Below are 57,671 nucleotides of genomic sequence, written 5' to 3' on the forward strand. Positions count from 1 at the left end.
CCTCCGGCGGCACGTCCATTTCTGCTGGACGGGTCGAATGCCCATAACCACGGACATCCACCGCGTAGACGTTAAGGCCACGCAACGCCAGCGCATCCATAAACGAAAGGCCGTCGAGACGCACGTCATACAAACTGCCCGAGGAATAGGTCGCACCGTGGATCATCACCAGCGTGTTGTCGGCATTAAACGCGGCCTGCGAGCGCAAATACTTTCGCCGCAGGTGCAGGCGAATGCCCGGCGTGTCGCTGTCAATCATGATCGATTCGGTGACGATATTGTCAGTATTGAAAACAGATTCAGATTTGCTATTCATGGCATTGACCTTGTTTGATGTCATCACAGGAACTGCCAGTGGAAAGCGTCAGCGTCACGGGTGATCCGTCCGGCCGAGCTGGCAGCAAAATGGGTGCTAAACCAGACAGCCTGACGTTCTGCGGCATATTGCAGACTCCACAGGCGCGACGCACGGGCAGAGCCTGCAAATTCGCAGTACATCGAGTTGAGCTCCGGGTAGTACACCTGCAACGGGTGATGCAGAATATCGCCCGCGAAAAAGGCCTCCTCGCCCTGCGACTGAATGCTGATGGACATGTGATCAAGGCTGTGACCGGGCGTGGGAATGAAATGCACGCCGTCGAGCACTTCGCCGCCACCGCGTGGGACGAAGCGCGCCTGTCCGGCCTTGATCACTGGCAATACGCTGTCGTTAAAGATATCGATACCAGGGATCGCGGCATCATTGTCACGGGCCGGAGAGGTGAAATGCTCGGCCTCAGTAGCAGACATCAGGTAGGTGGCCTTCGGGAATGTCGGCACCCACTGTCCGTCAACTAACCGGGTATTCCAGCCCACATGATCAACATGAAGATGGGTCAGTAAGACGTAATCGACCTCTTGCGGGCTGACGCCTGCTGCGGCCAGTTTCGCCAGAAAATCCGTCTGCAAGTGGTGAAATACCGGTTTGTCTGGGCGCTCTTTGTCATTGCCTGACGCAGTATCCACCAGCAGAGTGAATTCGGGTGACTGCACCAGCCAGCAGTGCGTGCTCTGCACCAGCGTCTGATCGTCAGCATCCAGATTTTCGGGGATCAGCCATTCGCGGTGTTTTTCCAATGCCGCTGGCTGCCAGTTTTCACCTAATAATACGGCGGGGTGGGCACCTCTGAGCGTCATTTCATCAATACGGGTGATTTTGAGAGAACCGACGTAAAAAACCTTATTTTCGCGTTTCATTGCATACCTTCACTTGTCTGGCGGGTGAAAGCATCGTATAAATCTCTTAATCATTACTCAAATCGATGCGAAGCATGACAACTATTGATCATTTCAATTTACGAAATTTTGACCTCAATTTGCTGATTGCTTTTGACGCGATGATGGAGGAACTGAACGTCACCCGAGCCGCCGCGCGCTTGAAGATCCAACAACCGGCCATGAGCCACTCACTGAAAACGCTGCGTATGCTGTTTGATGATGAGCTGTTTGTGCGGGTCGGGCAGACGATGAAACCGACGTCGCGTGCGCGCAGCCTGGCGAGTCGGGTGAGAGCAGTACTGCAAAAAGCCGAAGATGCATTGGCCTTCAGCGAACAATTTTCGCCGCTCACTGAGCAACGAACCTTCCGGCTGGGGTTCTCCAGCGAGCTGGAAGTGCATCTGCTGCCGGAACTGATGGCACATTTGCGGGTCGTTGCGCCGGGCGTGCGCCTGGTCGCACGCCACGCCGAGCGGCAGAATTTGCATGCTCTGCTCAATAGCGGTGACATCGATCTGGCCATCGGGTGTTTTGGCGAACAGGCGCAATGGCAGCGAAGCGAAATCCTGTTCGAAGAGCAGTTAGCCTGTTGTTTTAATCCCGCGCTTATGCCCTTTACCTCGCCGATAGGCCAGCAGGATTATCTCACTCAACCTCACGCCCTGATGTCGTTTACAGGCAGCCTGATGGGGTGTGTCGAGAATGCGTTTAACCGTGCAGGCGCCTCACTCAACGCCGTGTTCTCCGCGCCAAACTTCCTGGCACTGCTCTCCTTCGCCCAGCACTCACCGGTGCTGGTGACGCTACCGAGCCGTATTGCGCGCCGCTACGGAAAACTCTTCGGACTGGTATTGTGTCCCGTGCCGTTACAGCTGGAAGTGTTTCCGAACTCCATCGTCTGGCCAGTGAATGCGGACAGCGATCCGGCCCTGGAATGGTTGCGCGAACAAATCAGGGACGTTAATCAACGCATTGAACCGGCAGATGTTGTGGCACATTAATGCAATAATTAGATTGAATTGGATGAGCGTTATTCCGGTGACACTCCACTTTTGCTACGCTTTACTTAACGCTTCCCTGCGCAAAATAACAGGATGTCAGTCATGAATAATAAAAAAGTCCTGGATGAAGGGCGGCAACTAAAACGCCTGAATGCCGAAACACGGCGGCAGTCACATATGTATAAATGGTTTGCGTTTATCGCTGCCCTCGATTGCATTTTGGTTATTTTCTATGATCAGGACATGCGCAATATCGTTTTTTCCGCCGGGGTTTGCATCGTTTGTACTTTTTTGTGGATCAAAGGACGGAATCAATCGCGGAAGTACCGCCGGGAGTGGAATGAAAAATACAATCCTAATGATAAAGTGCCCTGATAATTTTAAAGGTTTGGCTCCCCGTCAACCCAGCCAAAAATCTTTTCGAATCAACTGATTGATATTCCTCCGCATAAAATATCGCTTACCTGACTTAGTGCATGATAAGTGATTGAATTTCAAAATTTAAAAACTACTGTAATCTTCTCAGCACAATGTGAGTAATAATTAGAATATTCTGCAACTTTTCCAGGCTCTCTTTATTTGCGTCGGGCTACCCCTTCGCCCTGATAGACTCATTTTCTGCTCAGGATTGTTAACTCATGCTTACTGAAATTGCGATATGCCAGGCGGTTCTCGATGCGCTCACTGAGGCGACGGTACTGAAAGATGATGAGCGAAAATTGGTTTTTCTTAATCAAAAAGCCTGTGATTTGTTTGGCCGTCCACGGGAAGATCTTATTGGCAAAAATATCTCTTTCTTTACTGAAGATATTCAAGCCGCCCGCCAGCGCGAACGCGATATAGAAGTGTTGACCACCGGAGAGAAAAACGTCAATGAGGAAATACTCACCGACGCCAATGGTAAAATCCGCAACGTACTGGTACGCAAAACACGTCTGACACTGGAACATCGCCATTTTGTTCTAACGTCGATTATGGATATTTCTCTGCTGCGCAGTTCAGAAGCGCAAATCCGCTACCTTGCCCGCCATGATGTGTTGACCGGTTTACCCAACCGCACTGCGCTCAATGAAGACCTTAACCAAATCGCTGCACAACGCATGTACCGCCCCGAGCCCTATGCCCTTTTTCTGCTCAATTTGAACGAATTCAACTATATCAATGATACTTACGGCTATCAGGCCGGGGATGCCATTTTATGCGAATTCGGTCAGCGCCTGCGTAATGAAACCGGCAATAGTGGCACGGTAGCGCGTATCGGCGGCGATGAATTTGCCATTATTCTGCGCAACTGCCCGACGCAGGAACAGGCCAATAATTTGGCGCTGGAAATTATGGTGATGATGCGGCAACCCTTTAGCCTGACCCGCGCCAACCCGATGGTCACGCTTTCCTTCGGCATTGTGATGTTCGGCGCTGAAAACATTACTGGTGGTGAAATCTTGCGCCGTGGCAATACCGCATTGCTTGAAGCAAAACAGCGCGGCAAAAATATGTTCTCTTTTTATTCAGAATTGCTCGACGCCAGCAGCGTCAGCAAACGCATTATGGTCAAAGCGCTGGCTGAATCGCTGTCAAAAGAGGGTGATCTCAGCTGTGTTTACCAGCCGATTCTGCGCAGCGTCGATGAGAAAGTGGTGTGCGTAGAGGCGTTGGCACGCTGGAATCATGGGGTGCTGGGCGCGGTGTCACCGGTGCAATTTATTGCACTGGCTGAAGAGACGGGGTTGGTTATTCAGTTGGGTGAAATTATTTTGCGCCAGGCCTGCCGCCACATTAACTGCTTTAAAAATCTCAATCTGGCAATTAACGTTTCGGCGGTGCAGCTCGGAGAAGCCAATTTTGCCGACCGGATCCTGACACTGTTGATTGAAGAAGGCTTCCCCGCCACGCGCCTTGAGCTGGAGTTGACCGAAACATCGGTCATGAATGCCAATTCCACCAGCCTCACTCACCTGGTCCGTTTGCGAAAAGCCGGGGTGAAAATTTCACTGGATGATTTCGGCACCGGCTATTCCAGCCTCAGTTTGCTGAAAGATATTTCCGTTGACAGCGTCAAAATCGACCGTTCTTTTGTGCAATACGTCACAGAAGTGAATGATACCGCCGCCATCGTTTCCGCCGTGTCGCAGCTCGGAAATAAAATGAAGCTCAATGTCATCGCGGAGGGTGTTGAAAATCAGCTGCAAAAAACCTTCTTAATTTCAGCAGGTTGTTCACATTTGCAGGGGTATTTATTCTCACGACCGGTGCCAGTGGAAGTGCTACGCACCCTGCTGAGCGATGAGTTAAAGATGAATACTGCGGGCTGATATAAGCCCGATAAATAACTCAAATCCCGCTATGAATTCTTTCAATTGGCATCATCCCCCGCTTTACTGACATGATCGCTGGCATTCACTCTGCCGTCGAAGGAAGTTTTAATCATGTCATCGTTTTCAGGTATCTGGGTACCGCTCGTCACACCTTTTCATCAGGGTGAAATTGATTTCCCTGCCTTACAGGCACTTTGTACCCGCTTGCTGAAACAGGGCATTGACGGAGTCGTGGTGTGTGGCACAACGGGCGAAGCGCCAATGCTGACGAAGGATGAGCAATTGCAGGTCCTCGATGCCGTTTTGGCGATCGTTCCAGGACACCAGGTGGTGATGGGGCTTTCCGGCACACATCTGCCAACGGTACGCGCCATGCAGGACGCAATTTTACAGCGTCATGTGGCCGGGATCCTGCTGCCTGCGCCTTACTATATCCGCCCTTCGCAGGCCGCGCTGGCCGCCTGGTTTACCGAGCTGGCCGACCACTCCACCGTGCCGATTATTCTGTACAACGTGCCATACCGCACCGGTATTCACCTGGAGCTGGAAACCCTGCGTCAGTTGGCTGTTCACCCGAAGATCGCTGCGATTAAAGATTGCGGTGGCAGCCTTGAGCTTACGCTGTCACTCATCGCCGACGGCCAGCTGGATGTCCTTTGTGGTGAAGATAGCCAGATATTCTCCACGCTGTGCCACGGCGGCACCGGTGCTATTGCGGCGTCGGCGCATCTGTTTCCCGAACAGTTTGTGCAGTTGATCAAGCAGGTCAATGCCTCCGACCTGGCGGGCGCCCGCCAGACCTTCTTCACCCTGCTGCCGATGATGCGCCTGATGTTCAGCGCACCGAACCCGGCAGCCATCAAATACGCGCTCTCACTGGATGGGCTGCTGCATAATGAGCTGCGTGCCCCCATGCTGCCCGCGCCTGAAAACGTTGAACGCGCGATTCGTGATCATTTAAATCTTCATACCCGCTAATTTCCAAGTAAAGATCGCAGGCTGTCGGGCGAAAATCCATGGCCTGTTATTATCTGAGCATTCGCATCAACAACGCGATTTAGTCACTGACATTTTTCACCGGTGGCCCTAGGATAGTGACAGACCTCTATCCCTGTGCGGCCTCGTGGTTTAGACGTGGCGGCTGCAAAGGTTTGCGTGACAACTGTTCAAACTTACGGAGTCTGTATGAAACTTTATTATAAAGCCGGTGCCTGTTCCCTTTCCCCGCATATTATTCTGCGTGAAGCCGGTCTGGATTTCAGCATCGTCAAAGTCGATCTGGCGACCAAGAAAACAGAAAACGGCGACGATTTTTTTGCCGTTAACCCTAAAGGTCAAATCCCGACGCTGGAACTGAGCGACGGCAGCATCCTGACCGAAGGCGTGGCTATCGTGCAATACCTGGCTGACCAGAAACCAGACCGCCATTTATTGCCGGAAGTGGGTACGCTGGCGCGTTATCACGCGCTGGAATGGCTGAACTACATCGCCACCGAATTACACAAAGGCTTCAGCCCGCTGTTCAATCCGAAAACGCCGGAAGAGTTTAAAACGCTGACCCGTGAAGCGATGGCGAAGAAATTTATCTATGTAAACGAATCTCTGAAAGGGCATCAGTACCTGCTGGGGGCGCGCTTTAGCGTGGCCGATGCTTATCTGTTCACCGTGATGGGCTGGGCGAAAGCGCTGAAATTTGATCTGAGCGCACTGACTGACCTGAATAGCTATCTTGATCGCGTAGCCGCGCGCCCGGCCGTCGATGCCGCGTTGGTAGCTGAAGGCCTGAAATAGTTTTTATTGCTCTTGCCACAATAAAAAACGCCCCGGCTAATGCAGCCCGGGGCGTTCTTATTGGCAGATGAATATCGTTATATTTTCACTGCAGGGAAGTGATGCGCCGGTTTTACCATTTGGTCCTGTGCCGCCACGATTTGCAGCTCATACTCGCCCATCGCATGCGTCGTTAGCATCACTTCGTAGACTGCTGCGGTGACGTGTTCCAGGGCTTTATCCAGCGCTTCGCCTTTGAGCAAATTGACCAGCAACAAGCCACTGGTTAAATCGCCCACGCCGACCGGCTGACGCACACCGAAATCCACCAGCGGACGGTCGATGTGCCAGGCTTCCTCCGCGGTGACCAATAACATTTCAAAGCGATCGCTGTGATAACCGGCGCGGCTTAAGTGTTTCACCAGCACAATTTTCGGCCCCTTACTGATCAGCTCGCGCGCTGTAGCAACGGCATCTTCAACATTAGCGACCGCATGTCCACTGAGCAATTCTAGCTCCAGCAGGTTGGGCGCAATAATATCGCAGTTGATTAAAGCCTGAGTGCAGTGGAACTCCGCCACGCCCGGCGCAACAATGCAACCCTTCTCCGGGTGCCCCATTACCGGATCGCAAAAATACCAGGCATCAGGATTGGCAGTTTTCACTTTGCGCACGATATCCAGAATGCTCTGCCCCTGCTCCGGCGAACCGATATACCCACTCAGTACTGCGTCGCACTCTTTCAGACGGTCAATATCAGCAATGCCTTGTGCAATTTCTGTCAGATGCGTCGCTGGCATCACACAGCCCGTCCAGTGACCGTATTGCGTATGGTTGGAAAACTGCACCGTATTGAGCGGCCATACGTTTGCGCCCATACGACGCATAGGAAATTCTGCCGCACTGTTACCGGCGTGACCAAAAACGGTGTGTGACTGGATAGAAAGAATGTTTTTCATGAGGAGTTTCCGATAGCACGTCATCGGGGAGATGGCGGAATGGCTGAAATCACAAGACAAAAACGAGGGGCCGTTAAGCCCCTCATGATGCCGACCGTAAAGGTTATGCCCAGAGCAGCAGGGTGTAGTTCTTTTTACCGCGGCGCAGCAAAGTGTAACGCCCAAACAGGCGGTCACTGTCAGTGAAGCTGTACTCAGTGTCAGTATGTTTTTCACCGTTAACAGACACGGCGTTAGAGGAAATCATGGTGCGCGCCTGACCTTTTGACGGTGCCATACCGGCAATCACCAGGGCCTGTTGCAGATCCGTATCACGCGGTACTTCGAACAGATCCAGACCATCTTGCGCCAGCTGACCGAAATCAACCTCCGTCATTTCACTCAGTGAACCGGAGAACAGGCTCTGCGTGATGCGTTTTGCCGCAGCCAGACCTTCTGCACCGTGAACCATACCCGTGACGTCTTCAGCCAGCACGTACTGCGCGCGTGGCGCTTTACCACTGATTTTGTCTTCTTCTTCCAGCGCATTGATCTCTTCAATGCTCATGAAGGTGAAGAACTTCAGGAAGCGGTAAACATCGGCATCTGCCGTGTTGATCCAGAACTGGTAAAATTTATACGGACTGGTTTTCTTCGGATCCAACCAGATCGCGCCACCTTCGGTTTTACCGAATTTTGTGCCGTCAGATTTGGTGATAAGCGGAACGGTCAGGCCAAACACTTGTTTCTGGTGCAGGCGACGGGTCAAATCGATACCTGACGTGATGTTGCCCCACTGGTCGGAACCGCCGATTTGCAGCTCAACGTTATGCAGGTCATACAGGGAAGAGAAGTCGTAACCCTGCAACAAGTTGTAAGAGAATTCAGTGAAGGAGATGCCGCTGTCATCACGGTTCAGGCGCTGTTTCACCGCTTCTTTGTTAATCATCTGGTTAACGGAGAAATGCTTGCCGATATCACGCAGGAAGGTCAGCACGTTCATGCCGCCGAACCAGTCGTAGTTGTTGGCCGTGATCGCGCTGTTTTCACCACAGTTGAAATCGAGGAACGGAGAAACCTGATGACGGATTTTTTCCACCCACTCGTTCACGGTTTCATTGGTGTTCAGCTTACGCTCAGTGGCTTTAAAACTCGGGTCGCCAATCAAACCGGTGGCACCGCCTACCAACGCAACGGGTTTATGACCGTCCAGTTGGAAGCGCTTTAGGCAAAGCAAAGGCACCAGATGACCCAAATGCAAGCTGTCTGCGGTAGGATCGAAACCGCAATAGAGTGCAATTGGCCCTTGCGCCAGTCGCTCTGCTAACGCTTGTTCATCCGTCACCTGGGCAATGAGGCCCCGCTCTTGCAGTTGTTTAATCAGGTTGCTGCTCGCCATTAAAGACTCCATTTATTATTTACTGAATCTGTGCAGATTCATGTCTGGCATCATGCCGCGCATGTGCCTTTTCTCTCACCATTACGGGGAACGACATAGAATAAAGCGCTCATCGTCCGAGCGCTAGGAAATCGCGTGATTTTTCGTGCTTCAGGGCGCCAGGCGGTCTATTTTCCAGCCAGTTTCGCGTTCTGATCCGTCATGCTGATAAATGAAGCGATCGTGCAGACGATGTTCACCGCCCTGCCAGAACTCCATCGACTCGATGCTGACGCGAAAACCACCCCAGAAACTCGGCAATGGCACTTCGCCCTGGCTGAATTTCTGTTTCAGTTCGAGGAATTTGCTCTCCAGTACGCCGCGCGCAGAAATGCGGGTTGATTGCTGTGACACCCATGCGCCGATCTGGCTGTCTTTGGGACGGCTGGCGAAATACTTCATCACTTCGAAGGTAGAGAGACGCTCGGCTTTACCGTGCACAATGACCTGACGGTCCAGCATATGCCAAGGAAACAACAGGCTGACGCGGTTGTTATTCGCCAACTGTTGTGCTTTGCGGCTGCCAAGATTGGTATAAAAAACCAGCCCCTTTTGGTCGTAATGCTTGAGCAACACGATGCGCTGAAATGGCTGTCCGTGCTCATCGACCGTGGCGACCACCATGGCGGTCGGGTCGGCGAGTTTGGCTTCACAGGCCTGTTTCAGCCAATGCTCGAATAGCGGCAGAGGTTCAGCGGGTAAATCAGCACGACGCAAACCACCACGGGTATATTCACGCCGAGAGTCTGCTACATCAAATTCATTATTATCAGCCATATGAGTTCAGTACGCGAGAGTGTGAGGTGTCGGTATTCTGCGCCTGACGCGTCAGGATCTCAATCTTCCTGACACGCCGATTCGGGCGTTAATAGAGGGGGGAGGGTCGGGAGGATTATTTCTGCACACAGTCGTTAAGGATGACGGCGTCACCACGCTGCACGAACGCAGCCGGGCCTTTCGACCAAAAGGTATAGTGGCCATCGCTGTATTTGGTCCCTGACGCGGCTTCCACCTGTTTCAGCTTCAGCTGTTTGCCATCGAGCAGGAAATCAACCTGCTGCGCGGGCTTATCCAGTGTGACCGTCAGTGGCGTGGTGCCGCACTGGTAATGCAACGGCTCAGTGGGTGCAGGTGGCTGATGGTGGAACTGGCTGCATCCCGCCAGCGTTAAACCTGTCAAAGCGAAGATCGCTTTTTTCATCCCGTTACTCCTTATGATTTCGGCTTGATCCTTTTAGTACCACGCCCGGCGGCATAACACATTGGGATTAAGCCGAGAGTATCATCGGCTGCTGGGATAAATCGCGCCTAGCACCGTTTCACGGCTGGCACCGGTGACAGACGGCAGGTTGCCGGATTTCCCTGACAAGGTGCGAAATGCCAGCCAGGCAAACGCCAATGCTTCCATGTCATCCCCACTGATACCAAAGGTGTCAGTAGTGGAAACTTCCGTACCCGGTAACATCGCCGAGAGCCGCGCCATGACCAGCGGATTGCGGGCACCGCCGCCGCAAACCATCAGGCGGTCACTGCCACCCGCCAGCTGTACCTGTTCGGCGATGCTCACTGCGGTCAGTTCGGCCAGCGTAGCCTGAACATCTTCCGGTGCCAGTGCGTGCACCCGGGTCAGTTGTTTTTCCAGCCACGCAATATTGAAGTATTCTCGCCCCGTACTTTTCGGTGCTGGCTCGGCAAAATAGGGGTCAGAAAGCATCTGCTGAAGCAGCGTCAGATTAACCCGCCCCTCACTCGCCCACGCGGCATTTTTATCGTAAGACAATGCGCGGTGACGCCAGATCCAGGCGTCCATCAACATATTGCCTGGGCCGGTGTCATAACCACGGATGGGCTGGCCCGGCAGTAACAGAGATAAGTTGGCGATCCCACCGATGTTGAGGATCATTCTGCGCTCGGAGGGATCAGCCAGCAGTGCCTGATGAAATGCGGGGACGAGCGGTGCGCCCTGCCCACCGTAAGCCATATCTCGACGGCGAAAATCCCCCACAGTGGTGATACCCGTGATCGCTGCAATTCGGTTGTTATCGCCCAGTTGCATGGAGAAGGTCGCGTCGCCTTTCGGCTGATGCCAGACGGTCTGCCCGTGACAACCAATGGCGGTCACTTCGTCCGAGCTGATCCCAGCGTTGTCCAGTAACGCCACCACCGCCTCGCCAAATAAAATTCCCAGACGGGTATCAAGTTCACCCACCTGCGCCAGCGTGACCTGTTGCCCCTGACACATCCCCAGAATGGCATTTTTTAACTCGATGGGTATCGGATGTGAATAGCTGGCCTGCTGGGCAACCATGCGTTCGTCAATGGCAGCCAGCACGACGTCAACCCCGTCGAGGCTTGTTCCTGACATCACACCGATATAGCGTCCTGACTTCATAGATGACATCCTTAAACTCTCCACAAAAAACGGGCAATAGTGCTATAGGGTCAAATAAAGCAGAATTCATCTGGTAGTGCTACGAGTAACGCTGTTTTTATTGAGCTATGTGATTGGTACGTTTGTTTTTTGTTACTTCAATGCTGCTTTCACCCCATCAATGTTTAAAAATTAGCTACCCTTAACGGTAGAAATTCTGTGCGGGTGATGTCACACAAAGCTGTCTAAAACATAAACCACCGTTTACTATTAGTTGAAGAGACTTCATGTACTCTCTGCGTCATGAGAAAATGAGCTTTGCAAATGGCATAGTGCGTCAGAGTTTTAAGTTACTCGACACCCTCGACAGGATGTTGAATCGTGGAACGTTAGACCTACGCGGCTGCCGCTTTATGCGACATCAGGCTGTAGCAGCGTGAATTTAAACAGGAGCAATTTATGATCAAGCGTTTTCTGGCCGTCGCCCTTGCGGGTGTTACTCTTGCTGGTTGTGTGAATGACAACACAGCATCAGGCGATGTCTATTCCGCTTCTCAGGCCAAGCAGATCCAGCAGGTCTCCTATGGCACCATACTTTCTACCCGTGCGGTGCAGATTCAGGGCGGCGATGAAAGCAACATTATCGGTGCACTGGGCGGTGCGGTACTGGGTGGCTTCCTCGGTAACACCGTGGGCGCAGGCACCGGTCGCAGCCTGGCAACGGCCGGCGGCGCCGTACTGGGTGGCGTAGCCGGTCAGGGCGTGCAGAGCACACTGAACCGTTCTAATGCCGTCGAGTTGCAAATTCGTCGCGACGATGGCACCACCGTTCAGGTTGTGCAGAAAACGGGGACAACTAAATTCAGCGTTGGCCAGCGTGTCAGCATGGCGACCAGCGGCAGCACCGTTACGGTGTCCCCAAGCGCCTGATTCTGATCATCAGTATCCAGCCAATGCAAAAAGCCGGGAGCGAAAGCTTCCGGCTTTTTATCATTTCAATGATCGTCAAAGCATCATGAAATGTTAGCACGATTAAGAACACTGCGTGCTGCGTGGTATATGAATCAAAGTATCAAAAAAGAGCTGAAATGCCGGGCAGACCACAGCGTGCATCACCGATTTTTATGATTTGCTTTGCAAGCCAGCGATATTTTTTTCCAATCTTGCCAGCATGCCGGATAATTGCTCAATATCTGAGTGAGACATACCGGTCAGGATCTCTTTACGCGTTGAATCAATCACTGACTCCATCGCATGAATAATCGGGGCCGCCTCCTCGGTAAGTTTGATGCGTTTCGCACGGCGATCGCTTGCACAGGTCTGGCGGGTAATGAGCTTTTTCTCTTCGAGCTGATCTAAGGTTCTGACCAAAGAAGGTTGCTCAATACCGATAGCCTTAGCCAATTGAATTTGTGACTGTTCCGGCGGTAACATATTGATATTGTGTAAAGTTACCCAATGCGTTTGCGTCAATTCGAGCGGTTTTAAGCGTTCGTCGATCAGCGCGCGCCAGGCACGAACTAATCGTGCTAAATCTGATCCCAGGTTCGATTCCAATTATCCCCTCCTTATAATTAGCATGCTAAGATAACTCCCCAGAGTTTAGCCTAGTTTTCGGAATTTTAATCGTGTAATTGCATTTCTATATATACTGGATCTTATCACCGTCAGTCGGGACCGGCCTGTGCCTCCCTGCATTGACCTCGTTTATAACACAATCACCCGCAGAGATTAATATTGTGGATGCGCAAATGTTACATTCAGGCTCCCCGCTGACGGATTTAGTGCTGGGTGCCTCGCTTTATTTCCCACCGATTTTCAAAGCGGTTCTGCTTGGGTTGCTTTTTTGGGTTCTGATACATCACCTTTTACGCGAGTGGATTTATTCCGGTGAGGTGTGGCATCCGACATTGATGGATTTATCTATTTTCGTCATCTCTATTTGCGGTGCCCTGCTACTTTTGGTCAATGAGTAAGAACATGAAATTTAAAACGCTGAAATATTTCTCAACGGTGTTAGTTTTTGCTGTCGCATTATGTGCTGGCTGGTGGATGTGGAATTATTATATGCAGTCGCCATGGACCCGCGACGGTAAGGTTCGCGCTGAAATAGTCGACATTACCCCGGAAGTATCAGGCCGAATTATTGATATCAATGTTCACGATAATCAGTTCGTGAAAAGCGGCACGCTGCTGTTCGTTCTTGATTCGGTGCCTTACCAGATAGCCCTGGATAATGCCCAGGCCGCCCTTGCCAAAGCAGCGGCTGATCTGGATAAAGCCAATCACGAAGCGCAGCGTCGCCGTGGTCTGGCGGCCAATATTATCTCTGCAGAATCACTGGATGAATCCAATATCTCGGCCAAGGCTATGAAAGCACAATATCAGGCCGCCCAGGCTTCGCTGGAGCAGGCGCAGTGGAATCTGAGCAAGACCAAAATAAACGCCCCCACCGACGGCTATATTACTAATCTGCAAACCCGTAAGGGCAACTACGCCACAGCCGGTACGCCGATTGTCGGACTGGTGGATACACATTCGTTTTATGTATTGGGTTATTTTGAAGAGACCAAATTACGCCATATTAAAGAGGGCAGTCAGGCCGATATTACGTTGTACAACGGTAATATTCCGTTGCAGGGCCAGGTCGAAAGTATCGGTCGTGCAATATATGACCAAAGCGTGGATGCTTCCGACGATTTATTAATGAATGTCAAACCCAACGTCCCCTGGGTCAGGCTTGCCCAGCGCGTACCGGTCAGAATTAAGCTGGTCAATGTTCCTGATGGTGTGGTGCTGGTCGCAGGCACTACCGCCACGATTGCTGTGCATTACTGAAGGCCGACGCCGTGAATCACTCCTGGCTTGAATGGAAAAACACCCCGTGGGGAAAAGCCACCGGCGGGCAGTGGCGTTACGCATTACGCAACTCGATTGCCATGTGTCTGTCGCTCTATATTGCCTTTGTCTTGCAGCTCGATGACCCCTACTGGGCGCTGACGTCAGCTGCGGTGGTGAGTTTTCCGACTGTGGGCGGTGTGATAAGTAAAAGTATCGGCCGGGTGATCGGCAGTTTGATTGGTGCGCTGGCCTCGGTGCTGATTGCGGGTCATTGCCTGAATGATCCGTGGCTGTTCACCTTTTCCATCGCCGCGTGGCTGGGGCTTTGCACTTACGTTTCCAACCACTATCAGAACAACGTTTCCTATGCCTTCGCATTAGCAGGTTATACCGCTGCGATCATCGCCTTTTCGACCGTAAACGTCACCGATACCGGCAAGATTTTTGATATCGCCCAGGCACGCGTTTGTGAGGTGATCACCGGAATTCTGTGCGGGGGCTTTATGATGATGGTCTTGCCCAGCACCTCCGACGGCGATGCGCTGCTCACTTCGCTGCGCAAAATGCATGTACAGTTACTGGACCACGCCAGACTCTTATGGCGGCCGGATATCACCGAGCAGATCCGCACCTCACACGAAGGGGTGATCGGCCAGATCCTCACCATGAATCTGCTGCGCATTCAGGCCGTGTGGAGCCACTACCGCCTGCGCAGGCAAAATAACCTGCTGAACTATTTACTCCATCAACAATTGCGCATGACCAGCTACATTTCCAGTCTACGACGCATGCTGCTGAACTGGCCGCACCCGCCCGAACACCTTTACGAGGTACTGGATTTATTACTGGATGAACTTAAAAACCCAGAAAGCAATAAATATGAAATTGCTAAAATTCTCAGTCAGATCAAACCGCATGACACCTCGGACTTCCGATTTCAGGCATTCTGGAAACGATTACGGGATTTTTGCTGGTTGTATCTGCGCAACGAGCGCTGGCTGCAACGCGTCGAAAATACTAACGCGGCGCAGGTTGAGTTTCTGCAGCCTCCGCGCGTCAATCGCCTTACTGAACACACAGATACCTACGAAGCGGCCTATAACGGCATTCGTACCTTTTTATGTATCGTCGTCGCCTGTTGGTTCTGGATGAGTACCCAGTGGAGTTCGGGGACATCCGCCGTGGCGCTGACTGCGGTCAGTTGTGTGCTCTACTCCTCAACGGCGTCGCCTATCAACAGCATTACCTTGTTGGTTAAATCCCTGCTATTGCTGTTTGTTGGCTGCTTTATTCTCAAGTTCGGCCTGATGATTCAGTTGAATGATTTCTGGGTGTTTTGCGTTTTTTTGCTGCCCATTCTGGTCACCATGCAGATGATGAAACTCCAGTACAAACGCTTCGCCGGTTTGTGGGGGCAACTCATTGTGTTTAGCGGCTCTTTTCTGGCTATCACCAACCCACCGAGCTATGACTACGGCGCATTTATCAATGACGGGATCGGCCGGGTTGTTGGCGTGATGCTGGCAGGGGTAGCCTTTCAGGTGTTACGACCAAGTTCCGACAAACGAAAAAGCAGGCGGATTATCCGCGCACTGCGCCGTGATTTTATCGACCAACTTAGCCGCAAACCGCAACTCAGCCATCTTCAATTCGAGTCACTCATCTATCACAGAATTAATCAGCTCAATCAAAGTAAGGACCAGGTCTCCCGCACCTGGCTGCTACGCTGGGGGGTGGTGTTGCTCAATTGCAGCCATATTGTCTGGCAATTACGCGAGTGGGAGACCCGTTCAGATCCGCTCAGTGCCGTACGCGATGTCTGTATTCACTGCCTGAAAGGCATTATGACGGAGCGCGGTGTCAGCCACGCGGTGCTGGACTCAAGTCTGATTGAGTTAATGCGGATTAGTAATTCGCTGGCGCATCATCATGATGAGTCTGGCCGTGATCTGGCCGGTGTGATCTGGCGTTTGTACTGTTCGTTGTCGCAGTTGAAGCAGGCAATTTCTATTGAAGAAATCGCCACAGGCAGCCCGGCGGAGCCTGCCTGATTAAAAAAGAGTGAGGGACTATCAGCCCAACGTCATTGGCGTGCAGTGAAACTGCCAACGCTGCTGCACCAAAAGTAGGCGTCTCTGGGCGAGGTCAAGGACGCAGAATTTATGGCACGTCGTAACCCAGGGCCGCCTTACGAATACGGAACCACTGCTGACGAGTCAGCTCCAGCGACAGTGATTTCCACGCTGATTTCACGCGTTCAATCTTGCCGGAACCTATGATCGGCAGTGGCTGCGACGGCAGTCGCATTACCCACGCGTACACCACCTGCTCAATACTTTCTGCACCTATTTCTTCTGCCACTTTTTGCAACTCGTCACGCAGTGGCTGAAATTTGGCATCGCTAAACAGACTACCGCCGCCGAGGCATGACCAGGCCATCGGCTTGATTCGCAACTGCTGGCAGAGATCCAGTGACCCATCGAGGATGGCGGGTTGGTGCACTGGGGAGATTTCCAGCTGATTCGTCACCAGAGTAAACGGCAGGCGCGACTGTAACAGGCTGAACTGTGCTGGTGTGAAATTGGAGACGCCAAAATGCTTCACTTTGCCGCTTTTGTGCAACGAGGTGAACGCCTCAGCCACATCGTCGGCGTCCATCAGCGGGTCCGGGCGATGAATTAACAGCAGATCCAGGCGGTCAGTATGCAAATTACTCAGCGATTTTTCAGCCCGTGCAATGATGTACTGGCTATCAGTAATGTAATGGCCAATTTTGTTGTCAGGATTGGCGGTCGTCGCAATCCCGCATTTACTCACTAGCTGCATCTTTTCACGCAGGGCAGGCTTCAGGCGCATGGCCTCACCGAATGCCGCTTCACAGGCATAGCCGCCGTAAATATCCGCGTGGTCGGCAGTGGTGATGCCCAGTTCAACGTGTTGCTCGATAAAACCCAGCAACTGCTGCGGTGTCATGTTCCATTCCATCAGGCGCCAATAGCCGCAAATCATGCGTGAAAATTCGGGGCCTTGCGCGGACAGTGGGGTACGGGGATCCATGTTAATACCTCGATTTCGTCATTATAAGAGGGGGTAAACCGCAGATAGCATACAGAAGTCAGGCACTTTCTGTATTGATCTCCGCGCGTTGCAGGAGCGTTTGTGGGTTAAAAAAGAGAGGGTTGTTCAGGCAGAGGATCATCAGGTTTTTTGGCTGCGCGTTGCAGTCGCAGCAAACGCTGATGGCACAAACGCAGAACCTGGCGCTTTTCAGGATCAGTCATTGTTATCCAACCAAAGCGCTCTTCGCGGCTACGCAGGCAACCACGGCAAAAGCCGCGACTATCTGCCTGACAGATACCGCGACACGGGCTGGGAATGTCAAAAAACTCGAGCTGTTGAGCCACGACCACTCCGCATCAATTAACGAATACTTATTGAAGACGCTTTGGCGCCGTCGTGCAAGTCTGTTTTCATATTGTGCAACATTTCGTTCTATTCATCACAACAAACACCGTGCCATAAAATGCGATTTTCACATTGCGCTCTTGACCTAGACTGATCGGTCTATTATTCTCAGTCCCATGAACAAACAAGGTCACCCACATTGCGATACACGCGAACATCTGCTTGCCACCGGGGCAGAACTGAGCCTGCGCCTAGGTTTTACCGGCATGGGCCTGACAGAACTCCTGAAAACGGCAGAAGTGCCGAAGGGGTCGTTCTATCACCATTTCCGCTCGAAAGAAGCCTTCGGGGAAGCGATGATTCAGCGTTACTTCGACCACTATGATGCACATTTACAACAGATTTTTGGTCAGACTCAGGGCGACCAACGGCACCATATCCTGAGCTATTACGCTCAGAATATTGCTAATTTCTGTGGTAGTGAATGCCATAACGCTTGCCTGTCGGTCAAACTGTCTGCTGAGGTCAGTGACCTTTCTGAACCGATGCGACATGTGCTTGAGCAGGGTTCTACGCGGGTGATCATGCGCCTGCAGGATGCCATCGAGAAAGGTATCGCTGAAGGCTCGCTGACTGTCCCGGTCTCACCGGCCGTCGCAGCAGCGACCCTATATTCGCTGTGGTTGGGGGCTTCCCTGCTGGCGAAAATCAAACGTTCAGTGACGCCGCTGGCTGCTGCACTGGAAAGTGTTGAAATGTTGCTGCAACCGCCAGACAAGGCGCGCTGAAGAGCATTCAGAGCGTAGCGTATGAGTTAATCGCGCTCTACGTGGTAATCCAAAATTTGCTAATCCAAACCCTATCAGGACCGCGTTCGTTTGGTTAAAAATTTTCATCACAACCAGACCGACCAGTCTATTAACCAGGAGTTTTAGAAGATGACCAAGCTTTTCACCCCGATTGTTGTCGGTAATAAAACCTTACCGAATCGCGTATTTATGGCACCCCTTACCCGTCTGCGTAGCATCGAACCGGGTGATATTCCTACCCCTCTGATGGGCGAATACTATGCACAACGCCACAGTTCAGGTCTGATCATCACCGAAGCGACCCAGGTCTCTTTTCAGGCCAAAGGCTATGCCGGCGCACCGGGGTTACATACGCCTGAGCAAACGGCTGCATGGAAAAAAATCGTTGCAGGTGTCCATCAGAAAGAAGGTCACATCGCGGTACAGCTGTGGCATACCGGCCGTATTTCACACAACAGCGTGCAGCCGGGCAATCAGACGCCCGTCTCTTCGTCGGCCATCAATCCGAATACCCGTACCAGCCTGCGTGATGAGCAAGGAAACGCCGTACGCGTTGACTGCCCTACCCCACGCGCTCTGGAACTGAGTGAAATTCCGGGCATTATCAATGATTTTCGCCAGGCTGCGGTGAACTCCCGTGAAGCGAATTTCGACTATATCGAAATCCACGCAGCGCACGGCTATCTGCTGCACCAGTTTATGTCTCCGGCATCTAACGTGCGCACCGACGCCTACGGCGGCAGCATCGAAAACCGTACCCGTTTGACGCTGGAAGTGGTTGATGCGTCCATCGCTGAAATCGGCGCAGAGCGCGTGGGTATCCGTATCTCTCCGCTGGGCCCGTTCAACGGTCTGGACAACGGCGAAGATCAGGAGCAAGCCGCGCTGTATTTGCTCGATGAACTGAACAAACGCAAACTGGCTTACCTGCATATCTCCGAGCCAGACTGGGCCGGCGGCAAGCCTTATACAGACGCATTCCGCGCAGCCATTCGTGCCCACTATCAGGGGGTGATTGTCGGTGCGGGTGCCTATACCGCCGAGAAAGCCGAAGAGCTGCTCGCAAAAGGGTACATCGATGCCGTTGCCTTTGGCCGCAGCTATATCGCCAACCCGGACCTGGTAGAACGTCTGAAAAATCATGCTTCCCTGAACGAGCCAAAAGCTGACTTCTTCTATGGCGGCGGCGCACAAGGCTACACCGATTATCCAACGCTGTAAGATTGCCCTTATCGGGTAACAGGGTAGCTCTCCAACCCTGATAACGCGGCAGCCGTGCTCTCCGGCTGCCGCGTTTTTTTGCCAGTCCCGTGACAATCAGTTAGTCTGTTATTCATTACTTACCCCTGCAATCAGAGGACATTATGCGCTTACTTCATACCATGCTCCGCGTCGGCGACCTGCAACGCTCAATCAATTTCTACACTGATGTTCTCGGTATGCGTCTGCTGCGCACCAGCGAAAATACGGAATACAAGTACTCGCTGGCGTTCGTGGGTTATACCGATGAAAGCGAAGGTGCTGTGATCGAACTGACCTATAACTGGGACGTGAACAGTTACGATTTGGGCAATGCTTACGGCCATATCGCACTCGGTGTTGATAATGTCGCGCAAACCTGTGACGACATCCGTACAGCCGGTGGCAACGTCACCCGCGAAGCTGGCCCGGTTAAAGGGGGGTCGACTATCATCGCGTTTGTGGAAGATCCTGACGGTTATAAAATCGAACTGATTGAATCCAAACATGCGGGTCAGGGTTTGGGAAATTAATTTTCCCGTCAGTGATTTCTGACATTAAGGGCGCAAGGGCGCCCTTTTTTATTGCCCTTTCCTCTGCAACGGCACTAAAAGTTTGCCATAATGCGCGCTGAATTCGATGAGATAAGAAACTGATGGCCGAGAATAGTGACATTAACGCCCTGAGAGGCCGTTTTCGTGGTTTTTACCCTGTGGTTATCGATGTAGAAACCGCAGGATTTAATGCTAAGACTGACGCGCTGCTGGAAATTGCCGCCATCACTCTGAAAATGGATGAAGATGGCTGGCTGGAAACCGACGAAACGTTGCATTTCCACGTGGAGCCTTTCGAAGGCTCGATTCTGGTGCCGGAAGCCTTGGCGTTTACCGGTATAGACCCGACTAACCCACTGCGTGGCGCAGTGAGTGAGTACGACGCCCTGCACGCTATTTTCAAAGCCATCCGCAAAGGCATGAAAGAACAGAACTGCAACCGGGCGATCATCGTTGCTCACAATGCTAATTTCGATCACAGCTTTTTGATGGCGGCCGCAGAACGCGCCGGATTGAAACGCAACCCGTTCCACCCTTTTGCTACCTTTGATACGGCGGCACTGAGCGGACTGGTGCTCGGGCAGACGGTACTGGCAAAAGCTTGTATCAGCGCGGGCATGGCATTCGACAGCAGCCAGGCGCACTCTGCACTTTATGATACCGAGCAAACCGCGGAATTATTCTGTGAACTGGTGAACCGCTGGAAACGTCTTGGCGGCTGGCCACTGCCGTTAAACGCTGACGATGAAGCCAATCAGCAGACAGAGAGCGAAGAGTAACTGCCCGCCATCTTTCAGCGCTAAATACAAAAATCACTATAAAAAAAGAGCGGCTCGTTTGAGTCGCTCTTTTCATTTATCAACGGAGTGCAGCGGCTTAGGTAAAAGCCTACAACGCAGGGATTACTCTGGCTGCGGCTCTTCGGAAGATTTGTATTTCTCAGCGGTTTCTTTAATCAGCGTCTGCAACTCACCACGCTGGTACATCTCAATCACGATGTCACAACCGCCGACCAGCTCGCCATCAACCCATAATTGCGGGAAGGTTGGCCAGTTGGCGTACTTAGGCATTTCTGCGCGGATATCCGGGTTCTGCAAGATATCAACGTAGGCAAAACGCTCGCCACAGGCAGAGAGTGCCTGAACAGCCTGAGCGGAAAAACCGCAGCTTGGCAGTTTTGGAGAACCTTTCATATACAGAAGGATTGGGTTTTCGGAAACCTGCTTCTGAATTTTTTCAATTGTCGTTGTGGTCATTTCTTGCTTCCTCAAGCCAAATACTGGCTGTCACGGTCATCACTCATTATGCGCAGAGGGCTGTGTACAAATATGCCCCCTTTATCGCTTATCATCTATTGTAACGATGGCGGCCATCGGATAAAAACGCCATTTTTTGTGAGGTCTTTCAAAAACCCACATATCGTCTTCTGATCGGACAAATACTTTTTGCCAAAGTGTCTGGCGGCTCTCAATAATAAACATTCATTCAGAATAACATTTTTGACCGACGAGTTTAACTGCTGTGTAAAGACACCTTCTGGTCATCACGGGTTTTTAACCCTATGAAATGTGTCTATTTTTAGACCGAGATGTGCATACTTTTTCTTCGTTTAAAAAGCTATTAACTTTTTCTCACAATATGATCTAGAATCGAAGCAATTCGTGCTGTTTTGTCTGGTTCTTTTGGGCAATACTCTGACATCTCTGATGTTTAACTTTGGGCCAATATTGGTAACGACGCCATGCGTTTATTGTTTACGCTTACTGTGCTGTTCTTTACCCAGCTGTTTCTGAATCTGGCGCATGCTTCGCCACACACTAACGTTGCTGCCGAACAGCGGAAAAGCCACGTCAGTCAGGCAAAACCTGATGACCGACGAAAGCGCAAAGCCGTTGCCCGAACCAGCAAAAAGTCTAAATCAGAGCCGGTAAAAGAACAGAAAGCAAAAGTTAAAGAAACGAAAAAAATCGCCACCACCAAACTCGTTCGTCATGGGCCCTCTGAAAAGAAAAGCGCTAAAACGACCAAGAGTCATGTGACAGCGAAGAAAGAAAGCCGAACGATAGCGAAAAATGAGACCAGTAAACAGAGTAAAAAAGCGTACGGTCGCCATCGAAAAACCAAAGATTTACTCGCGAAAGACAGTAAACCGATCACGTTAAGCGCCGCGCATAAAAAACGTTATCAACATGCACAGCAAACGGCGATGACCAAGCTGATGCACCAAGTCGGCAAGCCTTATCGCTGGGGTGGAACCTCACCTAACACCGGATTTGATTGCAGCGGGTTAGTCTATTACGCATACAAAGATTTGATTCGCATAAAAATGCCACGTACTGCCAACGAGATGTACCACCTTCGTGACGCGGCACCGGTAAAACGCGGTGAACTGGAGAGCGGTGATTTAGTCTTCTTCAGAATCAACAAGCGTGGTGCAGCAGATCATGTCGGGGTATATGTTGGCAACGGTAAATTTATTCAGTCTCCTCGCACAGGTGAAGAGATCAAAATCACCTCACTGGGCGAAGATTACTGGCAAGATCACTATGTTGGCGCGCGTCGGGTTATGACGCCTAAAACGATTCGTTAAGTCAGCGGTACCGCTAATCAGCGATGAATAGCATTTAACGAAACGTTTATGAAACAGTCTGCCGCTTATAAGCACTATTTTCTGCGAAAGTTGGGCATCCGTAAAATTGAAAAGGGCGATTCCTGTTATAGGTATCGCCCTTTTTTTGGCCTCTTATCCCCCCCGATTCACGAAGGTGAAAAGCACATTCAGTTCATGATGGCGGTAAAACTGAACGCCAGGATCACAGCCAGTGCGCAGACCGTCGTGATAAGCGACATTTTCAAATTGCTGTCCATTAAAACCCCTTCTGGATCAAATGTGGCCTATTTATAAGCCATACAGTTTGTGTGCCAACGCATTTTCTCACAGTTTTGTTTTAAAATCTCGCGATCATTCGCCAAGTTACAAAGACTTTTTACTTCCCCTTTCCCCGGATATAAGAGAAAATTCGCGGTTACCACGCTGCGTGCGGGTCGATTTATTCCGATGTTCTTTCAGACGGTTGTCCTTCTCTGAAAAACTCACCAAAGATTTCACTGCTCATCCATTTTTCAGCAGTCAAATCCACGCAGGCAAACGATTAACATAATGCTAACGTGCTGACGCACGTCGGACAGGAGTCATTCTTTTCATGGCAACGATAAAAGATGTCGCAAAACGGGCTGGCGTTTCCACCACAACCGTGTCGCACGTCATCAATAAAACACGTTTCGTCGCCGAAGAAACTAAAGCCGCCGTGCAGACCGCGATTAAAGAGCTGCACTATTCACCCAGCGCGGTGGCACGTAGCCTTAAGGTCAACAACACAAAATCCATCGGTTTACTGGCGACCTCCAGCGAAGCGCCCTACTTTGCCGAAGTGATCGAAGCCGTTGAGAACAGTTGTTATGCCAAAGGCTACACACTGATCTTGTGTAACTCACACAACAACCTCGATAAGCAACAGGCTTATCTGGCAATGCTGGCGCAAAAGCGTGTGGATGGCTTGTTGGTGATGTGCGCAGAGTATCCCGATGCTCTGCTCGACATGCTCGAGGAGTATCGTTCAATTCCGATGGTCGTAATGGACTGGGGCGAAGCGCGCAAAAACTTTACCGACAGCATCATCGATAATGCCTTTGAAGGCGGTTATATGGCCGGGCGCTACCTCATTGAACGGGGTCATCGCGATATCGGCGTTATCCCTGGTCAGTTGGCGCGTAATACCGGGGGGGGCCGCTTCCAGGGCTTTGTGAAAGCACTGACCGAGGCCAATATTCCACTACGCGAAGAGTGGGTAGTTCAGGGCGATTTTGAGCCTGAGTCCGGCTATCAGGCGATGCACAAAATTCTGATGCAGAAGCAGCGTCCGACGGCAGTATTCTGCGGCGGTGACGTGATGGCCATGGGTGCTATTTGTGCTGCCGATGAGATGGGCCTGCGGGTGCCTCAGGATATTTCCGTGATCGGTTATGATAATGTGCGCAACGCCCGCTATTTCTCTCCGGCACTGACCACTATCCACCAACCCAAAGAGCGCCTGGGCGAGATGGCCTTTACTATGCTGCTGGATCGCATCATCAGTAAGCGTGAAGTGTCGCAGACTATTGAAGTCCACCCGAAACTGATTGAGCGCCGTTCGGTGGCCGATGGTCCTTACCGCGACTATCGTCGTTAATTCAGATACTTGCCGTTGTTGTGACCTGTAACGCCTGCCTGCGAGCAGGCGTTTTTAATTGCGTAACCACTCATGGTTCAGCGTTGGCGTATCCCCCAGATAATCCAGAAGCCATGCCAGCGCCGGAGACTGATTGCTTTGATCCCAGGTCAGGCAGCAGGCACTTTCGGGAAAAGCCGCCGCCAGTGTCAATATGTGCAGCTTTTGTTGCGCTATCCACGTTTCAACCAGATGTACCGGCATCATGCCCACGCACAGGCCTTCGCACAGGCAGTCGATCGCACAGGTCCAGTCGGGAACCACCAGACGCCGCTGATTATTCAGCGTCCAGGTGTCCCGTTTAGGCAGGTTTCGCGATGTATCTTCCAGGCACAGCGCCGGGTAAGCCCGCAGCTGTTCATCAACCAAGGGAGCGGTCAGCGCTGCCAGGGGATGATCCGGACTGACGACACAGTGCCAGTCCATAAACCCCATGTCCCGAAAACTGAAACGCCCACCGGTCGGCACAGCGCGGGTGGCACCAATGGCAACGTCAGCCCGGCCATCCACCAACGCGTCCCAGACACCGTTAAACACTTCTGAATGGATGATAAGCTCGGTATCGGGAAAGGCGCGGTAGAAGTCGGTGATCAACCGACGCGCCCGATCCGGTTTTACAATACGGTCCACCGCCACATTCAACTGCCCACGCCAGCCGTTCGCCACCTGCTGACACTGACGCCGCGTCGCCATCATTTTTTTGATAAGCAGACGGGCCTCTTCCACGAAAACTTTGCCCGCTGGTGTCAGTTCAACATCGCGATGACGTCTTTCGAACAACGGAACCGCCAGCCATTGCTCCAGTTGGCGAACGGTATAACTGATCGCTGAAGGCACGCGGTGCAACTCCTGTGCTGCTGCGCTGAAACTCCCCGTGCGGGCAACGGCATCGACTACTTCCAACGAATATTCTGACCACATAATTGCCGGCCTTTTTTTGCTTTCAATTATTTTGATATAAGAGCGCAAATATTAGCGTTTCACAAGCGGTTAGCCAACCCCTTACACTTCGCACCTGACACTTTCTGCACGTTATGCCGCTGTAGATTCATTTTTCATATAACTAACATCGCCAGTAAAAAGAGAAAATCATGAAACCCTCCTTTGGATTTATGCTCTACCTCGCCGGGTTGAGTATGCTCGGCTTTTTAGCCACCGATATGTACCTCCCTGCTTTCAGTACCATGCAAACCAGCCTGTCGACCACGCCAGGCCTAATCAGCGCCAGTTTGAGTATCTTCCTCGGTGGTTTTGCCATTGGCCAGCTGCTGTGGGGACCGCTGTCAGACAAACTCGGGCGCAGGCCAGTGCTTATCGCTGGTCTGACACTTTTCGTACTTGGTTGTCTGGGCATGTTATGGGTGCAGAACATTTATTTGCTGCTGGGGCTGCGCTTTGTGCAGGCCATCGGCGTCTGTGCGGCAGCTGTCAGCTGGCAGGCCCTGGTGGTCGATCGCTACCCGGCTGACGTCGCCAAGCGCACATTTGCCACTATCATGCCGCTGGTGGCGTTATCCCCCGCTCTCGCTCCGCTGTTGGGTGCGTGGGTACTGAATCACTTCGATTGGGAAGCTATTTTTGCCTTGCTGCTGATGGTTGGCGTCATGCTATTGGTGTTCTCTTTCCGTATTCAGGAAAGCAAAAAATCCTCCGACAACCTGAAAGCCGACAAAATTGGCTTTTTCAAATTGCTGACCTCCCCGGTGTTTAGTGGAAATGTGCTGATTTATGCTGCCTGCTCCGCCGGATTCTTCGCTTGGCTGACCGGTTCACCTTTTATTCTCAGTGACATGGGTTATACACCGGGTGTTATCGGCCTGAGCTATGTCCCGCAGACCATCGCTTTCCTGGTGGGAGGGTTTGGCTGTCGCGTATTGATCAGTAAAATCGACGGTAACCGCATCCTGCCTTGGTTACTGGCCGGTTATGCGCTGAGCGTCGTGGCACTTTATTTGGTCGCTACGCTGACCGATGCCACACTGAGCACTTTGCTGATCCCGTTCTGTTTAATGGCGTTGGTGAACGGTGCCTGCTACCCAATTGTGGTCGCCAATGCACTAATGCCATTTCCTGCCAATACAGGGAAGGCCGCTGCGTTGCAAAATACACTACAATTAGGTTTGTGCTTTTTCGCCAGCCTGCTGGTCTCCGCATTTATTGCCCAGCCGTTACTGGCAACTGTCACGGTGATGTTGGGAACGCTGGCACTGGTCGCGCTGGGTTTTGTGATGGTGAAAAAGAGTACAAAACAGGCTGATGAAATAAAAGTCGCGAGAAAAGAGGAAATGGCATAAGGCGCCGCAATACTTGCTAACTGAATGTCATAATTACCTTAAGTGACAGTCACTTAATGAATATACTCGCCGCGTGTGATTTGTTATTGAGAATGACCGCCGGCGAGTTTATACTCAACCTAACCTTGTAAAATAACATTTATACAAAGTATTTATTACAACTAACTTTCTGGCGCGGGCACTGCGTCACGTTTTATAAAAAGGATTTTTTCACCCCATACCACTTCGGTTACGGGTGTTCTTCTAATTTCCTCTGTTCATAGTCGCATATCAGACAAGGCGGATTAACCGTCTGTTCTCATAATGACCTGCATAAATTGCCTTGGCTTTTCCCAGCAGGTTAATAAGTCAGAAGAGAAAGTGATGGAGAAGCTATGAGTTCATCGTGTATAGAAGATGTAAGTATTCAGGACAATCAGTGGTATCGCATCGTCACTGAAATGTTGGGAATGGCCGATGTCCAGATCAACGGTAGCCGCCCTTTCGACATCAAAGTAAAAAACCCTGATTTCTTTAAACGTGTTTTGCAGGAAGGCTCCCTGGGCCTCGGTGAAAGTTACATGGACGGCTGGTGGGAATGTGAACGACTGGATATTTTCTTCCAGCGCGTTCTCAATGCCGGTCTCGAAAGCAAGCTCCCGCGACATTTTAAAGACACACTCCGCATTGCCGCCGCACGGCTGACCAATCTACAATCCAAAAAGCGCGCCTGGATTGTGGGCAAAGAGCATTATGACTTAGGCAATGATCTGTTCAGTCTGATGCTTGACCCTTATATGCAATATTCCTGCGGTTACTGGAAAGAGGCCACCACGCTCGAGCAGGCTCAGGAAGCAAAATTAAAAATGATTTGCGATAAGCTGCAATTAAAACCCGGTCTGCGTTTGCTGGATATCGGTTGCGGCTGGGGGGGCCTGTCAGAGTATGCCGCGAAATATTACGGCGTGAGCGTCGTCGGTGTGACGATTTCAGCTGAACAGCAGAAAATGGCACAGGAACGCTGTAAAGATCTCGACGTGACCATTTTGCTCAAAGATTATCGCGATCTGAATGACCAGTTCGACCGTATTGTCTCGGTTGGGATGTTCGAACATGTGGGTCCGAAGAACTATCAGACTTACTTTGATGTGGTTAAACGCAATATCAAACCGGATGGATTATTCCTCCTGCACACTATTGGCTCGAATAAATCTGACCTGAGTGTCGATCCCTGGATTGATAAATACATTTTCCCGAATGGCTGTTTACCTTCCATTAAGCAGATAGCGCAAACCACAGAGTTACTGTTTGTCATGGAAGACTGGCATAACATTGGGGCAGACTACGACCGCACCCTGATGGCCTGGCTGGAGCGATTCTTGCAGGCATGGCCGTCGCTGGCGGATAAGTACTCCGATCGTTTCGAACGTATGTTTACTTACTATTTGAATGCCTGTGCCGGCGCTTTCCGGGCACGTGATATTCAACTGTGGCAGGTTCTGCTGAGTCCGCAGGGTGTTGAAGGGGGAATTCGCGTACCGCGTTAATCCTTCCAGGCCCCCACCATTAAAAAAGCCGGACAGTCACCTGCCCGGCTTTTTGTCTTCTATTTTTGGTGAGTGCCTTGCTGCTCAACCATCGCTTGCGCTGTGGCTATAACCGCTTCACGGCTGGCTAATACGCGCTCGACCGTATCGACAATGGCCTGCGTCTGCGGGTCAATTTCAATATTAATTTTATCACCTAAACGTTTAGCACCTAGTGTTGTGCGCTGTAACGTTTCAGGAATTAAATGCACACAGAAACGGGTTTTTGTTACTTCACCGACCGTCAGGCTAATTCCGTCGATTCCAATGAAACCTTTATGTAATACATATTTCATTAAATCTTCATGCGGCATACGGAACCAGATCTGACGGTTATTCTCGGAGGTGAGAATTTTCGCCACTTCCGCCGTACAGATGATATGGCCTGACATTAAATGGCCGCCAATTTCGTCATCGAAACGGGCGGCACGCTCCAAATTCACCTGGGAACCGGGCAGTAAATCGCCCAGATTGGTCAGACGAAGGGTCTCTTTCACCAGATCGAAACTGACTAAATCACCGTTCACCTCGGTGACTGTCAGACAGCATCCGTTGTGCGCCACCGAGGCGCCGAGCGCCAGGTTATCAAGCATGTGCGCTGGCATCTGCACAACGTGGGTACGAAAATTAGGTTTCTCATCAATGGACACTAACGTTCCTGTGCCCTGAACAATACCGGTAAACATAGGCCAAGCCTCATTAATTTTTATGCAGTTAAATCATCGGCAATACATTGCGTTTCTGCCTGCCAGTTTGCCGCAGATTTGATAGAAAGCCAAATCAATGAGGGCAAAATATCAACAACTGAAAACAAGCCAATATGTAACTCGTCGTTAACAGCTTTGATTGCTTATAACGTCTGACGATGTACAATCTTCGGGTTATTTTCCGCTATTTTAGCGTCACGCTTTGCGTGGCGTTTTTTATTCAAAACAAAAAAGGTGTGTGCGTGCAGAAGTACCTTACAGAAGCGCGTGTGTTATTAGCTCTCGCGATCCCCGTTATCCTTGCTCAAATTGCGCAAACTTCAATGGGCGTGGTCGATACGATTATGGCAGGCAGCGTCAGTGCCACAGACATGGCGGCTGTAGCCGTTGGAACCTCAATTTGGTTACCAGCCATCTTGTTTGGGCACGGACTTTTGTTGGCTCTGACCCCCACGGTGGCGCAGCTTAACGGCGCTGGCCGGCGTGACAAAATCGCCCATCAAATCCAGCAGGGTTTCTGGCTGGCTTCCGGCGTTTCAGTCATTATTATTGTCGTGCTGTATCACTGCGACCAAATTATCGGGCTGATGCACAATATTGACCCGCTGCTTAAAGCCAAAGCGATCGGATATCTGCATGCCATCATGTGGGGTGCTCCCGGCTATCTGTTCTTCCAGGTTTTACGTGTCCAGTGTGAGGGCTTGTCTAAAACCAAACCGGGTATGGTGTTTGGCTTTATCGGCCTGCTGGTGAACATTCCGGTTAACTATATCTTCATCTACGGCAAGTTTGGCGCACCTGCGCTGGGAGGCGTAGGGTGCGGGGTCGCCACTGGCACAGTCTATTGGGTAATGTTCCTGATGATGCGTTTCTATGTGAAACGTGCTTACTTTATGAAAGACATCATTGCACCCACCCGATTTGCCAAACCCGACTGGGTGACGTTAAAACGCTTGACCAGTTTAGGTCTACCTATCGGTCTGGCGCTGTTTTTCGAAGTCACACTGTTTGCAATCGTTGCGCTCTTGGTTTCGCCTTTAGGCATTGTGGCGGTTGCCAGTCATCAGATAGCCTTAAGCCTCGGTTCGATAATGTTTGTGATCCCATTGTCATTAGGAATGGCAAGCACCATTCGTGTTGGTTCACGCCTTGGTGAGTCGTCAATCGAAGGCGCCAAAGTTGCAGCGTATACCAGTATTTTTACCGGTATCGTTATCGCCTGCATCAGTGCATCGCTCTCCGTTACATTCCGCGCGCAAATTGCAGGGTTATATAATGACAGCCCTGAAGTTATCACGCTGGCTTCAAGCCTGATGTTACTGGCCGCGGTTTACCAAATTTCCGACGCCATACAAGTGGTTGGCACCGGGGTATTACGTGGATATAAAGATACGCGTTCCATCTTCTATATTACGTTTGTGGCTTATTGGGTCCTGGGTTTACCGGTAGGTTATACATTGGGGCTAACCGATTATATTGTGCCGGCGATGGGCCCAAGCGGTTTCTGGTGGGGCTTTATTCTTGGTCTGACCTTTGCAGCAGCGATGGTGACTCTGCGTATACGGTGGATCCAGAAACAACCTTCGTTCACGATTTTGGATAACGCAGGCCGTTAATCTCGCTATTCGCCGTCAGAACTCTTTATCTGGCGGCGGACGACTCAAGCATTAATGTTCAAAAAATCAACGCAGTGAACATTCACGCACCACTCAGTCACAATTTAATGACGAAATGTTTATTTTCCCTTGCCAGCCATCGGGTAGGTCGCTAATATTCGTCCCCGCTGCCGCACTGGCAGGCAGAAAAAGATGCGTCCGTAGCTCAGTTGGTTAGAGCACCACCTTGACATGGTGGGGGTCGATGGTTCGAGTCCATTCGGACGCACCAAGCTTCTGCACCCGATTTACCGAGTACATTTCATCCGATGTGCGTCCGTAGCTCAGTTGGTTAGAGCACCACCTTGACATGGTGGGGGTCGATGGTTCGAGTCCATTCGGACGCACCAGATGAAACAGACCAACACTCCTACATTTTTCCACACCAAACGCCCCTGATTTCAAACTTCTTCGTACTCTGTCCATTTTCAGTGCTCAACGCCTGTTGTTTAGATATTCATCTACCCTCTTTAACATCGCTTACGTCGTGACTGCCCATTTTGGTCATTTGCGCAACGAACACCAGGCAGATGCCATAAGCTTGCGCAGCATCATGTTTTTTATTTTGTTTCCCGCCGCTTAGCCCTTATAATACGCATCGTCTCTTCGATTGAATGGTCTCAGCCCCTTGATCTGTCGATATCGCCTTATAAAAGCATTACCTCACCCGAAACGATTAACCATCGGACAGATCGCCACGTCTTGGCTGAACTTTACACACCATTTATTCTCCAGTCGCCTACGCTTAATAGTGATTTGTAACAATCCAGAAGCAACCAAATTCCTCGCGGGCAGCAGCGCTGTCAGTCGAACTCATTTCCAATCCATCACAACTTGTAGATAAAATCGTCATGAAAAAGACCAAAATTGTTTGTACCATCGGACCGAAAACTGAATCCGAAGAAATGCTGACCAAACTGCTTGATGCAGGCATGAACGTAATGCGTTTGAACTTCTCTCACGGCGATTACGAAGAACACGGCCAGCGCATCAAGAATATCCGTAATGTCATGGCTAAAACCGGTCATAAAGCAGGCATCCTGCTGGACACCAAAGGCCCTGAAATTCGCACCATGAAACTGGAAGGCGGCGTAGACGCTTCTCTCGTTGCTGGGCAAAATTATACTTTCACCACCGACCAGTCAGTTATTGGTAACACTCAACGTGTTGCTGTGACCTATGCTGGCTTCGCTGCCGATCTGAAAATTGGCAACACCATTCTGGTTGATGACGGCCTGATTGGGATGGAAGTTATCGAAGTTTCAGAAACTGAAGTTACCTGTAAAGTTCTGAACAACGGTGACCTCGGCGAAAACAAAGGCGTTAACCTGCCTGGCGTGTCTATCGCTCTGCCAGCACTGGCTGAAAAAGATAAACGTGACCTGATCTTCGGTTGTGAACAAGGCGTTGACTTCGTTGCGGCGTCCTTCATCCGTAAACGTTCTGACGTACTGGAAATCCGTGAGCATCTGAAAGCACACGGCGGCGAACATATTCAGATCATCTCTAAAATTGAGAACCAGGAAGGCCTGAATAACTTCGATGAAATCCTCGAAGCTTCTGACGGCATCATGGTTGCCCGTGGTGACTTAGGCGTTGAGATCCCGGTTGAAGAAGTGATCTTCGCGCAGAAGATGATGATCGAGAAATGTAACCGTGCACGTAAAGTCGTGATTACTGCGACCCAAATGCTCGATTCCATGATCAAAAACCCACGCCCTACCCGTGCTGAAGCTGGTGACGTTGCTAACGCCATCATCGATGGTACTGACGCCGTCATGCTGTCAGGCGAAAGTGCTAAAGGTAAATATCCGCTGGAAGCGGTGACCATCATGGCCACCATCTGTGCGCGTACTGACCGTGTTATGCAAAGCCGTATCGATGGCCAGAATGACAACCGTAAACTGCGCATCACTGAAGCTGTGTGTCGCGGTGCTGTAGAAACTGCTGAGAAACTGGATGCTCCACTGATTGTGGTTGCGACCAGCGGTGGTAAATCAGCCAAAGCCGTACGTAAATACTTCCCACATGCCACCATTCTGGCTCTGACCACCAACGAAGTGACCGCGCGTCAGTTGATCCTGACTAAAGGCGTGATCACTCAGTTGGTCAAAGAAATCGCGTCTACCGACGACTTCTACCGCATTGGTAAAGAAGCTGCTCTGGAGAGTGGTTTAGCCCAAAAAGGCGACGTTGTGGTGATGGTTTCTGGTGCTCTGGTACAAAGCGGCACGACTAATACTGCATCGGTACACGTTGTTTAATTAAAACGTGACATCGTTTAAAGACAAAACGCCGCGCTATGCGGCGTTTTTTATGGTCGCGTTTTGAAAAATTTCGAAATAACAAGCAGAATTGCTAACAAATAAATGGGACAAGTCTCATGGAATCCAGCTGTTTTCGAAGCATTTTTTAACTTTTTCGCAAAAAAAGATGCTTCTTTGAGCGAACGATCAAAATAAAGCGATTGCGAGCAAAAATTTATTCTCATTAGAAAAAGGTTTGTGTAATACTTGTAACGCTACATGGAGATTAACTTAATCTAGAGGGTTTTATAATGAATCGCACTAAACTGGTACTGGGCGCTGTGATCCTGGCTTCAACTATGCTGGCTGGTTGTTCAAGCAATGCTAAAATCGACCAACTGTCTTCAGACGTTTCTACTCTGAACACTAAAGTTGACCAACTGAGCAACGACGTGAACGCAATTCGTTCTGACGTTCAGGCAGCTAAAGACGACGCAGCACGCGCTAACCAACGTCTTGACAACCAAGCACACGCTTACAAGAAGTAATATTACTTCTATAGCTAAATGGCGCACTCAGTGCGCCATTTTTTTTGCCTCCGATTTGTCCCCAGCCTCCTTTATTTACACCTCCCGACGTCCTTCGGCATACAGCAGCCTATACCGCTGTCTCTGATGCACAAACGTAAAAAAGGAGCGGTAGCCGCTCCTCATTGTTAAACCCTGCTGTCGCCCGCTGAGCGCCCTTACTGATTATTCACCGTTTCATAAGGTTTCGCGGTCAAGACTGAGGCCGTCTGTGGCACGGCCACCGCTGGCGGTGCATCTGTCGCTTCGACACCTTTGCTGACCACAACTGGCATACCTGAACGGCGCTCGATAGCCTGTTTTACAACATCATCATCCGTCTCTTTGCTCTTGACGAACTTCTTCGCTGCCGCCGAGAGTGCAATAGGCTTAGTCTGCGGGTCGTCTTTCTCGGTGTGGGACAGCGGCTGGTGCACTTCGATATAGCGTTTCCCATCAGGCTCAACGTCAAATTTAATCGGCTGATTGACGATCTGAACACGCGTCCCCTTTGGCACCATGTTGAACAAGGCTTCAATATCATCCGGGCGCAGGCGAATACAGCCCGAACTTACGCGCATACCGATACCAAAATTGGCATTGGTACCGTGAATCAGATATTGCCCGGTACCCGCAGAGAGGCGCATCGCGAACAGCCCCATTGGGTTCTCAGGGCCGGCCGGCACCATTCCTGGCAGCTTAACGCCATCTTTCAAATACGCTTTACGGATGTTGGCTGTTGGGGTCCAGGTCGGGTTGGGGATTTTCTGGCTGACTGAGGTGACCATTTCCGGGGTGTTTCGCCCTAGCTGACCAATACCTATCGGCAGAACAATCACCTTATTCTCACCTTTCGGATAGTAATAGAGACGCAGTTCCGCCAGGTTCACCACAATACCTTCACGCTTGGTATCCGGCAGCAGCATTTGCGAAGGGATGGTCAGCACTGTGCCAGGTTTAGGCAGATAAGGATCGGTCCCGGGATTTGCTTCCAGCATACCAATCAAACCAATCTGGTATTTCGCCGCTACGGCTTCCAGTGGCAATCCATCATTAGGAACGACGTACGTGGTGTTCTCACCAATCAGACGGCTGTTATCCGGCGGGAGTGGATATTCTGCTGCACTTGCGGTCATGGAGTGCGTTGCCATCATAGTGCCAACTAACATCGCCAGAAGGGGTAATGTACGTCTCATACTCAGTCCTTTTTCGGCCTGCCCTCAGACAATCTGAGGAAAGACAATAATCGTGTCTGTTAATACTAGCAGCACAGAATTTTGTGGCAATCAAACCACAGAAAATCAGAAAGTTACCTGACTGAATTGCCAGTAAAATACGTGAAGATAGTAAGTTGAAAAATCAGGAGTAAACAGCAAACAGGTGGGAGAAAGAGGAGAAATTGCATTGCTCATTAGCAGAACATTCCTAATGAGCAACGGAGAGATTTACGCGGATTTAGCTCAGCTTCTGAGCATTGGCGCGAATTGCGCGGATCATCGCTTCCAGCCCCTGCGAACGGGATGGGGTCAGATGTTGGCTCAGTTCCAGTTGAGTGAAGAACGGACGGACGTCCAACGCCACCACATCCTGAGGCGTCAACCCCTGATAGAGACTGAAAACAATCGCCAGCAAACCTTTCACAATCGCAGCATCGCTGTCACCGTCAAAACTCAACTGTCCGTTCTCACCGGCCTGCATGACAATCCATACCTGGCTTTGACAACCTGAGATCAGGTATTTGTCCTGGCGGAATGCATCGGTAAGCGGCGCCAGCTGCCCACCCAATTCGATCACGTAAAGGTATTTTTCTTCCCAGTTCGGGCACCGGGAAAAATTTTTCACTAATTTATCTTTATCTGGCAAAGCCATAAAAACAGGTCCTGATAATGGCGTATCGGTTAACCCAACAGCCGGTGAATACGTTGCAGCCCTGCGACCAGACGGTCGACTTCTTCACGGGTATTGTACATCGCCAGCGACGCGCGGCACATGGCTGGTACACCGTAGAATGACATCAGCGGCATGGCACAGTGGTGGCCGGTACGGATTGCGATACCATATTGGTCGAGGAAACTGCCCACATCATAGGCATGATGCTTGCCGAGATTAAAAGCAATGACGCCGGAACGCATGGCCGGACCGTAGATCACGATGTCAGGAACCTGAGCCATGGCTTCGAGCGCATAACTCATCAGCGCCTGCTCATAATCATGGATCTGTGGGATCCCAAGGTCGGTGACATAACTCATCGCCGCGCCAAGACCCATGATACCGGCGGTGTTCGGCGTACCCGCTTCGAAACGCCATGGCGGCGCGGCAAAAGTGGTACCTTCGGTCAGGCTCACGTGTTTGATCATCGAGCCGCCGCCTTCCCAGGGCGGCATCTGGTCCAGTAAGGCTTTTTTACCGTACAGAATACCAATACCCGATGGCCCGTAGAGCTTGTGCCCGGACCAGACGTAAAAATCACAGTCCAGCGCCTGAACATCCACACTGTAGTGCATCACGGCCTGCGCGCCATCCACCAGCACCGTCAGCCCTGCGGCTTTCGCCTGAGGTATGATTTTTTCGAGCGGATTGACTGTACCGAGTACGTTGGAAACATGCGTCAACGCCAGCAGCTTGGTACGTGGCGTGATCAGCGTTTCCAGCTCTGAGAGATCCAATTCACCGTTTGGCGTCAAATGCCAGACGTCGATATGCAAATCACGCTCTTTCGCCAGCATCTGCCAGGGAACGATGTTCGCATGGTGCTCCATTTCGGTGATGATGATGCGATCACCCGCGTGAAGTGCAGTTCGCCCAAATGTATTAGCGACCAGATTGATGGCTTCGGTCGAGCCCTTAACAAACACGATCTCTTCGACAGAGGAAGCATTGATAAATTGCGCGGCTTGCGTGCGGACATTTTCCATCTGCTCGGTGGCTTCTGCGCTCAAAGTATGGATGCCGCGGTGAACCGCAGCATAACCATGCTCATAAAACTCAAGCTCACGCGCAATGACCTGGCGGGGCTTCTGTGCGCTGGCCGCGCTGTCAAGGTAGGCCAGCGGCTGGCCGTTTACTTCACGGCTCAGCAGTGGGAAATCGCTACGAACTCTTTCCAGAGGAAAACTCATTACTCACCTCGATTTAGTCGGCCAGCAATACGGGCAATGACTACATCGCGCAGGGTTTCATTTTTAATCGCTTCAGTCAGCTCAGCCGCAAAAGCAAAAATAATCATGTGCTGTGCATCCTGACCGCTGATGCCACGTGCGCGCAGGTAGAAAAGTTGTTCGTCATCAATACGGCCAACCGTTGCACCGTGACTACATTTCACGTCATCAGCATAGATTTCCAGCTGCGGCTTGGTGTCCACTTCAGCCTGCTTGCTTAACAACAGGTTGTTATTGGTCATCTTACCGTCAGTTTTCAATGCGTGTTTAGCCACTTTAATCATGCCGTTAAACACGGCTTTGGCACGGTCACGCACGATCACTTTATGCAGCTGGTTGCTGTTGCAGTAACCCTTATTGTGCTCAAGGTAGGTGCGGGTATCCGCAATTTCTGCATCAACCGGCAGCACCAGACTATTAATATTCAGGTTACTGTTTTCGCCGTTAAGCTGCGCACTGGTGTTATTACGGGTCAGGCCCGCGCCCAGTAGAAAACTGTGGCTGGCAACACGTGCATCGCGGCCAATCACCAAATCATTATGCGAAAAATGGAAGCTCGCCTGGCTTTCGAAGGCCAGTTTGTAGTGGGTAAAATCAGCGTTATCGCCCACATTTACCGTCAGGCGTGCGCCGGTAAAATGCCCTTTATCACCGAGCGTGACGTAATGCTCAATCACTTCTGCATTCGCGCCGCTTTCAATGTTCAGATGGTAGCGATGGTGAACGGTATTGATTTCACGCGCCTGCTCGCGGCCACGGCTGATGTGCAGCAAATAAAGTGGTTTCTCAGCCTGTTTACCCGCCGGTAAGCGGATGGACAAACCGTCTTGCGCCAGACTTTCGGTCAGGTGCAGGAAAATTTCGGACTCAATCGGTTCTGGCAGGGTTTGCTGCACTGAAGGGCTGAGATTCTCAATTTCAAATGCGCCCGTCTGACTGTCGCTGAGATCAGCGTCGTAGCGACCATCCACAAATACCAGGCGATAAGCCTCAACCGGCAGCGCGACAGCGTTCAGTTGGTCAATGGACAGTGCATGCGGCTGTGGTGCAAAGAATTGATTACCGAGCAAAGAGGAGACCGGCGTGTATTTCCAGTTTTCCAGTTTGGCATTCGGGAAACCGATACGCAGAACCTGCTGCCAGTGGGCATGCGCATGGGCTGACTGCTCGCCGCCTGCGCTTTCGAACAGGCGGTACAGTTGCTGCATGGCGTGCGAACTGCCCGCCGCAGGTACGTTACTCTTGGTCTGTAAGCCAGCCATAACCTTGCTCCTCTAACTGTTTAACCAAGGTGAAATCGCCGGATTTAACAATGCGGCCCTGCCACAAAACGTGCACGTAGTCAGGCTTGATGTAGTCGAGGATACGCTGGTAGTGGGTCACGATAATGAATGAACGTTTGCCGTCACGTAAGGAATTCACGCCATCGGAAACGATTTTCAGCGCATCAATGTCCAGACCTGAGTCGGTTTCATCAAGGATGCACAGATTAGGCTCAAGGGCCGCCATTTGCAGAATATCGTTACGCTTTTTCTCACCACCGGAGAAGCCGACGTTGACAGAACGGGTCAGCAAATCGGCCGGCATTTTGAGCATAGCGATTTTTTCTTCGATGAAATCAGCGAAGTCAAAACGATCCATCGGTGCCTGACCACGGTATTTACGCACCGCATTTACCGCAGTTTGCAGGAAGAAATGGTTGGTAACGCCAGGGATTTCCACCGGATACTGGAAGGCCATGAATACGCCCTCGCCTGCCCGGTCTTCCGGAGCGAGATCCAGTAAATCTTTACCGTTGAACTCCACGGTACCTTCGGTAACTTCGTAGTCCTCGCGTCCAGCCAGCGTCGCGGAAAGCGTACTTTTACCCGAGCCGTTCGGGCCCATAATGGCGTGCACTTCCCCAGGCTTGATCTCCAGATCAAGCCCTTTAAGAATTTCCTTTTCTTCGACACGGACCTTTAAATTCTTGATGCTTAACATACGTATCCTTGAGTTTGCGCCTGCGCGCTCATAATTCTGTGGTTCTTACTGTGTCTGTTCTTCAAGACTCTTGCTTACGCCCGGCTTTCTTACGGGAAAGAAACGGGTGGGCGCACAAGAAAAGGCGTCAGATGTTTTTGAAAAAATTATCCGACGCTGTGCTCAAGGCTGATGGCCAGAAGTTTTTGTGCTTCAACAGCGAACTCCAGCGGCAGCTCGGAAAAGACATCTTTACAGAAACCGTTAACAATCATCGAGATGGCATCATCTTCGCTTATCCCGCGCTGCAAGCAGTAGAACAGCTGATCGTCGCCGATTTTCGACGTAGTGGCTTCATGCTCCAACTGGGCAGTGTTGTTCCGCACTTCCACATACGGGAAAGTATGCGCCGCGCTGTCCGGGCCGATAAGCATTGAGTCACACTGGGTAAAGTTGCGGGCGTTTTCCGCAGACGGCAGGATTTTCACCAGGCCGCGATAACTGTTCTGACTATGTCCTGCAGAAATACCTTTGGAAATGATGGTCGACTTGGTGTTTTTACCAATGTGGATCATTTTCGTACCGGTGTCCGCCTGCTGTTTACCGCTGGTCAGCGCCACGGAGAAGAATTCACCGATCGAGTTATCCCCTTTGAGGATCACACTTGGGTATTTCCAGGTGATCGCAGAACCGGTTTCAGACTGCGTCCAGGACATTTTCGAACCCGCACCTTCACAAAGTGCACGTTTGGTCACGAAGTTCAGGATCCCGCCGGTACTGTCTTTGCTGCCGGAGAACCAGTTCTGCACGGTGGAATATTTCACTTCAGCATCTTTATGCAAAATGACTTCAACCACTGCGGCATGCAGTTGGTAGGTGTCGCGCACCGGGGCCGAGCAGCCTTCGATGTAGCTGACATAACTGCCTTCGTCAGCAATCAGAATAGTACGTTCGAACTGGCCGGTTTTCGCCGCATTGATACGGAAATAGGTCGACAGTTCCATCGGGCAGCGCACGCCTTTAGGCACGTAAACGAAGGTGCCGTCAGAGGCGACAGCTGCGTTCAGCGCCGCAAAGAAATTATCCTGAGCAGGCACAACGGTGCCGAGATACTTGCGTACCAGATCCGGGTATTCATGAATAGCTTCACCGAAGGAGCAGAAAATAACACCCGACTCAGCCAACTTCTCACGGTACGTGGTGGAAACAGACACCGAGTCGAAAATGGCATCGACTGCCACTTCTTTGCCTTCACGTACTGGAACACCCAACTGCTCAAAGGCTTTTTCCACTTCGCTGGTCAGGTAGTTCTTACCGTCGAGCGCAGGAATACCATGAGCGTTAGCTGGCGACTCTTGCGTTGCACCCGGCTGTGAGCCACAGGTGTCATCACAGCTGCCGCAAGAAGGTGCGGAATAGTAGCTGTAATCCTGATAGTCGAGCGGCGTGTAGTACGCTTTTAACCAATGTGGCTCTTCCATTTTCAGCCAAGCATGGTAAGCCTGCAGACGGAACTCCAGCATCCACTCAGGCTCATTGCGCTTCGCGGAAATGGCACGCACCACATCTTCATTGATGCCAGATGCTAATTCATCGGTTGCCAGCTGGGTGAAGAACCCTTCCTTGTATTTCGTCTCCTCGCCGACCCAAGACTGCACATCGTCTGGAATTTCTACGTTGCTTCGTGACATATTGGTTACATCGCTTCGTTTACAATAATGTTAGACACCAAAGCTTTCGCCACACCCGCAGGCATGCTGAGCTTTAGGATTATTGAATTTAAATATTTGATTCAGCCCTTCACGGACAAAATCCACCTCAGTACCATCGATGAAAGGCATGGCTTTCAACGGAATAAATAACTTCGCACCATCATGCTCAAACACCAGATCATCGCTGGCTGGTTGCTTGGTCAGGTCCAGCACATAGGCAAAACCGGCACAGCCGGACTGCTTCACAGAGAGCTGTAGCCCTCTCACCTCAGGATCCTGAGTGATCAACGTTTTGACCTGCTTTGCCGCAGAGTCAGTTAACGTGACACCTTGCCAAACATTCTCATCTAAAGAAAATGTACCGACAGTTTCAGTTTGCATCTGTCCTACCTCATCGTTTCAGGGTCATAGACAAGACCTAATGTGCCTATTCTAGTGATAACATCTATCACTTCAACCTCTTGTTTTAAGAGGGTATAGCGATTTCGCGTGAGGAGAGTCACTCAACGCCTGCGCTTTCTCAGGCTGGCCGCTGGCGGGTCTTCGACACCGCAGCCATCAACACATTGAATAAGTTGTCAATTTTTTGTTAAAAAAAGTTAATTACCCACGGAGACCGCAGAATAAATAGTGTTCCTGATAACTATTATAAAACATTCATCGGAAATACCTATTTATGAATTCGTTCATTTATAGTCAGGAAATGCCTTTTTTAACGCTATTTCCACACTAAATTAAGGGCTATTTAGCTGATTAAGCCTGCCGAAAATAAAGTCAGTGTCGTGATTGATCCGCCGCTCATTTATCAATATGATGCATTTTCAAATTGATAATGGTTATCATTCAAAAAATCGGACTGAAGCGAATGGCTCAATCTGTTAATGCGTGGCTACAAAATAAAATCGACGAATACAAATTTAGTGTCCGCGATGCCACGGTAGACTTTTATCTAACGGAAGCCGCGCTGTGCCGTGAAGACGCCGACATCAGCCAGCTAAAACGCTTCAATACACATTGTCTCGACATGGCCAATCTCTGCCTGCAAAACGGCGATGATCACAGTTACCTGCACGCCCTGTGCAAACTCCATAACCGCCTTATTGTTGAGATCAACACGCCACACCGCAGCGAGCTTTTCCGTGTGCAGAGTTACCACTTCGCACGCCATACGCTCAAACTCATCTGTCACTATTATGCCATGATGGGCATCTGGGACAAAGCAACGGCCTTCCAGACTGACTTCGTTAAGCGCGTGCCTTTCCAGCTTTAACTTAATTTCAACAAATTAGCCTCAACCCATTGGGCAAATAAAAAAGCGGAAGCATCGAAAATGCCTCCGCTCTGCCCATTGAGATCCTGATCTGAAGCTAATAACAGGTTTAAATATCAATCACCATCGTGGTTAGCCGCGAAATACAGCACAGCTTGTCGTGCTCATCGAAGATCTCAATCTGCCAGACCTGATTGCGTCGGCCTACGTGCAAAGGACGGCAAATCCCCTTTACGTATCCTTGAGTCGCGGCGCGAAGATGATTCGCGTTAATTTCCACGCCGACGACCTGTTGTTCGCCCCGTGTACACAGATACCCGGCCATTGAGCCCATCGACTCCGCCAACACCACCGACGCGCCGCCGTGTAACAGGCCAAAAGGCTGCGTGGTCCGCGAGTCAACGGGCATAGTTGCTTCAAGGTGGTCGTCACCCAACAAGGTGAACTCAATCCCAACATGCCCGACCATACAGCCCTGGCTGTGATGATTGAGCGCATCAAGGGTGGTCTCTCTTTTCCATAATGCCATGTTCTGCTCCTGCAACCTTTAAGGGATCAACTCGAGTAATGCCTGTAAGGGATGGCGCAGGCCATTACCTTCAATACGTTTTACCTGACTGCGGCATGAGTAGCCGGTTGCCAGACAGCGCTGACGCGGCAGACGCTGCAAGGACTGATGCCATGACAGTTCATAAATGCCCAGCGAGTTTTGGATATTGTTGCTCTCATGGCCGTAAGTTCCCGCCATGCCGCAGCAACCAACGCTGATGTTTTCGAGTTTGGCTCCGTAGCGGGCGAAAATATCGCTCCATTGCTTACTGCTGCCCGGCAATGCCGTGCTTTCGGTGCAATGGCCGAACAAATACCAAGACTCGCCACTTTGTTGCTGTTCAGGGAGTGCATTCAGCAATTTATCCAGCCATTCATGCACCAGTTGAACTTCAAACGAACCGCGTGTTTCACCCAAAATTTCTTTGTATTCGTCGCGATAACAAAGCACCAGCGCAGGATCAACCCCCACCAGCGGCATCCCAAGCTGGGCAACGCGGTTGAGGAAAACTGAAGTCTTTTTCGCTGTTTTGGCAAAGCGTTGCAAGAACCCTTTAATATGCTGCGCTTTTCCATTAGGGGAAAATGGCAGCAGCACGGGTTTCAGCCCCAGTTTCTCCACCAACCGAACGAAATCAGCCACGACCTGAGCATCGTAATAGCTTGTGAAAGGATCTTGCACAATCAGTACATAATTGCTGCGCTGTGCAGGACTGATTTTTTCCAGCTGCTCTAGCGTCATCTTGATTGCGCTATGGCCTAGCAGTTGCTGACGCAGCGTCGGTGATGAAAGCAATGGCAGGTCTACCATGCCGATACTTTTGCGGCTCATCTCTCTGACCCAAGGCTGGCTAAAGAAAAAGTTGAATACCTTCGGCGCCTTCGCCATCAGCGGCGTATAGCTTTCAACCCCGGCGACCAGATAGTCACGCGCCGGACGCAGATATCGGGTGTGATAAAGCTGCAAGAAGCGCGAGCGGAAACCGGGCACATCAATTTTAATCGGGCACTGCGTCGAACAAGCTTTACACGCCAGACAACCAGACATCGCCTCTTTCACTTCATGGGAGAAGTCGTACTCGCCCTTATTGGCATACCAGGTATTGCGCGTACGGTCGATCAATACGCGGAAACTCATTTTTTTCTGCGGCAACGCATTTTCCAGGGCAAGCGGGTCGACCCCTTGCTCGGAGAGTAAACGTAGCCATTCCCGCACCAGACCGGCACGGCCTTTTGGCGAATGAATGCGGCTGCCGGTGATTTTCATCGACGGACACATCGGACTTTTCACATCAAAGTTAAAGCAAAGGCCGTTCCCATTACACTCCATCGCGCCACGAAATGACTGTCGCACTTCCAGCGGAATGCGGCGGTCCAGTGTGCCGCGCTTTTCAGCGTCCACCTTCATCATCGGTTCATCGCAATCAAGCGGCGCACAAATCTTGCCGGGATTTAGCCGGTTGTCCGGGTCAAACACCGCCTTAATGCGGCGAAGTTCTGTGAACAGCGTTTCACCAAAGAAAGCCGGGCTGTATTCAGCACGAAAACCTTTACCATGTTCGCCCCACAAAAGGCCGCCATATTTGGCGGTCAGCGCCACCACCTGGTCAGAAATTTGTTTGAGTAAAACTTCCTGCTGCGGATCACACATATCCAGCGCGGGGCGCACGTGCAGCACCCCGGCATCAACATGGCCGAACATGCCATAACTGAGATGGTGGCTGTCGAGCAATGCGCGGAATTCTACAATATAGTCAGCCAGCGATTCAGGCGGCACACAGGTATCTTCAGCAAAAGGCAAAGGCTTGGCCTGCCCTTTTGCATTGCCGAGCAGGCCTACGGCTTTTTTACGCATATTATAAATGCGCTCAATACCCGGCAGATCGGCACATATTTGATAACCGATGACGCCACCTTCACTGTCGCTGATCAGGCCATCCAGGCGTTCACACAACGCTTCCAGTTGGCGTTCAATCAGTTCGCCATCATCTCCAGCAAACTCAACGATATTCAGACCCTGCATATCCTTGCCCGGAATATCAGTAATGTAGTCACGCACGGTATGCCAGACGATATCTTCACGGGCCAGATTCAGCACTTTCGAGTCAACCGTTTCCACCGACAACGCTTTCGCTTCAACCATAAACGGCGCATTGCGCAGGGCAGAGTTGAATGAATCGTACTTAATATTGACCAGACGTCGCACTTTGGGAATTGGCGTGATATTGAGCCGGGCTTCGGTGATAAAAGCCAATGAGCCCTCTGAACCGGTGAGAATGCGGGTCAGGTTAAAGGTTTGCAGATCATCGCTCAGTACGTGGCGCAAATCATAACCGGTGAGGAAGCGGTTAAGTTTAGGGAATTTTTCGATCACCAGCGCGCGATTGTCACGGCAGCTGTCGAGTACGGTACGGTAAATGCGGCCAATGACTGAGTCTTCTTCACCCAGTTTATCCGCCAGCTCCGTCGGTATAGCTGTGGTGTCGAGCATATCGCCGCCAATAACAATGGCGCGCAACCCCAGCACATGGTCGGAGGTTTTACCGTAGACCAGCGATCCCTGACCCGAGGCATCGGTATTGATCATGCCACCGAGCGTCGCCCGGTTGCTGGTGGAGAGTTCAGGAGAGAAGAAATAACCGAGCGGTCGCAGATAATCATTGAGCTGGTCTTTAATCACGCCCGCTTCAACTTTTACCCATCCTTGTTCGACGTTAACGTCCAGAATACGGTTCATATGTCGGGACATATCCACCACAATTCCGCGATTCAGTGACTGTCCGTTAGTACCCGTACCCCCGCCGCGTGGCGTGAAGACCAGCGTTCGGAAACGTTCCTGTCCGGCAAGCCGCGCCAGCAAAGCAACGTCCGATGTGGCTTTCGGAAACAATACCGCATCAGGCAAGAGCTGATACACACTGTTATCCGTCGCCATAGTAAGCCGGTCGGCATAGGTTGTCGTGACGTCACCCGTAAATCCGTCTTTCTTTAACGCTTCCAAAAAATCGAGCACCAGCTGAATGATGCCAGGCGCCTGTGAAATCTGTGGGATCATTTATTTTGACTCTGTCTTTGTTGTTGTTTGCCGGGCCCTGTTCTTTACCCAATATAAAAACTAACATACTTCGTTTTCCAGCGCTTCGTCTGAGTGTGGCCAGTTAGCCGCAAGGCAGCATCCTCCGGTGAAAAAGCCGCACATGCAGAGAACAAAAAATGCAGCATGCTGTCCAAAAGCGGCGTAATGCACCATGCTTATCAACGTGACAGTCTGCAGTAATTGAAAGCGCTATTCAGGCAAATTGCCCTGTTTTTACTATGAGAACGAAGAATGAATCTCCCGATTAAACGTTATGATTTACCTCAAATTATGTTTGGGGTTTTATTTATTGCCCTGATGACGGTGGCCAGCATTTGGATCGTCCAGCCTTTTATTTTAGGCTTTGCCTGGGCGGGAATGGTGGTTATTGCAACATGGCCTTTAATGATTAAACTGCAAAGATTGCTCTGGGGTAAACGTTTCCTGGCGGTGATCGTCATGACATTGTTACTGATTCTGTTATTTGTTCTGCCTATTGCGTTGCTGGTGACCAGCGCGATTGAAAACGGCACACCGTTGGTCCAACTGGCGAGTAACCCGTCCAGTTTGCACATGCCTGATTTCAATTGGCTCCGCGCTATTCCTCTCGTGGGCAATAAGTTGTACAGCGGCTGGCACTCACTTATTAACGGCGGCGGCAATGTACTAATGACTAAAGTGCAGCCTTATGTCGGGCAAACCGCGGCATGGTTCCTGACGCAAGCCGGTCATCTGGGACGCTTTATCGTTCACTGTTCGCTGATGCTGTTATTCAGCGCCCTGCTCTACAGCCGGGGTGAACAAGTGGGTATGGGTATCCGTCACTTCGCCATTCGACTGGCCGCAGAGCGCGGCGACGCGGCGGTTATTCTGGCGGGTCAAGCAATTCGCGCCGTCGCGCTGGGTGTGGTTGTGACCGCGATTGTGCAGTCAGTCCTCGGCGGTATCGGTTTAGCGATTGCCGGTATTCCCTACGCCACGGTTCTGACGGTGTTGATGTTTGTTTGCTGCGTTGCGCAAATCGGACCGCTGCTGGTACTGATACCCGCCATCCTCTGGCTCTACTGGACCGGTGACAATACCTGGGCCACGGTATTGCTGGTGTGGAGTTGCGTGGTTGGCTCGCTCGATAGCGTGTTGCGCCCGGTACTCATCCGCATGGGTGCAGATTTGCCAATGTTGTTGATTCTTTCCGGGGTTATCGGCGGTTTGTTTGCCTTTGGGATGATCGGCCTGTTTATTGGTCCGGTGGTTCTGGCGGTGTCGTATCGTCTGATCTCGCTGTGGGTCAATGAGGCGCCTGAGCCTGAACATAGTATTCATAGCGTGGTAAAATCCCTTGAGGAATAACCTCTAGCCCTACGCTCTTTCGCTGCCTGAGTCGCGAACTCTGGTTCCTGATGATACAGGCAGCGTAATTTGCATTTTTCACACTGCCCCTCTGCATTTCCCTTCTGTCTCGCTGTTTTACTCTTTCTATAAACGTCATTAATTAGTTAGCTATAGAAATAGTTGCTATTAAGACAAATCTTACAGACGAAAACGCTGCATAACCCTAGTATTGTTAACAGTTCGGATTTCAACCCCATGATTTATATGCAAGCTTTCCCCTGAGTCTGCATAAACAAAATTGCTGTGTGTAGTCTTTGCCTATCTCCTATGATGGGCTTTTTTTTGTCCTGCATTTGACTTTCTGCCACTAAAACCGCCATCCAGTCACCTGCTTAAATTTCCCAAATTCCCTTTAAGCCATCCACGGACGCGTTGTGCTATACACAACATAAAAAAGCCGTGGTTCATAAACCACGGCTTTGATGATTGTTGCGTAAGTCTTGTGTTACGACACTTTCTCACCCAGAGCCAACCAGGTCTGTACGACGGTGTCAGGATTGAGAGATAAACTGTCGATACCCTCGTCCATCAACCATTGTGCGAAATCCTGATGGTCAGAAGGCCCCTGACCGCAAATGCCTACATATTTGCCCTGTTTTTTGGCCGCTTTGATAGCCATCGACAGCAATATTTTTACCGACTCATTACGTTCATCGAACAGCTCAGATACCACGCCAGAATCGCGGTCCAGGCCAAGCGTCAGCTGAGTCATGTCATTTGAGCCAATGGAGAAACCGTCAAAATGGTCGAGGAACTGCTCAGCCTGCAATGCATTGGACGGGATCTCGCACATCATGATCACTTTGAGTCCGTTCTCACCGCGCTTGAGGCCCTGACGGGCCAACTCGGCCACGACAGCCTCAGCTTGCGCCACCGTGCGCACGAAGGGGATCATCACTTCAACGTTGGTCAGATCCATATCATTGCGCACCCGTTTCATGGCTTCACACTCGAGTGCGAAACAATCACGGAAATTGTCTGAAACGTAACGACCCGCACCACGGAAGCCCAGCATCGGGTTCTCTTCATGCGGTTCGTACTTCTCACCGCCGACAAGATTGGCGTACTCATTCGATTTAAAATCTGACAACCGCACAATGACCCGTTTGGGCCAGAACGCGGCACCGAGGGTAGCGATGCCTTCGGTCAACCGCGCCACATAGTATTCTCGCGGGCTATCGTACCCCTGAATTAGCTTGCTGATCTCTTCCTGCAAGGCCGGTTCCTGCTTGTCAAACTCGAGCAAGGCTTTCGGATGAACGCCAATCATACGGTTGATGATGAATTCAAGGCGGGCTAACCCAACGCCTTCATTTGGCAGGCAGGCAAAATCAAAAGCCCGGTCCGGGTTACCAATGTTCATCATGATTTTCAGTGGCAGTTCTGGCAGCTCATTGACCTCGGAGCTTTGCACACTAAAATCCAATTCGTCCTGATAGACATAACCCGTGTCGCCCTCAGAGCAGGAGACTGTGACCTTCTGGTTTTCTTTCAATTTCTCAGTGGCATCACCACAACCCACGACAGCAGGAATGCCCAGCTCACGGGCAATAATCGCCGCATGGCAGGTACGTCCGCCACGGTTAGTGACAATGGCCGAGGCCCTTTTCATGATCGGTTCCCAGTCAGGGTCGGTCATATCGGTAACTAAAACGTCACCGGCCTTAACGCGATGCATTTCACTGATGTCGTGAATAATTTTGACTGGCCCGGCACCGATGCGATGGCCTATAGCCCGCCCCTCCACCAGCACTTTACTGCTGCCATTTAACTGGTAGCGCTCCATAACCTGGCCGTTAGAACGTACGGTCTCCGGGCGCGCCTGTACGATGTATAATTTATCGTTATGCCCATCTTTGGCCCACTCGATGTCCATCGGTCGGCCATAATGTTTTTCAATCAGCAATGCCTGACGAGCCAGCGCCTGAATTTCGTCGTCAGTCAGTGAGAAGCGTTCGCTGAGTTCAGCGGGAACATCTTCGATTTGTACTTGTTTGCCGTGCTCCTGACTGTCTGCATAGACCATACGAATTTTTTTCGAGCCCATGGTGCGCCGCACAATGGCCGGTCTGTTTTTCGCCAATGTCGGTTTATGCACATAGAATTCGTCTGGGTTGACAGCGCCCTGTACCACCATTTCGCCCAGTCCATAAGCGGAAGTGATGAAGACTACCTGATCAAAACCGGATTCAGTATCAATGGTGAACATCACCCCGGCGGCGGCTAAGTCGGAACGCACCATACGCTGAACACCCGCAGACAAAGCGACTCCGCGATGGTCGTACCCCTGATGTACGCGATAAGAGATGGCGCGATCATTGAACAGGGAAGCATAGACGTGCTTAACCGCTGTCAGCACGGCATCAAAACCCTGCACGTTCAGGAACGTTTCCTGCTGCCCGGCAAATGAGGCATCCGGCATGTCTTCTGCCGTTGCCGAGGACCGCACGGCAAAAGAGGCCTCTCTCTCGCCATCAGAGATCTGCTGATAGGCTTCGCGGATGTCCTTTTCCAGCGCGGGTTGGAAAGGTGTTTCCACAATCCACTGACGAATTTGCGTACCCGCTTTTGTCAGTTGATTAATGTCATCAACATCAACGGTGTCGAGCAAATCATGAATTCGTGTGTTTACACCGCTTTGATCGAGAAAATCGTTAAATGCCTGAGAGGTAGTAGCAAAGCCGTTCGGCACGGAAACACCGAGATCGGACAGATTAGTTATCATTTCTCCCAGGGAGGCATTCTTACCCCCGACCTTGTCAACGTCGTTCATACCTAGCTGGTTGTACCAGATAACATTGCGTAAATCGGGTTCGAGATTGGCCATGAAACAATCCTTTATTAATTTCAGTAGACTACTTTATTAATCAAGCAGGCTAATAGTTGAGGTAAGTAATTTGGCTTTTTACTGAGTGGGTCAGTTATTTTAGCCTAGCATAATGATCCCTCACTCTTGGATAGGTGAATCGATCCAGCTAATTAAACTATTTCTGTTTAAGAAAATTCTAACCTTTCCATTCTTACCTGTAGCCCAAAATATCAGTAATTGTTTACAAATCATGTAGAGACACCCTACATAACGCTTTATGTAGGTACATTACCAGTACAGCTGAACATGTGCTGAAACAAATCAAAATGATGCGAGAAGTCTCTGAATAAATAAAATGTCATTTCATTTTTCTCAGGGAATTTGCGCAATATCTCGCAGAGTTTGCGCAATAAAATTTTTATGCTTTTTATTTATCTGCAATACGGCTATTACTGTTTATCTGACAGAAAAGTTAAATGAAAATGCTGACCGTGTAGGTCAGCAGTATTAATGAAATTCAGGAGTTTGATATGGATAGATGCGTATTTTACATTTCAGACGGTACCGCCATCACGGCAGAAGTGTTGGGCCATGCCGTGCTGTCGCAGTTTCCGGTGAATGCCACCACGTTTTCGCTGCCTTTTGTCGAAAATGAGGGGCGAGCAAAAGCTGTTTGCCTGCAAATCAATGAAATCTATGAGAAGACCGGGGCGCGCCCGTTAGTATTTTACTCGATTATATCGCGGGAAGTTCGGGACATCATTGTCAGCAGTGAAGGCTTCTGTCAGGACATCGTTCAAGCTTTGGTGGCCCCTCTGCAGAATGAGCTGGGCGTAGATCCGACGCCGGTTGCCAACCGTACTCACGGATTAACCGCGAGTAATATCAGTAAATACGATGCACGCATCGCGGCCATTGACTACACGCTGGCACACGATGACGGTATCTCGTTGCGCAATCTCGATCAGGCGCAGGTGATTTTGCTCGGCGTATCGCGCTGCGGCAAAACACCTACAAGTCTCTATCTGGCGTTACAATTTGGTATTCGTGCGGCGAACTACCCCTTTACCGCCGATGACATGGATAACATTCAACTTCCCCCGGCACTTAAGCCGCATATGCATAAGCTGTTTGGCTTAACGATTGACCCGGAGCGGTTATCGGCGATACGCCAGGAAAGAGTGGAAAACAGCCGCTACGCGTCGATGCGCCAATGCCGGATGGAAGTGTCTGAAGTCGAGGCGTTATTTCGTAAGAATCAAATTCGCTATCTCAACAGTACAAACTATTCCGTGGAAGAGATCTCAGCAAAAATCATGGACAGTTTTGGTATGAGCCGACGTATGTTTTGACAGCTTTTACTGACCCAGATTGCATAACCCGACGTCTGTGGTTGAAAACATCTAATTTTGCGTTATTGTGATCGCCATCACTTCCCGGTATTCCTGCCGTAGCGAAGACAAAAATTTAGAGAATCACATGTCACAGACAGATGAACTGCGTACGACGCGCATCGATAGCCTGATCACACCTCAGGCGCTGGCAGAAAAACTACCAGTTTCCCCGTCGGTTGCACAAAACGTGACAGCGTCACGTAAGCGAATTGAGAAGATTATCAGCGGTGAAGACTCGCGTCTTCTGGTCGTTGTAGGGCCCTGCTCCATCCATGATATCGAAGCGGCAATAGATTACGCCACGAAACTGAACGTTCTGCGTGAACGTTATCAGGATCGCCTTGAAATCGTGATGCGTACCTATTTTGAAAAACCGCGCACCGTCGTGGGCTGGAAAGGGTTAATTTCTGATCCAGAGCTTAACGGTTCGTATCGCGTTAACTATGGCATCGAACTGGCGCGTAAAGTATTGCTCGCTATTAACGAGCTGGGGATGCCAACCGCCACCGAATTCCTGGATATGGTGATCGGCCAGTATATCGCTGACCTGATTAGCTGGGGTGCGATTGGTGCGCGTACCACCGAAAGTCAGATCCACCGCGAGATGGCCTCGGCCCTGTCGTGTCCGGTTGGTTTCAAAAATGGTACTGATGGCAATACCCGCATCGCCATTGACGCGATCCGCGCCGCACGTGCCAGCCATATGTTCCTTTCACCGGATAAAACCGGTCAGATGACCATCTACCGCACTGCGGGCAACCCTTATGGTCACGTGATCATGCGTGGCGGTAAAAAACCCAATTACCATGCTGATGATTTACAGGAAGCCTGTCGTAATCTGTCTGAATTCAATCTGCCACAGCGTCTGGTTGTTGACTTCAGCCACGGCAACTGTCAAAAGCAGCACCGCCTGCAACTTCAGGTGGGAGAAGATATTTGCCAGCAAATCCGCAGTGGCTCTACCGCCATTGCTGGAATCATGGCTGAAAGTTTCCTGGAAGAAGGCGCTCAGCCGATTGTTGCCGGAAAATCGCTGACCTACGGTAAGTCCATTACAGACCCCTGCCTGAGCTGGGCTGATACTGAGACATTGCTGGCGAAGTTAGCTGAAGCGACTGATAGCCGTTTCTGAATACATTCCAGGTCATATCTTATCCACCCAAAGGGGCAACATCATGTTGCCCCTTTTTTCATGCAGTAAATCTGTTAACGCACTTTTTCACATACCGCACAGCTGCTGATTTCCCTCATGGTTTTGACTTTCTCCCGAAAAAAATTGTGGTTAAACATCGAATTACTGACGATTTAGCGTCAAATTCCACTTGATGTGCCATGGCAATAATTTGATAATGATTATCACAATGATATTAATTACCATTAACATTTATGGCGTTAAATGACCAATCTGAATACATCACGCCTTCAGATGCCAGTGGTAACGAGTTAACGCCACCCTCTTCATCGCCCGGACGCCACGCCGGACGTTAGTCATGTAATATCCACGAGGACAGCGCAATGAGTTCAGTAAGCTATGAAAATTATCTGCAAGCGAAACAATCCCACCCTGAAAAATATGCACGTGATCTGGCTGAGGTCTTCAACATCACTGAAGCTGAGCTGACCCATTTACGGGTTTCCCATGACACTCGTCGTCTGGATGTGGATGCTCGCACCTTGCTGACGGCGCTGGAAAACGTGGGAGGCGTAAAGTCCATAACACGCAATGCCTATGCGGTGCATGAACAACAGGGGCGTTATGAAAACCAGCACCTGAACGGCCATGCGGGGCTTATCCTTAACCCCAGGGCGCTGGACCTTCGGTTATTCTTGCAGCACTGGCTGCATATTTTCTGCATGACCGAAAACCATCCGAATGGCGATCGTCATAGTATTCAGTTCTTCGATGCTGCAGGCAATGCGGTGCACAAAGTCTATGCTACCGATGAAACCGATCTGGCGGCATGGCAAACGCTGGTTGATCAATATCGCAGTGAAACTAACCCCCCGTTGGATATTACTCCGACGCAAACAACATCAGAGACTGCCCGGTCAGAGATAACTGACATCGATGCCGAATGGCGTGCGATGACTGATGTCCATCAGTTCTTCCCGTTGCTACGACGCCACAATCTCAGCCGTCAGCAGGCATTTCGCGCCGTCGGCAATGATCTGGCGTATCGCGTGGATAACGCTTCGCTGGCACAAATTTTGGCCGCGGCAAACGTTCAGCATAATGAAATCATGATTTTTGTTGGTAATCCGGGCTGTGTGCAAATTTTCACCGGTAAAATCGAAAACCTCCGACCACAGGGAGAATGGATCAATATCTTTAATTCTCGTTTTACTCTGCACCTGATCGAGAGCGCGATTGCAGAAAGTTGGGTCACGCGTAAACCGACTAAAGACGGGTTCGTTACCAGCCTGGAATTGTTCGCCTCTGATGGTACGCAAATAGCCCAGCTCTTTGGCCAACGTACTGAAGGTCAGCCAGAACAACGCCTGTGGCGTGAGCAAATTTCTGCTCTGCGTAACGAGGAAATTGCCGCATGAATCATCGCATAAATGCAGTGTTGTTCGTGCTGGTTGGTTATTTGACACCGCTGTCGCACGCAGCAGAACGTGTTATCAGTATTGGCGGCGATGTGACTGAAATCGTCTATGCGCTGGGTTCCGGTGATGAGGTGGTGGCCCGTGACAGTACCAGCACACATCCTGAGAAGGTCGAAAAATTGCCGGACGTAGGCTATATGCGCCAGCTGAATGCCGAAGGTATTTTGGCCATGAAACCGACGTTGGTACTGACCAGCGAACTGGCCGAACCTTCGCTGATTTTGCAGCAAGTGGCACAAAACGGGGTAAAAGTGGTGCGAGTACCGGGCAATGCTTCGCTCGATACCGTGCCGCTAAAGATTGAAGTGATCGCAGACGCCCTCAACCGGCAGCAAGAAGGCGAAAAACTGATTGCCACCTATCGTCAACAACTGGCGGCCGTGAAAAAGGGACTTTTACCGGTCAAAGTCTTGTTTGTGATGAATCACGGCGGCACTACTGCACTGGCCGCAGGGCAGAACACGGCGGCGGACGCGATGATAACGGCAGCAGGCGCGCAAAATGCCATGCAAGGATTCACGCGCTACCGGCCGTTATCGCAGGAAGGTATTATCGCCAGCGCACCGGATTTATTGTTAATAACCACTGATGGTGTTCGCACGCTGGGCGGATTGGATCAGGTATGGAAACTGCCGGGGTTGGCCCTGACTCCCGCGGGTAGAAATCATCGTGTACTGGTACTTGATGACATGTCTTTATTAGGCTTTGGCCTTGAGACACCCACCGTGCTGGCCACTCTGCGCCAGGCTGCGGAACAGGTTAAATAATGCGCTCGCTGGCCACCTTCGCGCCCAGGCGGTTGCATGCACCGGTTAGCGTACTTATCGGGCTGACGGTCATATTGTTAGTTCTGGCGATCATTGCCGTTAATTCTGGGGCCATGTCGCTACCTTTTCGCACGCTGATAAGTCGCCCGCTTGATGACGGCATGTGGCAAATCTGGCTGACTATTCGCCTGCCGCGGGTACTGCTCGCCATCGTAGTAGGCTGTGCCCTCGCCTGTTCAGGTGCGGTCATGCAGGGACTGTTTCGCAACCCGCTGGCTGACCCAGGCCTGCTCGGAATTAGCAGCGGAGCCGCGCTATTTGTCGCACTGATGATTGTCATGCCACTTTCGCTCCCGCCGTGGCTCGCCCTTTATGGGCATATGTTTGCAGCTTTTGCCGGTAGCCTGGTCATTTCCCTGATCGTATTCACCTTGAGCCGCTTTGGTCACGGCAATTTATCTCGCCTGTTACTGGCAGGGATTGCCATTAATGCGCTTTGTGGCGCAGCGGTCGGGGTACTGAGTTACGTCAGCGACGATCAGCAGTTACGCCAGTTTTCATTATGGAGCATGGGAAGTTTAGGGCAGGCACAGTGGTCAACACTGCTAGTGGCGACAACATTGATTTTACCCGCCAGCGTTGCAACATTCCTCTTATCCCGCCGCCTGAACCTGTTACAGCTGGGTGATGAAGACGCCCACTATCTCGGCGTTAATGTCCGCCGGACTCAGCTGCAATTATTGCTGCTGAGCGCGCTGCTGGTAGGCGTGGCGGTAGCCGTGACGGGTGTTATCGGATTTATCGGGCTGGTTATTCCGCATCTGCTGCGTATGCGCGTCGGGGCAGATCACCGCTGGTTACTGCCCGGTTCAGCATTGGGGGGTGCTGGTTTATTGCTTCTGGCCGATACGCTTTCAAGAACGCTGGTGGCACCCGCCGAAATGCCGGTTGGGCTGCTGACCAGCCTGCTGGGTGGGCCTTATTTTCTATGGTTGATTTTACGTCCGGGAACCCGCCGATGACCCCCTCTTGTTCCGCATTGCTGGCGGAAGGCCTACAGTTTTCTGTCGGCCATCGCCGTCTGATTGACGATGTTTCCCTCAAACTAAACAGCGGCGAAGTGGTCGCGCTAATTGGCCCGAACGGCGCAGGAAAATCCACTCTGCTACGCCTGCTAACAGGTTATTTGCAACCCGATCAGGGACGATGTGAATTACTGGGGAAGGCGCTCAGTGACTGGCCACCGCAGGAGTTGGCCCGCACCCGCGCAGTGATGAGACAAAGCAGCGAGCTGGCTTTCGGTTTCAGTGTGCGCCAGATCATTACCCTTGGCCGCGCACCCCATGGTAAAACGTATAACGCCGAGGCGCTGCAACAGGTAATGGCACAAACCGACTGCCTCACTCTGGCCGACCGCGACTATCGCCAACTTTCTGGCGGTGAGCAGCAGCGGGTACAACTGGCCCGGGTGCTGAATCAGCTGTGGCAGCCGCAACCGTCGCCGCGTTGGCTGTTCCTTGATGAGCCCACGTCTGCGCTGGATCTCTATCATCAGCAGCATACGCTGCGCCTGCTTCGACATCTTACTCGTGAAAGTCCGCTGTCAGTCTGTTGTGTACTGCATGACCTAAATCTGGCCGCACTGTATGCCGACAAGATTGTGCTGCTGCATGAAGGAAAAGTGGTGGCGTCCGGCAACCCGGATAACGTGCTGACAGCGGAGATTTTGGCGCGTTGGTATCAGGCCGACTTAGGTGTAAACCGACACCCCGAACATGCCGTGCCGCAGGTGTTCCTGCGGCAGTAGTGGTGCAGTGTCAGCTTGAGCAGGACACTTCCAGATGTTTACCCCAATCAGGTGGTAGCGCAGCCATGGCATCATATTGAGGCGCGTCACTGTAGGGATCACGTAACGCCTGATGTAACTGGGTGAGTACGCTGATGTCATCTTGCTCTGCGCGTTCAATGGCCTGCTGAGCAAGATAGTTGCGCAAAATAATGCGCGGGTTGGAAAGCTTCATCGCTTGTTGTCGGGTGACATCATCCTGACCGTCATGCTGCAAACGCTGGCGATATTGCTGATACCAGTGGTCAAAGGCAGCACGATCTATGAATTCGTCCCGCAGAGGCGAAGCCGGATTCTGTTGTTCAACCTCACTAAGCAGACGGAAGGTACGGGTGTGATCACGGCCTTCTTTAGCCATCAAGCTCAGCAAGCCGGTCAGCAAATCATTATCCTGTTTATCTTCGGTGAAGAAGCCAAGTTTACCGCGCATCAGTTTGCCATACGCCGCCATCAGCGCCGGTTCGTAAGCATCAACCGCAGCCTGCAACTGCTCCGCCCCCACCAGACCGGAGAGTGTCTGTACCAAACGATGCAGGTTCCAGTAGGCAACGGCCGGCTGGTTTTCAAAGCTGTAACGCCCTTGGTGATCAGAATGATTACAAATATAGCCGGGTTGGTAGTCGTCGAGAAAACCGTAAGGGCCGAAGTCGATAGTCAGGCCGAGGATCGACATATTATCGGTATTCATCACGCCGTGCGCAAAACCGACACTTTGCCACTGGGCGATCAGGCGGGCGGTTCGTTCAACGACATCCTGCAGCCACAGGGCATAGCGTCGGGCAGGAGAGGTTTCACTTTCCAATAAATGTGGCCAGTGATGGGCAATAACGTAATCAGCCAGCTGTTTTACCTGCTCCGGCTGCTTACGGTAAAAAAAATGCTCGAAGTGGCCAAAACGGATATGACTTTCTGCCACCCGCATCAGCATTGCGCCGCGCTCAGGCTGTTCGCGAAATACCGGCTCATCGCTGGTGACAATAGTCAGTGCGCGGGTGGTGGGTATTGATAAATGATGCAGCGCTTCTGACGCGAGGAATTCACGCACTACAGAACGCAGCACTGCACGGCCATCGCCCATACGCGAATAAGGTGTGAGCCCGGCCCCTTTAAGATGCCAGTCATAACGTTGACCGTTAGGCAGCACTTGCTCACCGAGTAAAATCCCTCGCCCATCCCCCAGTTGCCCGGCCCAGACACCAAATTGGTGGCCGCTGTAGACCTGCGCAAGAGGTTGCATTCCGGGGAAAAAGGCTTCGCCGCACCAGTATTCACGGTATGCGGCATCAAACAGGCTCGCATCCAGGCCCAGCTCCTGCGCCAACGGCTCGCTGTGGTAAAGCAGCTTCGCGCCTTTGAGTGGAGTGGGCTTGAGCGCGGTGTAGAAACCACCGAGCTGGTCGGCGTAGTGATGTTCAAATTGTGGCATAAATCCCCCTTTCTTTCAGTGTAGAACCGCAGGGCATGGATTAACACGGAGGAAAAACAGGGAGATTATCGTCGGGGGCTTAATCTCCCATGAAAACTGCACAGCCAGAGCATTTTCCCTGGAACCCTGTGGGCTGAACCAGCGTATGACGGGGAACTCAGTGATATTGGGGAGGCCTGCGTAGCAAAGCATCCAGTTGGGACGGTTCAACACCCGGCCATAGCTGCCCTTTCATGCCCTGCACTTCACTCTTATTCAGGGCATCGAAATGTTCTGTATTGTCCAGACCATCAATCACGATATTGTGGCAGAATCGGTTAATGTTTCTTATCAATGACGGCAGCACAATAGTGAAATTTTCTCCCTGATAAAGTTCCCAGAAAAGGCCACGGTCAAGCTTCACCCCGCTGAAAATATGATCAAATACCGGTACCATATTAACATTGCCGGAGCCAAAACCG

At 51.1% G+C, this 57,671-nt stretch carries 54 protein-coding genes, 2 tRNA genes, 1 other RNA gene and 1 pseudogene (2 of these 58 cut by a window edge); 31 read left to right on the top strand and 27 right to left on the bottom strand.

What is annotated here, in order from left to right; translation table 11 throughout:
* A protein-coding gene (locus EAH77_RS08880) for an alpha/beta hydrolase (RefSeq protein WP_140471788.1) crosses the window boundary here: on the bottom strand, positions 1-316 show its 5' portion. It extends 671 nt beyond the left edge of the window; only the first 316 of its 987 coding nucleotides appear in the window; the start codon lies at positions 314-316; the stop codon falls past the left edge of the window.
* A gap of 23 nt (positions 317-339) precedes the next feature.
* Positions 340-1,236 (bottom strand): MBL fold metallo-hydrolase, encoded by an 897-nt coding sequence (locus EAH77_RS08885; RefSeq protein ID WP_140471790.1) that lies wholly within the window; start codon positions 1,234-1,236, stop codon positions 340-342.
* A gap of 74 nt (positions 1,237-1,310) precedes the next feature.
* Between EAH77_RS08885 and EAH77_RS08890 the strand changes: the two genes are divergently transcribed.
* The 5 genes from EAH77_RS08890 (at position 1,311) to gstA (ending at position 6,364) form a co-directional block, all read left to right on the top strand.
* A complete protein-coding gene (locus EAH77_RS08890) occupies positions 1,311-2,258 on the top strand; it encodes a LysR family transcriptional regulator (protein WP_140471792.1) in 948 nt (315 codons plus the stop codon).
* A 102-nt stretch (positions 2,259-2,360) separates the two neighbouring features.
* Entirely contained in the window at positions 2,361-2,633 is a 273-nt protein-coding gene (locus EAH77_RS08895; RefSeq protein WP_140471794.1) for a hypothetical protein, read from the top strand.
* 263 nt (positions 2,634-2,896) lie between these two features.
* A complete protein-coding gene (locus EAH77_RS08900; protein ID WP_140471796.1) occupies positions 2,897-4,570 on the top strand; it encodes a sensor domain-containing protein in 1,674 nt (557 codons plus the stop codon).
* Positions 4,571-4,684: 114 nt separating this feature from the next.
* Positions 4,685-5,551: a 4-hydroxy-tetrahydrodipicolinate synthase gene (gene dapA / locus EAH77_RS08905; RefSeq protein WP_140471798.1), complete on the top strand. Its 867-nt coding sequence runs from the start codon at positions 4,685-4,687 to the stop codon at positions 5,549-5,551.
* Between the two features lie 207 nt (positions 5,552-5,758).
* Complete coding sequence (gstA, locus tag EAH77_RS08910; RefSeq protein WP_140471800.1) at positions 5,759-6,364, top strand: glutathione transferase GstA; 606 nt, start codon at positions 5,759-5,761, stop codon at positions 6,362-6,364.
* A 77-nt stretch (positions 6,365-6,441) separates the two neighbouring features.
* Here the strand turns inward: gstA and pdxY are convergent, their stop codons facing one another.
* The 5 genes from pdxY to anmK all read right to left on the bottom strand — a co-directional run bounded on the left by pdxY (position 6,442) and on the right by anmK (position 11,111).
* The gene (gene pdxY / locus EAH77_RS08915) at positions 6,442-7,302 is read right to left on the bottom strand and encodes a pyridoxal kinase PdxY (RefSeq protein WP_140471802.1); all 861 of its coding nucleotides are present in this window, start codon (positions 7,300-7,302) and stop codon (positions 6,442-6,444) included.
* A 103-nt stretch (positions 7,303-7,405) separates the two neighbouring features.
* Complete coding sequence (tyrS, locus tag EAH77_RS08920) at positions 7,406-8,680, bottom strand: tyrosine--tRNA ligase (protein WP_140471804.1); 1,275 nt, start codon at positions 8,678-8,680, stop codon at positions 7,406-7,408.
* Between the two features lie 150 nt (positions 8,681-8,830).
* Positions 8,831-9,496, bottom strand: a complete 666-nt coding sequence (gene pdxH, locus EAH77_RS08925) for a pyridoxamine 5'-phosphate oxidase (RefSeq protein WP_140471806.1) — start codon at positions 9,494-9,496, stop codon at positions 8,831-8,833.
* Between the two features lie 115 nt (positions 9,497-9,611).
* Positions 9,612-9,920, bottom strand: a complete 309-nt coding sequence (locus tag EAH77_RS08930; RefSeq protein WP_140471808.1) for an MliC family protein — start codon at positions 9,918-9,920, stop codon at positions 9,612-9,614.
* An 81-nt stretch (positions 9,921-10,001) separates the two neighbouring features.
* Complete coding sequence (gene anmK / locus EAH77_RS08935) at positions 10,002-11,111, bottom strand: anhydro-N-acetylmuramic acid kinase (protein WP_140471810.1); 1,110 nt, start codon at positions 11,109-11,111, stop codon at positions 10,002-10,004.
* A 438-nt stretch (positions 11,112-11,549) separates the two neighbouring features.
* Here anmK and EAH77_RS08940 point away from each other — a divergent pair, with 438 nt between their 5' ends.
* Positions 11,550-12,020: a glycine zipper 2TM domain-containing protein gene (locus tag EAH77_RS08940; protein ID WP_140471812.1), complete on the top strand. Its 471-nt coding sequence runs from the start codon at positions 11,550-11,552 to the stop codon at positions 12,018-12,020.
* A 192-nt stretch (positions 12,021-12,212) separates the two neighbouring features.
* Here the strand turns inward: EAH77_RS08940 and slyA are convergent, their stop codons facing one another.
* The gene (gene slyA, locus EAH77_RS08945) at positions 12,213-12,647 is read right to left on the bottom strand and encodes a transcriptional regulator SlyA (RefSeq protein ID WP_140471814.1); all 435 of its coding nucleotides are present in this window, start codon (positions 12,645-12,647) and stop codon (positions 12,213-12,215) included.
* 194 nt (positions 12,648-12,841) lie between these two features.
* Between slyA and EAH77_RS08950 the strand changes: the two genes are divergently transcribed.
* From EAH77_RS08950 to EAH77_RS08960, 3 genes are read left to right on the top strand one after another with little or no spacing between them, the layout of a single operon-like run.
* Positions 12,842-13,066, top strand: coding sequence for a DUF1656 domain-containing protein (locus EAH77_RS08950; protein ID WP_140471816.1), 225 nt, complete (start codon positions 12,842-12,844; stop codon positions 13,064-13,066).
* A 4-nt stretch (positions 13,067-13,070) separates the two neighbouring features.
* The gene (locus tag EAH77_RS08955) at positions 13,071-13,928 is read left to right on the top strand and encodes an efflux RND transporter periplasmic adaptor subunit (protein WP_140471818.1); all 858 of its coding nucleotides are present in this window, start codon (positions 13,071-13,073) and stop codon (positions 13,926-13,928) included.
* A gap of 11 nt (positions 13,929-13,939) precedes the next feature.
* Positions 13,940-15,982 carry an FUSC family protein gene (locus tag EAH77_RS08960; RefSeq protein WP_140471820.1) on the top strand — a complete coding sequence of 681 codons (2,043 nt, stop codon included), beginning with the start codon at positions 13,940-13,942 and terminating at the stop codon, positions 15,980-15,982.
* A gap of 109 nt (positions 15,983-16,091) precedes the next feature.
* Here EAH77_RS08960 and EAH77_RS08965 read toward each other — a convergent pair whose 3' ends face one another.
* Positions 16,092-16,988, bottom strand: a complete 897-nt coding sequence (locus EAH77_RS08965; RefSeq protein ID WP_140471822.1) for an aldo/keto reductase — start codon at positions 16,986-16,988, stop codon at positions 16,092-16,094.
* Positions 16,989-17,095: 107 nt separating this feature from the next.
* A complete protein-coding gene (locus tag EAH77_RS08970) occupies positions 17,096-17,335 on the bottom strand; it encodes a DUF1289 domain-containing protein (RefSeq protein WP_140471824.1) in 240 nt (79 codons plus the stop codon).
* Between the two features lie 177 nt (positions 17,336-17,512).
* Between EAH77_RS08970 and EAH77_RS08975 the strand changes: the two genes are divergently transcribed.
* The 4 genes and pseudogenes from EAH77_RS08975 to rnt all read left to right on the top strand — a co-directional run bounded on the left by EAH77_RS08975 (position 17,513) and on the right by rnt (position 20,717).
* The gene (locus tag EAH77_RS08975) at positions 17,513-18,124 is read left to right on the top strand and encodes a TetR/AcrR family transcriptional regulator (RefSeq protein ID WP_140471826.1); all 612 of its coding nucleotides are present in this window, start codon (positions 17,513-17,515) and stop codon (positions 18,122-18,124) included.
* Between the two features lie 150 nt (positions 18,125-18,274).
* Positions 18,275-19,366 (top strand): alkene reductase, encoded by a 1,092-nt coding sequence (locus EAH77_RS08980; protein ID WP_140471828.1) that lies wholly within the window; start codon positions 18,275-18,277, stop codon positions 19,364-19,366.
* A 143-nt stretch (positions 19,367-19,509) separates the two neighbouring features.
* Entirely contained in the window at positions 19,510-19,917 is a 408-nt protein-coding gene (gloA, locus tag EAH77_RS08985; RefSeq protein ID WP_140471830.1) for a lactoylglutathione lyase, read from the top strand.
* Between the two features lie 90 nt (positions 19,918-20,007).
* A pseudogene (gene rnt / locus EAH77_RS08990) lies at positions 20,008-20,717 on the top strand (ribonuclease T).
* Positions 20,718-20,840: 123 nt separating this feature from the next.
* Here the strand turns inward: rnt and EAH77_RS08995 are convergent.
* Positions 20,841-21,194 carry a Grx4 family monothiol glutaredoxin gene (locus EAH77_RS08995; RefSeq protein WP_140471834.1) on the bottom strand — a complete coding sequence of 118 codons (354 nt, stop codon included), beginning with the start codon at positions 21,192-21,194 and terminating at the stop codon, positions 20,841-20,843.
* Between the two features lie 485 nt (positions 21,195-21,679).
* Here EAH77_RS08995 and EAH77_RS09000 point away from each other — a divergent pair, with 485 nt between their 5' ends.
* Complete coding sequence (locus tag EAH77_RS09000; protein WP_140471836.1) at positions 21,680-22,528, top strand: C40 family peptidase; 849 nt, start codon at positions 21,680-21,682, stop codon at positions 22,526-22,528.
* A 188-nt stretch (positions 22,529-22,716) separates the two neighbouring features.
* On the opposite strand, the gene EAH77_RS09005 is transcribed toward EAH77_RS09000, so the two are convergent.
* Positions 22,717-22,806 carry a YnhF family membrane protein gene (locus EAH77_RS09005; RefSeq protein ID WP_140471838.1) on the bottom strand — a complete coding sequence of 30 codons (90 nt, stop codon included), beginning with the start codon at positions 22,804-22,806 and terminating at the stop codon, positions 22,717-22,719.
* Positions 22,807-23,141: 335 nt separating this feature from the next.
* Between EAH77_RS09005 and purR the strand changes: the two genes are divergently transcribed.
* Positions 23,142-24,167, top strand: a complete 1,026-nt coding sequence (gene purR / locus EAH77_RS09010; protein WP_140471840.1) for an HTH-type transcriptional repressor PurR — start codon at positions 23,142-23,144, stop codon at positions 24,165-24,167.
* A gap of 54 nt (positions 24,168-24,221) precedes the next feature.
* On the opposite strand, the gene punR is transcribed toward purR, so the two are convergent.
* Positions 24,222-25,127 carry a DNA-binding transcriptional activator PunR gene (gene punR, locus EAH77_RS09015; protein WP_140471842.1) on the bottom strand — a complete coding sequence of 302 codons (906 nt, stop codon included), beginning with the start codon at positions 25,125-25,127 and terminating at the stop codon, positions 24,222-24,224.
* Positions 25,128-25,297: 170 nt separating this feature from the next.
* On the opposite strand from punR, the gene punC reads away from it, so the two are divergent.
* Both punC and cfa read left to right on the top strand, forming a co-directional pair.
* Complete coding sequence (punC, locus tag EAH77_RS09020) at positions 25,298-26,500, top strand: purine nucleoside transporter PunC (protein ID WP_140471844.1); 1,203 nt, start codon at positions 25,298-25,300, stop codon at positions 26,498-26,500.
* A 374-nt stretch (positions 26,501-26,874) separates the two neighbouring features.
* A complete protein-coding gene (cfa, locus tag EAH77_RS09025; protein WP_140471846.1) occupies positions 26,875-28,026 on the top strand; it encodes a cyclopropane fatty acyl phospholipid synthase in 1,152 nt (383 codons plus the stop codon).
* Between the two features lie 59 nt (positions 28,027-28,085).
* On the opposite strand, the gene EAH77_RS09030 is transcribed toward cfa, so the two are convergent.
* Positions 28,086-28,751: a riboflavin synthase subunit alpha gene (locus EAH77_RS09030; RefSeq protein WP_140471848.1), complete on the bottom strand. Its 666-nt coding sequence runs from the start codon at positions 28,749-28,751 to the stop codon at positions 28,086-28,088.
* A gap of 263 nt (positions 28,752-29,014) precedes the next feature.
* Here EAH77_RS09030 and EAH77_RS09035 point away from each other — a divergent pair, with 263 nt between their 5' ends.
* The 5 genes from EAH77_RS09035 to EAH77_RS09055 all read left to right on the top strand — a co-directional run bounded on the left by EAH77_RS09035 (position 29,015) and on the right by EAH77_RS09055 (position 33,221).
* Complete coding sequence (locus tag EAH77_RS09035) at positions 29,015-30,388, top strand: MATE family efflux transporter (protein ID WP_140471850.1); 1,374 nt, start codon at positions 29,015-29,017, stop codon at positions 30,386-30,388.
* Positions 30,389-30,582: 194 nt separating this feature from the next.
* Positions 30,583-30,659, top strand: a tRNA-Val gene (locus EAH77_RS09040).
* Between the two features lie 41 nt (positions 30,660-30,700).
* Positions 30,701-30,777, top strand: a tRNA-Val gene (locus tag EAH77_RS09045).
* A gap of 501 nt (positions 30,778-31,278) precedes the next feature.
* On the top strand, positions 31,279-32,691 hold the full coding sequence (pykF, locus tag EAH77_RS09050) for a pyruvate kinase PykF (protein ID WP_140471852.1): 1,413 nt from the start codon (positions 31,279-31,281) through the stop codon (positions 32,689-32,691).
* A gap of 293 nt (positions 32,692-32,984) precedes the next feature.
* Positions 32,985-33,221, top strand: a complete 237-nt coding sequence (locus tag EAH77_RS09055) for a major outer membrane lipoprotein (protein ID WP_140471854.1) — start codon at positions 32,985-32,987, stop codon at positions 33,219-33,221.
* Positions 33,222-33,418: 197 nt separating this feature from the next.
* On the opposite strand, the gene EAH77_RS09060 is transcribed toward EAH77_RS09055, so the two are convergent.
* The 7 genes from EAH77_RS09060 to sufA form a co-directional block, all read right to left on the bottom strand.
* Positions 33,419-34,435, bottom strand: coding sequence for a L,D-transpeptidase family protein (locus EAH77_RS09060; RefSeq protein WP_140471856.1), 1,017 nt, complete (start codon positions 34,433-34,435; stop codon positions 33,419-33,421).
* 259 nt (positions 34,436-34,694) lie between these two features.
* A complete protein-coding gene (gene sufE / locus EAH77_RS09065; protein ID WP_140471858.1) occupies positions 34,695-35,108 on the bottom strand; it encodes a cysteine desulfuration protein SufE in 414 nt (137 codons plus the stop codon).
* A 29-nt stretch (positions 35,109-35,137) separates the two neighbouring features.
* Positions 35,138-36,358, bottom strand: coding sequence for a cysteine desulfurase SufS (sufS, locus tag EAH77_RS09070; protein ID WP_140471860.1), 1,221 nt, complete (start codon positions 36,356-36,358; stop codon positions 35,138-35,140).
* Complete coding sequence (gene sufD, locus EAH77_RS09075; RefSeq protein WP_140471862.1) at positions 36,358-37,659, bottom strand: Fe-S cluster assembly protein SufD; 1,302 nt, start codon at positions 37,657-37,659, stop codon at positions 36,358-36,360. The genes sufS and sufD overlap by 1 nt, the downstream gene beginning before the upstream one ends.
* Complete coding sequence (gene sufC / locus EAH77_RS09080; RefSeq protein WP_140471864.1) at positions 37,634-38,380, bottom strand: Fe-S cluster assembly ATPase SufC; 747 nt, start codon at positions 38,378-38,380, stop codon at positions 37,634-37,636. Before sufC ends, sufD begins: the two co-directional genes overlap by 26 nt.
* Before the next feature lie 146 nt (positions 38,381-38,526).
* Positions 38,527-40,050 (bottom strand): Fe-S cluster assembly protein SufB, encoded by a 1,524-nt coding sequence (sufB, locus tag EAH77_RS09085; RefSeq protein ID WP_140471866.1) that lies wholly within the window; start codon positions 40,048-40,050, stop codon positions 38,527-38,529.
* 30 nt (positions 40,051-40,080) lie between these two features.
* Positions 40,081-40,452, bottom strand: coding sequence for a Fe-S cluster assembly scaffold SufA (sufA, locus tag EAH77_RS09090; RefSeq protein WP_140471868.1), 372 nt, complete (start codon positions 40,450-40,452; stop codon positions 40,081-40,083).
* Between the two features lie 484 nt (positions 40,453-40,936).
* Between sufA and EAH77_RS09095 the strand changes: the two genes are divergently transcribed.
* A complete protein-coding gene (locus EAH77_RS09095; RefSeq protein WP_140471870.1) occupies positions 40,937-41,341 on the top strand; it encodes a hypothetical protein in 405 nt (134 codons plus the stop codon).
* Positions 41,342-41,450: 109 nt separating this feature from the next.
* Here the strand turns inward: EAH77_RS09095 and EAH77_RS09100 are convergent, their stop codons facing one another.
* Complete coding sequence (locus EAH77_RS09100) at positions 41,451-41,870, bottom strand: hotdog fold thioesterase (RefSeq protein WP_140471872.1); 420 nt, start codon at positions 41,868-41,870, stop codon at positions 41,451-41,453.
* 18 nt (positions 41,871-41,888) lie between these two features.
* Positions 41,889-44,945, bottom strand: coding sequence for a D-2-hydroxyglutarate dehydrogenase YdiJ (ydiJ, locus tag EAH77_RS09105; RefSeq protein WP_140471874.1), 3,057 nt, complete (start codon positions 44,943-44,945; stop codon positions 41,889-41,891).
* 273 nt (positions 44,946-45,218) lie between these two features.
* Between ydiJ and ydiK the strand changes: the two genes are divergently transcribed.
* The gene (gene ydiK, locus EAH77_RS09110; protein WP_140471876.1) at positions 45,219-46,316 is read left to right on the top strand and encodes an AI-2E family transporter YdiK; all 1,098 of its coding nucleotides are present in this window, start codon (positions 45,219-45,221) and stop codon (positions 46,314-46,316) included.
* Positions 46,317-46,533: 217 nt separating this feature from the next.
* An RNA gene (gene rprA / locus EAH77_RS09115) (antisense sRNA RprA) lies at positions 46,534-46,644 on the top strand.
* A gap of 159 nt (positions 46,645-46,803) precedes the next feature.
* Here rprA and ppsA read toward each other — a convergent pair.
* Positions 46,804-49,185, bottom strand: coding sequence for a phosphoenolpyruvate synthase (gene ppsA / locus EAH77_RS09120; protein ID WP_140471878.1), 2,382 nt, complete (start codon positions 49,183-49,185; stop codon positions 46,804-46,806).
* Between the two features lie 512 nt (positions 49,186-49,697).
* Between ppsA and ppsR the strand changes: the two genes are divergently transcribed.
* From ppsR to EAH77_RS09140, 4 genes are all read left to right on the top strand, one after another.
* Entirely contained in the window at positions 49,698-50,519 is an 822-nt protein-coding gene (gene ppsR, locus EAH77_RS09125; RefSeq protein ID WP_140471880.1) for a posphoenolpyruvate synthetase regulatory kinase/phosphorylase PpsR, read from the top strand.
* Between the two features lie 127 nt (positions 50,520-50,646).
* Positions 50,647-51,693: a 3-deoxy-7-phosphoheptulonate synthase gene (locus tag EAH77_RS09130; protein WP_140471882.1), complete on the top strand. Its 1,047-nt coding sequence runs from the start codon at positions 50,647-50,649 to the stop codon at positions 51,691-51,693.
* A gap of 383 nt (positions 51,694-52,076) precedes the next feature.
* Positions 52,077-53,111 carry a hemin-degrading factor gene (locus EAH77_RS09135; protein WP_140471884.1) on the top strand — a complete coding sequence of 345 codons (1,035 nt, stop codon included), beginning with the start codon at positions 52,077-52,079 and terminating at the stop codon, positions 53,109-53,111.
* Positions 53,108-53,938 carry a heme/hemin ABC transporter substrate-binding protein gene (locus EAH77_RS09140; RefSeq protein ID WP_140471886.1) on the top strand — a complete coding sequence of 277 codons (831 nt, stop codon included), beginning with the start codon at positions 53,108-53,110 and terminating at the stop codon, positions 53,936-53,938. The genes EAH77_RS09135 and EAH77_RS09140 overlap by 4 nt, the downstream gene beginning before the upstream one ends.
* Here EAH77_RS09140 and EAH77_RS25680 read toward each other — a convergent pair.
* Positions 53,931-54,053, bottom strand: coding sequence for a hypothetical protein (locus EAH77_RS25680; protein WP_277752557.1), 123 nt, complete (start codon positions 54,051-54,053; stop codon positions 53,931-53,933). The genes EAH77_RS09140 and EAH77_RS25680 overlap by 8 nt on opposite strands.
* On the opposite strand from EAH77_RS25680, the gene EAH77_RS09145 reads away from it, so the two are divergent.
* Both EAH77_RS09145 and EAH77_RS09150 read left to right on the top strand, forming a co-directional pair.
* Positions 54,013-54,960 carry a FecCD family ABC transporter permease gene (locus tag EAH77_RS09145; RefSeq protein WP_241673435.1) on the top strand — a complete coding sequence of 316 codons (948 nt, stop codon included), beginning with the start codon at positions 54,013-54,015 and terminating at the stop codon, positions 54,958-54,960. The two genes, EAH77_RS25680 and EAH77_RS09145, sit on opposite strands and share 41 nt — an antisense overlap.
* Complete coding sequence (locus tag EAH77_RS09150; RefSeq protein WP_140471889.1) at positions 54,957-55,745, top strand: heme ABC transporter ATP-binding protein; 789 nt, start codon at positions 54,957-54,959, stop codon at positions 55,743-55,745. The genes EAH77_RS09145 and EAH77_RS09150 overlap by 4 nt, the downstream gene beginning before the upstream one ends.
* A 10-nt stretch (positions 55,746-55,755) precedes the next feature.
* Here EAH77_RS09150 and EAH77_RS09155 read toward each other — a convergent pair whose 3' ends face one another.
* Positions 55,756-57,210 (bottom strand): protein adenylyltransferase SelO, encoded by a 1,455-nt coding sequence (locus EAH77_RS09155; RefSeq protein WP_140471891.1) that lies wholly within the window; start codon positions 57,208-57,210, stop codon positions 55,756-55,758.
* 157 nt (positions 57,211-57,367) lie between these two features.
* Positions 57,368-57,671, bottom strand: partial view of an EAL domain-containing protein gene (locus EAH77_RS09160; RefSeq protein ID WP_140471893.1) — the final stretch only. The gene runs 425 nt beyond the window's last position; the window shows 304 of its 729 coding nt (coding positions 426-729); its start codon lies off the right edge, out of view; its stop codon occupies positions 57,368-57,370.

The organism is Ewingella americana, assembly GCF_006438725.1.
Lineage (GTDB): Bacteria > Pseudomonadota > Gammaproteobacteria > Enterobacterales > Enterobacteriaceae > Ewingella > Ewingella americana_A.

Excerpts from the sequence above, each read along its gene's own strand:
- EAH77_RS08885 (WP_140471790.1), bottom strand. The coding sequence starts at position 1,236 with ATGAAACGCGAAAATAAGGTTTTTTACGTCGGTTCTCTCAAAATCACC.
- EAH77_RS08890 (WP_140471792.1), top strand. The coding sequence starts at position 1,311 with ATGACAACTATTGATCATTTCAATTTACGAAATTTTGACCTCAATTTG.
- EAH77_RS08895 (WP_140471794.1), top strand. The coding sequence starts at position 2,361 with ATGAATAATAAAAAAGTCCTGGATGAAGGGCGGCAACTAAAACGCCTG.
- EAH77_RS08900 (WP_140471796.1), top strand. The coding sequence starts at position 2,897 with ATGCTTACTGAAATTGCGATATGCCAGGCGGTTCTCGATGCGCTCACT.
- dapA (WP_140471798.1), top strand. The coding sequence starts at position 4,685 with ATGTCATCGTTTTCAGGTATCTGGGTACCGCTCGTCACACCTTTTCAT.
- gstA (WP_140471800.1), top strand. The coding sequence starts at position 5,759 with ATGAAACTTTATTATAAAGCCGGTGCCTGTTCCCTTTCCCCGCATATT.
- pdxY (WP_140471802.1), bottom strand. The coding sequence starts at position 7,302 with ATGAAAAACATTCTTTCTATCCAGTCACACACCGTTTTTGGTCACGCC.
- tyrS (WP_140471804.1), bottom strand. The coding sequence starts at position 8,680 with ATGGCGAGCAGCAACCTGATTAAACAACTGCAAGAGCGGGGCCTCATT.
- pdxH (WP_140471806.1), bottom strand. The coding sequence starts at position 9,496 with ATGGCTGATAATAATGAATTTGATGTAGCAGACTCTCGGCGTGAATAT.
- EAH77_RS08930 (WP_140471808.1), bottom strand. The coding sequence starts at position 9,920 with ATGAAAAAAGCGATCTTCGCTTTGACAGGTTTAACGCTGGCGGGATGC.
- anmK (WP_140471810.1), bottom strand. The coding sequence starts at position 11,111 with ATGAAGTCAGGACGCTATATCGGTGTGATGTCAGGAACAAGCCTCGAC.
- EAH77_RS08940 (WP_140471812.1), top strand. The coding sequence starts at position 11,550 with ATGATCAAGCGTTTTCTGGCCGTCGCCCTTGCGGGTGTTACTCTTGCT.
- EAH77_RS08950 (WP_140471816.1), top strand. The coding sequence starts at position 12,842 with ATGTTACATTCAGGCTCCCCGCTGACGGATTTAGTGCTGGGTGCCTCG.
- EAH77_RS08955 (WP_140471818.1), top strand. The coding sequence starts at position 13,071 with ATGAAATTTAAAACGCTGAAATATTTCTCAACGGTGTTAGTTTTTGCT.
- EAH77_RS08965 (WP_140471822.1), bottom strand. The coding sequence starts at position 16,988 with ATGGATCCCCGTACCCCACTGTCCGCGCAAGGCCCCGAATTTTCACGC.
- EAH77_RS08975 (WP_140471826.1), top strand. The coding sequence starts at position 17,513 with ATGAACAAACAAGGTCACCCACATTGCGATACACGCGAACATCTGCTT.
- EAH77_RS08980 (WP_140471828.1), top strand. The coding sequence starts at position 18,275 with ATGACCAAGCTTTTCACCCCGATTGTTGTCGGTAATAAAACCTTACCG.
- gloA (WP_140471830.1), top strand. The coding sequence starts at position 19,510 with ATGCGCTTACTTCATACCATGCTCCGCGTCGGCGACCTGCAACGCTCA.
- EAH77_RS08995 (WP_140471834.1), bottom strand. The coding sequence starts at position 21,194 with ATGACCACAACGACAATTGAAAAAATTCAGAAGCAGGTTTCCGAAAAC.
- EAH77_RS09000 (WP_140471836.1), top strand. The coding sequence starts at position 21,680 with ATGCGTTTATTGTTTACGCTTACTGTGCTGTTCTTTACCCAGCTGTTT.
- EAH77_RS09005 (WP_140471838.1), bottom strand. The coding sequence starts at position 22,806 with ATGGACAGCAATTTGAAAATGTCGCTTATCACGACGGTCTGCGCACTG.
- purR (WP_140471840.1), top strand. The coding sequence starts at position 23,142 with ATGGCAACGATAAAAGATGTCGCAAAACGGGCTGGCGTTTCCACCACA.
- punR (WP_140471842.1), bottom strand. The coding sequence starts at position 25,127 with ATGTGGTCAGAATATTCGTTGGAAGTAGTCGATGCCGTTGCCCGCACG.
- punC (WP_140471844.1), top strand. The coding sequence starts at position 25,298 with ATGAAACCCTCCTTTGGATTTATGCTCTACCTCGCCGGGTTGAGTATG.
- cfa (WP_140471846.1), top strand. The coding sequence starts at position 26,875 with ATGAGTTCATCGTGTATAGAAGATGTAAGTATTCAGGACAATCAGTGG.
- EAH77_RS09030 (WP_140471848.1), bottom strand. The coding sequence starts at position 28,751 with ATGTTTACCGGTATTGTTCAGGGCACAGGAACGTTAGTGTCCATTGAT.
- pykF (WP_140471852.1), top strand. The coding sequence starts at position 31,279 with ATGAAAAAGACCAAAATTGTTTGTACCATCGGACCGAAAACTGAATCC.
- EAH77_RS09055 (WP_140471854.1), top strand. The coding sequence starts at position 32,985 with ATGAATCGCACTAAACTGGTACTGGGCGCTGTGATCCTGGCTTCAACT.
- EAH77_RS09060 (WP_140471856.1), bottom strand. The coding sequence starts at position 34,435 with ATGAGACGTACATTACCCCTTCTGGCGATGTTAGTTGGCACTATGATG.
- sufE (WP_140471858.1), bottom strand. The coding sequence starts at position 35,108 with ATGGCTTTGCCAGATAAAGATAAATTAGTGAAAAATTTTTCCCGGTGC.
- sufS (WP_140471860.1), bottom strand. The coding sequence starts at position 36,358 with ATGAGTTTTCCTCTGGAAAGAGTTCGTAGCGATTTCCCACTGCTGAGC.
- sufD (WP_140471862.1), bottom strand. The coding sequence starts at position 37,659 with ATGGCTGGCTTACAGACCAAGAGTAACGTACCTGCGGCGGGCAGTTCG.
- sufC (WP_140471864.1), bottom strand. The coding sequence starts at position 38,380 with ATGTTAAGCATCAAGAATTTAAAGGTCCGTGTCGAAGAAAAGGAAATT.
- sufB (WP_140471866.1), bottom strand. The coding sequence starts at position 40,050 with ATGTCACGAAGCAACGTAGAAATTCCAGACGATGTGCAGTCTTGGGTC.
- sufA (WP_140471868.1), bottom strand. The coding sequence starts at position 40,452 with ATGCAAACTGAAACTGTCGGTACATTTTCTTTAGATGAGAATGTTTGG.
- EAH77_RS09095 (WP_140471870.1), top strand. The coding sequence starts at position 40,937 with ATGGCTCAATCTGTTAATGCGTGGCTACAAAATAAAATCGACGAATAC.
- EAH77_RS09100 (WP_140471872.1), bottom strand. The coding sequence starts at position 41,870 with ATGGCATTATGGAAAAGAGAGACCACCCTTGATGCGCTCAATCATCAC.
- ydiJ (WP_140471874.1), bottom strand. The coding sequence starts at position 44,945 with ATGATCCCACAGATTTCACAGGCGCCTGGCATCATTCAGCTGGTGCTC.
- ydiK (WP_140471876.1), top strand. The coding sequence starts at position 45,219 with ATGAATCTCCCGATTAAACGTTATGATTTACCTCAAATTATGTTTGGG.
- ppsA (WP_140471878.1), bottom strand. The coding sequence starts at position 49,185 with ATGGCCAATCTCGAACCCGATTTACGCAATGTTATCTGGTACAACCAG.
- ppsR (WP_140471880.1), top strand. The coding sequence starts at position 49,698 with ATGGATAGATGCGTATTTTACATTTCAGACGGTACCGCCATCACGGCA.
- EAH77_RS09130 (WP_140471882.1), top strand. The coding sequence starts at position 50,647 with ATGTCACAGACAGATGAACTGCGTACGACGCGCATCGATAGCCTGATC.
- EAH77_RS09135 (WP_140471884.1), top strand. The coding sequence starts at position 52,077 with ATGAGTTCAGTAAGCTATGAAAATTATCTGCAAGCGAAACAATCCCAC.
- EAH77_RS09140 (WP_140471886.1), top strand. The coding sequence starts at position 53,108 with ATGAATCATCGCATAAATGCAGTGTTGTTCGTGCTGGTTGGTTATTTG.
- EAH77_RS25680 (WP_277752557.1), bottom strand. The coding sequence starts at position 54,053 with ATGGCCCCAGAATTAACGGCAATGATCGCCAGAACTAACAATATGACC.
- EAH77_RS09150 (WP_140471889.1), top strand. The coding sequence starts at position 54,957 with ATGACCCCCTCTTGTTCCGCATTGCTGGCGGAAGGCCTACAGTTTTCT.
- EAH77_RS09155 (WP_140471891.1), bottom strand. The coding sequence starts at position 57,210 with ATGCCACAATTTGAACATCACTACGCCGACCAGCTCGGTGGTTTCTAC.